General features: G+C 71.1%; 52 protein-coding genes and 1 riboswitch (1 of these 53 cut by a window edge). Of the genes, 27 read left to right on the forward strand and 25 right to left on the reverse strand.

Annotated features, from left to right (window positions below):
- Positions 1–2176, forward strand: a 2176-nt coding sequence (locus KCQ71_RS24940; protein ID WP_223411401.1) for an HNH endonuclease signature motif containing protein, incomplete at its 5' end; no start/stop codon positions are given.
- A gap of 22 nt (positions 2177–2198) precedes the next feature.
- Here the strand turns inward: KCQ71_RS24940 and KCQ71_RS24945 are convergent.
- The 3 genes from KCQ71_RS24945 to KCQ71_RS24955 all read right to left on the reverse strand — a co-directional run bounded on the left by KCQ71_RS24945 (position 2199) and on the right by KCQ71_RS24955 (position 4612).
- Positions 2199–3020, reverse strand: a complete 822-nt coding sequence (locus tag KCQ71_RS24945; RefSeq protein ID WP_223411402.1) for a hypothetical protein — start codon at positions 3018–3020, stop codon at positions 2199–2201.
- A gap of 66 nt (positions 3021–3086) precedes the next feature.
- Positions 3087–3485, reverse strand: coding sequence for a GntR family transcriptional regulator (locus tag KCQ71_RS24950; RefSeq protein WP_223411403.1), 399 nt, complete (start codon positions 3483–3485; stop codon positions 3087–3089).
- Positions 3482–4612, reverse strand: a complete 1131-nt coding sequence (locus KCQ71_RS24955; RefSeq protein WP_223411404.1) for a hypothetical protein — start codon at positions 4610–4612, stop codon at positions 3482–3484. Before KCQ71_RS24955 ends, KCQ71_RS24950 begins: the two co-directional genes overlap by 4 nt.
- 300 nt (positions 4613–4912) lie before the next feature.
- Here KCQ71_RS24955 and KCQ71_RS24960 point away from each other — a divergent pair, with 300 nt between their 5' ends.
- Positions 4913–5965 (forward strand): App1 family protein phosphatidate phosphatase, encoded by a 1053-nt coding sequence (locus KCQ71_RS24960; RefSeq protein ID WP_223411405.1) that lies wholly within the window; start codon positions 4913–4915, stop codon positions 5963–5965.
- 197 nt (positions 5966–6162) lie between these two features.
- On the opposite strand, the gene KCQ71_RS24965 is transcribed toward KCQ71_RS24960, so the two are convergent.
- Entirely contained in the window at positions 6163–6378 is a 216-nt protein-coding gene (locus tag KCQ71_RS24965; protein ID WP_223411406.1) for a DUF1918 domain-containing protein, read from the reverse strand.
- A gap of 191 nt (positions 6379–6569) precedes the next feature.
- On the opposite strand from KCQ71_RS24965, the gene KCQ71_RS24970 reads away from it, so the two are divergent.
- Complete coding sequence (locus KCQ71_RS24970; RefSeq protein WP_223411407.1) at positions 6570–6854, forward strand: DivIVA domain-containing protein; 285 nt, start codon at positions 6570–6572, stop codon at positions 6852–6854.
- 60 nt (positions 6855–6914) lie between these two features.
- Here KCQ71_RS24970 and KCQ71_RS24975 read toward each other — a convergent pair whose 3' ends face one another.
- Positions 6915–8006 carry a VIT1/CCC1 transporter family protein gene (locus tag KCQ71_RS24975; RefSeq protein ID WP_223411408.1) on the reverse strand — a complete coding sequence of 364 codons (1092 nt, stop codon included), beginning with the start codon at positions 8004–8006 and terminating at the stop codon, positions 6915–6917.
- A 281-nt stretch (positions 8007–8287) separates the two neighbouring features.
- Here KCQ71_RS24975 and ectA point away from each other — a divergent pair, with 281 nt between their 5' ends.
- From ectA to KCQ71_RS25025, 10 genes are all read left to right on the forward strand, one after another.
- Positions 8288–8956 (forward strand): diaminobutyrate acetyltransferase, encoded by a 669-nt coding sequence (ectA, locus tag KCQ71_RS24980; protein ID WP_223411409.1) that lies wholly within the window; start codon positions 8288–8290, stop codon positions 8954–8956.
- Positions 8957–9055: 99 nt separating this feature from the next.
- Positions 9056–10324, forward strand: a complete 1269-nt coding sequence (ectB, locus tag KCQ71_RS24985; RefSeq protein WP_223411410.1) for a diaminobutyrate--2-oxoglutarate transaminase — start codon at positions 9056–9058, stop codon at positions 10322–10324.
- A gap of 42 nt (positions 10325–10366) precedes the next feature.
- Positions 10367–10765, forward strand: coding sequence for an ectoine synthase (locus KCQ71_RS24990; RefSeq protein WP_163544242.1), 399 nt, complete (start codon positions 10367–10369; stop codon positions 10763–10765).
- Positions 10766–10850: 85 nt separating this feature from the next.
- Positions 10851–11921, forward strand: coding sequence for a hypothetical protein (locus KCQ71_RS24995; RefSeq protein ID WP_223411411.1), 1071 nt, complete (start codon positions 10851–10853; stop codon positions 11919–11921).
- Between the two features lie 332 nt (positions 11922–12253).
- The gene (locus KCQ71_RS25000) at positions 12254–13234 is read left to right on the forward strand and encodes an HNH endonuclease family protein (RefSeq protein ID WP_223411412.1); all 981 of its coding nucleotides are present in this window, start codon (positions 12254–12256) and stop codon (positions 13232–13234) included.
- Positions 13218–17159 carry a TM0106 family RecB-like putative nuclease gene (locus KCQ71_RS25005; RefSeq protein ID WP_223411413.1) on the forward strand — a complete coding sequence of 1314 codons (3942 nt, stop codon included), beginning with the start codon at positions 13218–13220 and terminating at the stop codon, positions 17157–17159. The genes KCQ71_RS25000 and KCQ71_RS25005 overlap by 17 nt, the downstream gene beginning before the upstream one ends.
- A gap of 173 nt (positions 17160–17332) precedes the next feature.
- The gene (locus KCQ71_RS25010) at positions 17333–18088 is read left to right on the forward strand and encodes an IclR family transcriptional regulator (protein WP_223411414.1); all 756 of its coding nucleotides are present in this window, start codon (positions 17333–17335) and stop codon (positions 18086–18088) included.
- On the forward strand, positions 18085–19626 hold the full coding sequence (locus KCQ71_RS25015; protein ID WP_223411415.1) for an N-acyl-D-amino-acid deacylase family protein: 1542 nt from the start codon (positions 18085–18087) through the stop codon (positions 19624–19626). Before KCQ71_RS25010 ends, KCQ71_RS25015 begins: the two co-directional genes overlap by 4 nt.
- 43 nt (positions 19627–19669) lie before the next feature.
- A complete protein-coding gene (locus KCQ71_RS25020; protein ID WP_223411469.1) occupies positions 19670–20038 on the forward strand; it encodes a RidA family protein in 369 nt (122 codons plus the stop codon).
- On the forward strand, positions 20035–20868 hold the full coding sequence (locus KCQ71_RS25025; RefSeq protein WP_223411416.1) for an SDR family NAD(P)-dependent oxidoreductase: 834 nt from the start codon (positions 20035–20037) through the stop codon (positions 20866–20868). The genes KCQ71_RS25020 and KCQ71_RS25025 overlap by 4 nt, the downstream gene beginning before the upstream one ends.
- A 25-nt stretch (positions 20869–20893) precedes the next feature.
- Here KCQ71_RS25025 and KCQ71_RS25030 read toward each other — a convergent pair whose 3' ends face one another.
- The 3 genes from KCQ71_RS25030 to KCQ71_RS25040 all read right to left on the reverse strand — a co-directional run bounded on the left by KCQ71_RS25030 (position 20894) and on the right by KCQ71_RS25040 (position 24697).
- Positions 20894–21160, reverse strand: coding sequence for a hypothetical protein (locus KCQ71_RS25030; protein WP_223411417.1), 267 nt, complete (start codon positions 21158–21160; stop codon positions 20894–20896).
- Positions 21161–21254: 94 nt separating this feature from the next.
- Positions 21255–23618: a 5-methyltetrahydropteroyltriglutamate--homocysteine S-methyltransferase gene (gene metE / locus KCQ71_RS25035; RefSeq protein WP_223411418.1), complete on the reverse strand. Its 2364-nt coding sequence runs from the start codon at positions 23616–23618 to the stop codon at positions 21255–21257.
- 140 nt (positions 23619–23758) lie between these two features.
- Positions 23759–24697 carry a methylenetetrahydrofolate reductase gene (locus tag KCQ71_RS25040; protein WP_223411419.1) on the reverse strand — a complete coding sequence of 313 codons (939 nt, stop codon included), beginning with the start codon at positions 24695–24697 and terminating at the stop codon, positions 23759–23761.
- Positions 24698–24733: 36 nt separating this feature from the next.
- Positions 24734–24836: riboswitch (SAM riboswitch) on the reverse strand.
- Between the two features lie 145 nt (positions 24837–24981).
- Here KCQ71_RS25040 and KCQ71_RS25045 point away from each other — a divergent pair.
- The 6 genes from KCQ71_RS25045 to KCQ71_RS25070 all read left to right on the forward strand — a co-directional run bounded on the left by KCQ71_RS25045 (position 24982) and on the right by KCQ71_RS25070 (position 29170).
- Positions 24982–25539, forward strand: coding sequence for a cytochrome b (locus KCQ71_RS25045; RefSeq protein WP_223411420.1), 558 nt, complete (start codon positions 24982–24984; stop codon positions 25537–25539).
- A gap of 126 nt (positions 25540–25665) precedes the next feature.
- A complete protein-coding gene (locus KCQ71_RS25050) occupies positions 25666–25866 on the forward strand; it encodes a hypothetical protein (protein WP_154792203.1) in 201 nt (66 codons plus the stop codon).
- A gap of 37 nt (positions 25867–25903) precedes the next feature.
- Positions 25904–26638 carry an ABC transporter ATP-binding protein gene (locus KCQ71_RS25055; protein ID WP_223411421.1) on the forward strand — a complete coding sequence of 245 codons (735 nt, stop codon included), beginning with the start codon at positions 25904–25906 and terminating at the stop codon, positions 26636–26638.
- A complete protein-coding gene (locus KCQ71_RS25060) occupies positions 26635–27348 on the forward strand; it encodes an ABC transporter permease (RefSeq protein ID WP_223411422.1) in 714 nt (237 codons plus the stop codon). The genes KCQ71_RS25055 and KCQ71_RS25060 overlap by 4 nt, the downstream gene beginning before the upstream one ends.
- Before the next feature lie 71 nt (positions 27349–27419).
- Positions 27420–28520, forward strand: a complete 1101-nt coding sequence (locus tag KCQ71_RS25065; protein WP_223411423.1) for an S-(hydroxymethyl)mycothiol dehydrogenase — start codon at positions 27420–27422, stop codon at positions 28518–28520.
- Entirely contained in the window at positions 28517–29170 is a 654-nt protein-coding gene (locus tag KCQ71_RS25070) for an MBL fold metallo-hydrolase (protein WP_223411424.1), read from the forward strand. Before KCQ71_RS25065 ends, KCQ71_RS25070 begins: the two co-directional genes overlap by 4 nt.
- 5 nt (positions 29171–29175) lie before the next feature.
- Here KCQ71_RS25070 and KCQ71_RS25075 read toward each other — a convergent pair whose 3' ends face one another.
- Positions 29176–30345, reverse strand: a complete 1170-nt coding sequence (locus KCQ71_RS25075; RefSeq protein WP_223411425.1) for a citrate synthase — start codon at positions 30343–30345, stop codon at positions 29176–29178.
- A 97-nt stretch (positions 30346–30442) separates the two neighbouring features.
- Here KCQ71_RS25075 and KCQ71_RS25080 point away from each other — a divergent pair, with 97 nt between their 5' ends.
- From KCQ71_RS25080 to KCQ71_RS25100, 5 genes are all read left to right on the forward strand, one after another.
- Positions 30443–31684, forward strand: coding sequence for a citrate synthase (locus KCQ71_RS25080; RefSeq protein ID WP_223411426.1), 1242 nt, complete (start codon positions 30443–30445; stop codon positions 31682–31684).
- 97 nt (positions 31685–31781) lie between these two features.
- A complete protein-coding gene (locus KCQ71_RS25085; protein WP_223411427.1) occupies positions 31782–32795 on the forward strand; it encodes an enoyl-CoA hydratase/isomerase family protein in 1014 nt (337 codons plus the stop codon).
- A 74-nt stretch (positions 32796–32869) separates the two neighbouring features.
- Entirely contained in the window at positions 32870–33583 is a 714-nt protein-coding gene (locus KCQ71_RS25090; RefSeq protein WP_223411428.1) for an MSMEG_4193 family putative phosphomutase, read from the forward strand.
- 9 nt (positions 33584–33592) lie between these two features.
- Positions 33593–34156, forward strand: a complete 564-nt coding sequence (locus KCQ71_RS25095) for a DUF3090 domain-containing protein (protein WP_223411429.1) — start codon at positions 33593–33595, stop codon at positions 34154–34156.
- The gene (locus tag KCQ71_RS25100; RefSeq protein ID WP_223411430.1) at positions 34153–34941 is read left to right on the forward strand and encodes an SCO1664 family protein; all 789 of its coding nucleotides are present in this window, start codon (positions 34153–34155) and stop codon (positions 34939–34941) included. The genes KCQ71_RS25095 and KCQ71_RS25100 overlap by 4 nt, the downstream gene beginning before the upstream one ends.
- Before the next feature lie 13 nt (positions 34942–34954).
- Here KCQ71_RS25100 and KCQ71_RS25105 read toward each other — a convergent pair whose 3' ends face one another.
- Complete coding sequence (locus KCQ71_RS25105; RefSeq protein WP_223411431.1) at positions 34955–35350, reverse strand: GntR family transcriptional regulator; 396 nt, start codon at positions 35348–35350, stop codon at positions 34955–34957.
- The gene (locus KCQ71_RS25110; RefSeq protein WP_223411432.1) at positions 35347–36207 is read right to left on the reverse strand and encodes a hypothetical protein; all 861 of its coding nucleotides are present in this window, start codon (positions 36205–36207) and stop codon (positions 35347–35349) included. The genes KCQ71_RS25105 and KCQ71_RS25110 overlap by 4 nt, the downstream gene beginning before the upstream one ends.
- 43 nt (positions 36208–36250) lie before the next feature.
- On the opposite strand from KCQ71_RS25110, the gene KCQ71_RS25115 reads away from it, so the two are divergent.
- Positions 36251–36871, forward strand: coding sequence for a hypothetical protein (locus KCQ71_RS25115; RefSeq protein ID WP_223411433.1), 621 nt, complete (start codon positions 36251–36253; stop codon positions 36869–36871).
- Between the two features lie 33 nt (positions 36872–36904).
- On the opposite strand, the gene KCQ71_RS25120 is transcribed toward KCQ71_RS25115, so the two are convergent.
- The 10 genes from KCQ71_RS25120 to KCQ71_RS25165 form a co-directional block, all read right to left on the reverse strand.
- Entirely contained in the window at positions 36905–37579 is a 675-nt protein-coding gene (locus tag KCQ71_RS25120; protein WP_223411434.1) for a response regulator, read from the reverse strand.
- On the reverse strand, positions 37572–38849 hold the full coding sequence (locus tag KCQ71_RS25125) for a sensor histidine kinase (RefSeq protein ID WP_223411435.1): 1278 nt from the start codon (positions 38847–38849) through the stop codon (positions 37572–37574). Before KCQ71_RS25125 ends, KCQ71_RS25120 begins: the two co-directional genes overlap by 8 nt.
- A 58-nt stretch (positions 38850–38907) precedes the next feature.
- On the reverse strand, positions 38908–39936 hold the full coding sequence (locus KCQ71_RS25130) for an endonuclease/exonuclease/phosphatase family protein (protein WP_223411436.1): 1029 nt from the start codon (positions 39934–39936) through the stop codon (positions 38908–38910).
- A 136-nt stretch (positions 39937–40072) separates the two neighbouring features.
- Entirely contained in the window at positions 40073–41353 is a 1281-nt protein-coding gene (locus KCQ71_RS25135) for a multidrug effflux MFS transporter (protein WP_223411437.1), read from the reverse strand.
- Positions 41354–41425: 72 nt separating this feature from the next.
- On the reverse strand, positions 41426–42415 hold the full coding sequence (locus KCQ71_RS25140) for a LacI family DNA-binding transcriptional regulator (protein WP_223411438.1): 990 nt from the start codon (positions 42413–42415) through the stop codon (positions 41426–41428).
- A gap of 21 nt (positions 42416–42436) precedes the next feature.
- Positions 42437–44068, reverse strand: a complete 1632-nt coding sequence (locus KCQ71_RS25145) for an extracellular solute-binding protein (protein ID WP_223411439.1) — start codon at positions 44066–44068, stop codon at positions 42437–42439.
- 74 nt (positions 44069–44142) lie between these two features.
- Positions 44143–45048 (reverse strand): carbohydrate ABC transporter permease, encoded by a 906-nt coding sequence (locus KCQ71_RS25150; protein WP_223411440.1) that lies wholly within the window; start codon positions 45046–45048, stop codon positions 44143–44145.
- Entirely contained in the window at positions 45045–46067 is a 1023-nt protein-coding gene (locus KCQ71_RS25155; protein ID WP_223411441.1) for an ABC transporter permease, read from the reverse strand. Before KCQ71_RS25155 ends, KCQ71_RS25150 begins: the two co-directional genes overlap by 4 nt.
- A complete protein-coding gene (locus KCQ71_RS25160; protein WP_223411442.1) occupies positions 46068–47402 on the reverse strand; it encodes a polysaccharide pyruvyl transferase family protein in 1335 nt (444 codons plus the stop codon).
- 116 nt (positions 47403–47518) lie between these two features.
- The gene (locus KCQ71_RS25165; RefSeq protein ID WP_223411443.1) at positions 47519–49771 is read right to left on the reverse strand and encodes a glycoside hydrolase family 127 protein; all 2253 of its coding nucleotides are present in this window, start codon (positions 49769–49771) and stop codon (positions 47519–47521) included.
- A 256-nt stretch (positions 49772–50027) separates the two neighbouring features.
- Here KCQ71_RS25165 and KCQ71_RS25170 point away from each other — a divergent pair, with 256 nt between their 5' ends.
- Both KCQ71_RS25170 and KCQ71_RS25175 read left to right on the forward strand, forming a co-directional pair.
- The gene (locus tag KCQ71_RS25170) at positions 50028–51476 is read left to right on the forward strand and encodes a lipase maturation factor family protein (RefSeq protein ID WP_223411470.1); all 1449 of its coding nucleotides are present in this window, start codon (positions 50028–50030) and stop codon (positions 51474–51476) included.
- A 23-nt stretch (positions 51477–51499) separates the two neighbouring features.
- Positions 51500–51841, forward strand: coding sequence for an L-rhamnose mutarotase (locus KCQ71_RS25175; protein ID WP_223411444.1), 342 nt, complete (start codon positions 51500–51502; stop codon positions 51839–51841).
- Positions 51842–51875: 34 nt separating this feature from the next.
- On the opposite strand, the gene KCQ71_RS25180 is transcribed toward KCQ71_RS25175, so the two are convergent.
- The 4 genes from KCQ71_RS25180 to KCQ71_RS25195 form a co-directional block, all read right to left on the reverse strand.
- The gene (locus KCQ71_RS25180) at positions 51876–53201 is read right to left on the reverse strand and encodes a hypothetical protein (protein WP_223411445.1); all 1326 of its coding nucleotides are present in this window, start codon (positions 53199–53201) and stop codon (positions 51876–51878) included.
- Positions 53202–53278: 77 nt separating this feature from the next.
- Positions 53279–54565: an outer membrane protein assembly factor BamB family protein gene (locus KCQ71_RS25185; RefSeq protein WP_223411446.1), complete on the reverse strand. Its 1287-nt coding sequence runs from the start codon at positions 54563–54565 to the stop codon at positions 53279–53281.
- A 12-nt stretch (positions 54566–54577) separates the two neighbouring features.
- Complete coding sequence (locus KCQ71_RS25190) at positions 54578–55318, reverse strand: alpha/beta fold hydrolase (protein ID WP_223411447.1); 741 nt, start codon at positions 55316–55318, stop codon at positions 54578–54580.
- Between the two features lie 48 nt (positions 55319–55366).
- Positions 55367–56380: the 3' portion of a DUF3502 domain-containing protein gene (locus tag KCQ71_RS25195; protein ID WP_223411448.1), read on the reverse strand. Its footprint extends 555 nt past the window's final position; only the last 1014 of its 1569 coding nucleotides appear in the window; its start codon lies off the right edge, out of view; its stop codon occupies positions 55367–55369.

Genomic DNA, 56380 nt, shown 5'->3' on the forward strand with positions numbered 1-56380 from the left:
CGGGCAGATCGGCCTCGACCAGGCCCAGATCCTGCTCAAGGCCACCACCACCCAAGCCGCGGTCGACGGCCTCCAGTACCCCGCCACCCCCACCGCCCCCGGCACGGGCGACACCGGCTCGGGCGACACGGACCCGACCACGGTCACCGACACCACCGACGGCGTCGAAGGCACCGACACCACCGAAGGCGCTGACGCCACCGACGGTCCTGACACCGCCGAGGGGACCGACCCGGCAGGCGAGGGCGCGACCGACCAAGTCGAGGCCGATCCCACGGCCGTCTCCGCCGATGCCGACTCAACTGGCACCGGTGCTGCCGGCGTGGGTGGTGGGCGGGTGCAGACGGTCGAGGAGTTCCTCCTGAGTAATGCCGCCACGCGGTCTCCGGAGGACCTGCGCAGGCTGGTCGATCACTTCGTCGCGATCGCCGACCCCGACGCCACCGACAAGACTCATCGGGCTGCGGCCGACCGTGAGTTCTTGAACATCGACCGGACCATGGACGGCTACCACGTGGCCGGGTTCCTGACCCTCGAACACGGCCAGTACGTCCGCACCGCTCTGGAGGCGATCATGGGCAAGCCCGCCGCCGGTGAGACCCGCACCTCCGGTCAGCGCCGCGCCCAAGCCCTCAGCGACCTCGCCCACATGATGTTGGACCAAGGCAAAGTCGGCACCTCCGCCTCCGTGCGCCCCCACCTCGGCGTCCTGATCAGCTACCCCGAATTCCTCGACGCCATCAACACCACCGACACCACCGACACCGCCAACGTAGCCGAAGCCGCCAACGCAGCCGAAGCCGCCAACGCAGCCGAAGCCGCCAACGCAGCCGAAGCCGCCAACGCAGCCGAAGCCGCCAACGCAGCCGAGGCCGCCAACGCAGCCGAGGCCGAGGAAGCAGCCGAGTCCGCGGAAGCAGCTGAGTCCGCGGAAGCAGCCACCGAAGCGGCCACTGACGACGCGCCGGGCGGAGCGGATGTGGCCAGTCCGACGGCGCCCCCGCGGTCGATCACCGACCCTCTGCCCGGCCTGGACACCACCACCGCGGCCGACCCCAGTCCCCACGGCGACGGCGGCACACCGACCGGCCCGACCGAGCGCAGCCCCCGCAGCGACGGCGGCACATCGACCGGCCCGACCGAGCGCGGCCCCCACAGCGACGGCGGGACACCGACCGGCCGGACAACCGCGGGCACGCCGGCCGCCGACCCGGAGCACCACGCCAGCGCCTCTGGACCAGAATCTCCCCAGCCGACCCCTGGAACGCCCGAGTCCCGGGCGGGTGAGCCCGGCGATCCCACGGTCGGACCCACACCGCCGCGCGCACCAGCCTCAACCGACGGGGCGGGCGAGGCCAGCACGTGCGCGCCAGCACCTACCCAGCCGCGCGCACCGACCGAGGCGGACACCGCGACCGCCACCGACCCGGCGAGCAAGCCCGGCGCTTCGGCGCACGCACCCACACCGCCGCGCACGTCCCAGGGGACAGGCCTGCCCGACTGCCAATCGCCGGCCGTCGGGCCACTGGGTCAACCCACCACCGGCACCGCCCTGCCCGATGCCCGCGGCACCACCGTGCCCGATGTCAACGGCACCGCTGTGCCCGGTGCCAACGGCACCGCTGTGCCCGGTGCCAACGCGACCGCTGCGCCCGGTGCCAACGCGACCGCTGCGCCCGGTGCCAACGGGACCGCCGGGCCCGGTCTCAACGGCACCGCCCTGCCCAGCACCGAGCGGGACTGGGCCGCCCTGCTCGCCGCCGGACCCGCGACCTTCATCGACAACACCGGACCCGTCCCCCGCGACCTGCTCGACCGCATCATCGGCTGCGCCGGCGAGATCTACCGCATCATCTTCGGACCCGACAACGAAATCCTCAACCACGGCCGCGCCCACCGCCTCTTCACCGCCGCCCAACGCCGAGCCCACGTCGCCCGCGACCGCCACTGCGTCCACCCCGACTGCACCGTCCCACCCGAACGCTGCGAATCACACCACAGCACCCACTGGGCCAACGGCGGCAACACCAACCTCCACGACGCAGCCCTGCTCTGCTACCACCACCACCGCTGGATCCACACCCACAACATCACCATGACCAGACACCACGGGAAATGGCACCTCTACAAGCCAGACGGCACCGAGATCCTCCCCACCCGAAACCCCTGGAACTGAGCACGGTTCAGGCGGGGCGGCGCTAGCCGATCATGTGTGGCTCCGCGAGCGTCGGGCCTACCGAGGCACGTCGGCGGTAGTCGGACACGGTGCCGGACCATGCGAGGGTGCAGCCTGAGCCACCGCACTCGCACGCGAAGTCGAAGACTGGGTCGGGTGTGACATCTTCCGCCGCAACCCAGAGCGTGATCTGCTCCGCGGCAGCGTCATTCTCGAATCGGCGCTGACGCATCAGACCCTCGCCGTGGGGCAACCGGGCAGTGCTCGCCAATGCCGGAGCGAGCGCGGCTGCCACGGCGTTCCGGATCTCCGGCCAATCGGGTTCGGCCGCGACCTCGACCACCGGGCGGTTCATGTCCCTCGCTTGCGCCCGTATCCGCTCGGCGAGCACTTCATCTCGTTGCAGCAGACTCTCGAGAAGCCGACGAGCGCCGAGGTCATCGACCCGGTCCAGTCGCGCCAGCCGTGCCGACCGGGTCTGCTCCGAGTCGGGTATGAGCCAGACTGCGTGCCCAACGGCAAGGGCGTCCGCCATCTCCGGGAGCAATTGCGGACCCTCCATGAGGGCCGGCACCCCGCCGAGGCGCCGGCCCGCCACGTCACGCAGCGCCAGTCGCAGCCGTTCGCGCGCCGTGGTCACGAATGCCGCCGCCGCGCTCGCCGGCCCCTTGGCCAGTTCCTCTGCCAGCGGCCGAGTCGGCCGCAGCGCAGCATGAACGTAGGTCCATCGATCGATCGGATGCAGCGGGAGGTCGTTCGCGTGCGCGATCGACCGAGCGATGGTCGATTTTCCCGAGCCGGGGGCTCCTCCGATCCAGATCATCGGCGAATCGGTCGCGTTCATGCGCTTCCTTCCGATGGTTCATGCGCTCCCTTCCGATGGGTGGCCCTTCCTGGACGACCTCAGGTCTCAGTCACGGACCTGGGGTGCTGGCAGTCCGGGCGCCATCAGGGTGCCTCGGACGAGGTCGAGCACGGCGTCGTCGCTGAGTCCTTCGATGCGGGCGGCGCGGACCAGCGCGGCGGCCGAGCGTTGCAGCTCCTGACCGGCGCCCTCGCTACCTGCTCCGTCGGCCACCACGGTGCCCAGGCGTCGGCGGGTCTGCACCAGCCCGGACTGCTCGAGCTCGCGGTAGGCGCGCGCCACGGTGCCCGCGGCCACACCGAGGTCGGCTGCGAGGTCACGCACCGTCGGCAGGCGGTCGCCCGGGTGGAGGTTGCCCGCTCCGACATGGCCGGCGATCTGGCTGCGGATCTGCTCGTACGGAGGTACCCCAAGGGCGAGATCCACGCGAACCTGCAGTGTCATGGCCGAACGTCCCGCGCTCGCGCCGTGGGCGGCGTTCCCGCTCTGTCGGCGGGCTCGATGTCGGAGCCCGGCCCGGGGCCGAGCCCGATGCCGGATCCAGTCCCACCGCCGAACCCACCGCCGGATCCCGGCCCGGCGCCGAACCCACCGTCGGATCCAGCCCCGCCGCCGGGTCCCATCCCTGACACCCCTGACCCCGGCCCGGGACCGGGTGCCGCCACGCCCTCGAGATCGGAGCGACGGGTCGACGTCGGAAATGCGGCCGTGACCACCGCCCCGACGAAGACAAGGCCCCCCGCGATCATGGTCGGCAGCCCCCAGGCCGACTCGGTCACGCTCCCGATCGGGGGACCCGCGACCACCAGTACACCGGCGAGCGTCGCTCCGACTGCAAGTTGTGCTCCGCGGAGGAGTCGCGCAGCGCTGGTGCGCCGAAGATCGAGGTCGGCGGCGGGAGCAACCCCCGCCACCGCCGGACGCCTCGCGACCTGCCGAAGCACCAGATGCGTCACCCCCGCGAGAAGCAGCGCGACGGCGAGGATCGGCACGCCGTAGGGCCACCCAGGGAACGGACTGGCGGACGATGAGACGAGGCCGTCGGCGCGAGGCGGGTCGTACACGACGGTGAGGGCAGTGCCATCCGCGATGATGCCGAACACCACGATGCTCAATGCCAGGAGCGCGCTCCACGTCAGCAGCATCACCCAGGGCAGTCGCGGTGAAACGTCGGCCACCGTTCGCCGAACGAGGGCGGCCGTGCGCACCGAACCTTCGGGCCGCGGCCAGGTGACCTCTCCCACCCAGAGGGTCAGGACGTAGGCGAGCCCGGCGACCAGGAACGTGAGACCGAACGCGAGCCCCGGCGGCGCAGCCGGGATCTCGAACAGTGCCGCGCCCGCGGCATCCACTGCGAAGGTACCGACGAGCGCCACGACGGCGAGCGTGACCGCGATCGTCGTCGCCCACATCGCGTGGCGACGCGCCGCGACCAGCGTCGCGACGGGGGTGTCTTCGGGTCGGGCGGAGCGACCCATGGCGCCGAGCAGCGCCCCGCCGATCACGACAGCGACGCCGACCACGAGCAGGGTGAAGACCACCAGGACCGAGATCGTCACAAGACCAGACATGCCGCACCACCACGCTCTCAATTATGTATCAATGAGTCGATACATTGACACGAAGAGCTGCACGTCGTCAAGCACCGGCGCCCCACCATCCGGGACAGGGATCCACAGCCTGTTCGTAGCGGCGCATCGTGACCGAATCGTTGTCATCTGAATGGGTTCAAGGTCCCCGAGGGAGTGTGACGTGGGCCACGATAGGGACCACTCGGACCCACAAAGTCGGAGCCTGCGCAATGGGGCGCAGCAGGTCGAGGTCGGCGGCGTCAGGCCGCCGACCTCGATCCTTTCCCCTAGCCTGTGCCTATGCCCGACACACACCTGGCCGCGGCCATCGAGAACGGCATCAACCGCAGACTGGTGCCGATTCTGCGGGCCCGAGGGTGGCACCCGCGGACGCTTCCCTACATCGGCTACGGGAACCAGGACTTCGTTCGAGTCCTTGGCCGGGTGATCCTGACGCGTGGCCGCGAGGCCTTGACCGCGGCCGATCAGCCGGTCGAGGAGGATCTGATCTCACGCCGCGGCTGGCGCTCGTTCGTGACGGCGTCCGTCGGCTATATGCCCGTGACTGTCCGGGTCGGCGACCGTGACTACCCGGCCACCGCCGATCGTGGCGGGTATCTCGATCTGGTCGTCTCGAATCACGGGCTCTCGCCGGGCTGGCACGACGTGACCATCAGTGCCAAGGCGGCCGAACCGGTGACCGAGCGGGTCCAGATCATCGATGCCGACACCCGCTTCGGCATCATCAGTGACATCGACGACACCGCGTTGGTGACGCTCGTTCCGCGACCTTTCATCGCCGTCTGGAACACGTTCATCCGCCATGGCAGTGCCCGCAAGGTGGTGCCGGGGATGGCGCAGATGTACCGCGACCTGCTCGCCGAGCACCCCGGCGCCCCGATCTTCTACCTCTCGACCGGCGCCTGGAACATCATGCCGACGCTCGTTCAGTTCCTGCGCGGGCACCGATTCCCGGCCGGGACGATGCTGATGACGGACTGGGGCCCGACCAACTCGGGGTGGTTCCGCTCCGGCCAGGAGCACAAGCGCCACGCGCTCCGGCGCCTCACTGCCGAGTTCCCGCACATCCGCTGGGTCCTGGTGGGCGACGACGGCCAGCACGATCCGTATCTCTATCGCGAGTTCGCGCAGGAGTTCCCGTCGCGGGTCGCGGTCATCGCGATCCGAGAGCTGACGCCGGGCGAGCAGGTCCTCGCGCACGGTTCACCGATCGCGGTCCAGGAGGTGGGTACGGCACGTCGGGCCGGCGCTGCTGCCGAGGTCGCCGGTGGGGACGGCGCGTCGCTCGCGCCGAAACTCAGGACCGCATTGCACCAAGGTGACCAGGTGTAGTTCCCCCTGACCCTGTCTCGGCGACCAAGGCTCTCGTCCCCATGCGGCCTGCCGTGGTGGCGCTCGACTCAGCCGCGGAGCCGTCAAGGCCAGGCAGCCCTCGGGGCGCGAGCACAGCGGTGCAACCAGACCGTCGACCAAACCCGACACGGCCAGACCGAGCCGAGCACCGCCGTCGGGCATTCCCGACCGCGCTACTACTCTCCGAACAGCACCTGGAATCGCTCCACGCGCCGTTCGACGTACACATCCGGCCCGGGGCAGAACAACGACTCGTGCTCGTCGTCGACCCAACGCACGCGCCACGGCGGGCTACCGTCCGTTGTGGCGACCTCGATCACCTCGCCCTCGCGTGCAGCCACGTCGGTGTGCGACGACGCGACGACCACCCTGTCACCCACTGCCGCCTTCATGACGACCTCCCACACCACTGCGGTGGCGGCTCTCACCACCACTCCCAGTCTCCCTCACACCGTCCGGAAAGGCACGGGCCCGGCGCCGGCAACCTGCGATAAGCACAACGTCAGAAGCACCAGTACCCTCAGGACGGTCATGACTCGGTCGCCGACGGGCCCGAGGAGCCACTGCCCCATCGGAGGTCGCTTTGATCAGCGCCGAGCAGGTTCTCAATTCACAGTTCAAGCCGACGCGGTTCTCCGCCGGCTACGAGCAGGACGAGGTGGACGACTTCCTCGACCGCGTCGTCGCCACGCTCCGGCAGGCCGAGACGGGTCAGCAGACCGGGAACCCGCTGCGGTCGGACGAGGTCACCTCGGTGCGGTTCGCCACCACGAAGTTGCGGGAGGGCTACGACCAGTCTCAGGTGGACGCGCTACTGGACGAGGTCGTCGCCACGATCGAGCACCATCGAGGGCGCGGGGCCCTCTGACCCGACCCGGTCCTCACGGATGACGCTGGATCCGGCCGCTCGGCATGGACCCCCCGTGGCTCAGCCGACCGTCGTCCCGAAGAGCAGACCGAGGACGTAGGTCGCCGCCGCGGCACCCCAACCGATCGCCAACTGTCGCAGTGCGCGGCTCAGCGGCGCTGCCCCGGACAGGATCCCCACCGTCGCGCCGGTCAACATGAGCGCGATCCCGACGAGGCCCGCCGCGACCACCACTGCCGCAAGCCCGGTGAGTCCGAACAGGTAGGGCAGCACCGGGATGATGGCGCCGGAGGCGAAGAAGCAGAAGCTGGAGAGCGCAGCACCCCAGGCCGAGCCGATCTCCTCGTGGTCGCGCGCGTCCGACCGGTCCGAGGACCGGTCGCCGGAGTAGGTGGCGATCCGCTCCTCGGCCTTCGCCCGCGCTTCGCTCTCCGGCATTCCGCGCGCCCGATACACGAGCGCCAGCTCGTTGGCGTTCACGTCCAGGTCCGGGAGCGCCGTGTGCGCCGTGGGACTCGGATTGGACGCCTCCAGCAGCTCCCGCTGGGACCGCACCGACACGAACTCGCCGGCCCCCATCGAGAGTGCCCCGGCGAGCAGACCCGCGATGCCGGTGAGCATGATCGTGGCATTGTCCACGCCGGAGGCACCGATGCCGAGCACCAGGGCCAGGTTCGACACGAGGCCGTCGTTCATCCCGAACACCGCCGCCCGGAACGTCCCGGACATCCGCGCCCGGCCGCGCTCCGCGAGCGACCGCACCACCTCCTCGTGGATCCGCTCGTCCGCCGCCATCGCCGCCGTTGCATGTTCGTCGTCCGCATACGCCGACCGCGCCTCCGCGCGCTGGGCGAGGGCGAGCACGAACACGGAACCGAACCGGCCGGCGAGCCGGATCAGCAGGCGGGAGCGCACGGACGGTCGCAGCGGCCGGCCGACGTCGTCACCGAGAAGACCGACCCAGTGCGCGGCGTGCCGACCCTCCGCCTCGGCCAGCGCGAACAGGATTTCGCGCTCCTCGCCCTGTCGCTTGGCCGCAAGTCGGGTGTAGAGCGCCGCCTCGGCGCGTTCCTCAGCGAGGTAACGGCGCCAGCGGCGCACGTCCGCGGGCGACGGCGGGGGTGCTCCGGTCCCGGATGGTGCGGTTGGCATGAGCGAGAGTCTTCCAGTTGCCGCTGGGCGTCGCCCAGCCTGCGCACCCAGTGGTGAACGCCGCGGCTTGGCGACCGATCGCCGTCGGAAGTTACTGAGGGACCCTCAGAAGCGTCTCGCCATATGGACTCAATGTGGCACCAGTTTTTCGGGTGTCCCCGATCGGGAGTTTGCCGCATGGTCTGAGGCCTGAGAGCAGATCGACCCCGGCCAGAATCGCCGCGAATCGCGTCCGCAAGCCTTCACCGCGCCCCTCCGGACACCCTACGGTGGATACCGGTATGCCGACGTCCACAGAGTTATCCAACGCCCGCCACCACCATTCTGACGCGTCCACCCACGCGTCGCACAATCCACCGAACGCGCTCGCTCAGAATGCCGAACCGGGGCCGAGCCCCGATCAGTCCGGTAATCCCGACGACGACGATTCCGCCGGGACCGACGGCAACACGGCGACGCACGCACGAACCGTCGCCGCCCCGACCGTCCGCCGTCCGACCATTGCGGACGGCGCGCACATGTGGCGGATCGCCTCCGACAGCGGCGAGCTCGACGTGAACACCCCGTATGCCTATGCCCTCCTCGCGCGGGACTTCCACGACACCTGTCGCGTCGCGACGGTCGCGGACGAAGCGGTCGGCTTCGTCACCGGCTACCGCCGACCCGAGGCTCCGACCACGCTGTTCGTGTGGCAGATCGCCGTTGAGCCGGCCTTCCGCGGCCGCAACATCGGTGGCCTCCTGCTCGATGCACTGGTCCGAGACCTGGTCGACATCGTCGCGGTGGAGACCACTGTGACGCAGACCAATGACTCCTCGCGCCGGCTGTTCGGGAAGTTCGCGGACCGTCACGACGCCCGGATGTCCGAATCGCCGCTGTTCGCGGCCGGGCACTTCCCCGACGCACACGAGGCCGAACCGTTGCTCACGATCAGCGGACTGGCTCACTGACGCAAGGCCCGTCGGGCTCGGCGCCGTTGATCTCCAGCATCGTTGATCGGCGTCCGGCCCAGCACATCCCCATTCGAACCAATCGATGAAGGAATACACATGACTGCGCCCACGATCGACACCGTCGCCCTCGAATCCGGGGTCCGGAGCTATTCCCGGAACTGGCCGGCCGTGTTCTCACGAGCCGTCGGCAGCACGGTCTGGGACGAGAACGGCACGGCGTATCTGGACTTCTTCGCGGGTGCCGGCGCCCTCAACTACGGACATAATCACCCGCGCCTGAAGGACGTGGTCCTGGAGTATTTCCAGAGTGACCAGCTGGTGCATTCCCTGGACATGTTCACCACCGCCCGGGGTGACTTCCTGCAGACATTTTCCGAGATGATCCTGAAGCCCCGCGGCCTCGACCACCGCGTGGCCTTCCCCGGGCCCGGCGGTGCGAACGCGGTCGAGGCAGCCCTCAAGCTTGCGCGGAAGGTCACCGGCCGTGAGTCGATCGTGAACTTCACGAACGCCTTCCACGGGATGACGCTCGGGGCCCTCTCCGTGACCGGGAACTCCCTGAAGCGCGGCGGCGCCGGTATCCCCCTGGTGCACGCGACCCCGATGCCCTACGACGACTACTTCGACGGCGACGTGCCGGACTTCATGTACTTCGAGCGCATGCTCGGGGACTCCGGCAGCGGCCTGAACCACCCGGCCGCGGTGATCGTGGAGTCGGTACAGGGCGAGGGCGGCATCAACGCCGCCCGCGCCGAATGGCTGCGTGCTCTCGCCGACCTCTGCAAGAAGTACGACATCCTGCTGATCCTCGATGACATCCAGATGGGGTGTGGCCGAACCGGGGGCTTCTTCAGTTTCGAGGAGGCCGGGATCGTCCCGGACATCATCTGCCTGTCCAAGTCCATCAGCGGCTACGGGATGCCGATGGCGCTCACGCTGGTGCGCCCTGAGCTCGACATCTGGGAGCCGGGCGAGCACAACGGCACGTTCCGGGGCTTCAGCCCCGCGTTCGCGACCGCGGCCGAGGCGATCCGCACCTTCTGGGCGGACGACGCCCTCGAACGGTCCACCCAGACCAAGGGCGCCCACGTGGAGAGCCGGTTCAACCAGCTCGTCGCCAAGTACCCCGAGCACGAGCTGATCAGCAAGGGGCGCGGACTCGCCCGCGGCCTGCAGTTCGGCACCGCCGAGCTCGCCGGACAGGTCTGCGCGGAGGCGTACCAGCGTGGCCTGCTCATGGAGACCTCGGGGCCCGAGGACGAGGTCATGAAGATCCTCCCGCCGCTGACCCTCACCGACGACGAGCTGAACCGTGGCCTGCGGATCATCGACGAGTCCGTCGACGCGGTGCTCGGACGTTCCTGATCGCCCCGGTCCCCCTTCCCTCAACCCTTGGAGTTGCCCCACATGCTCGTCCGCACCATCGCCGAGATCACCGACACCGACGCCGACATCAAGACTGAGAACTGGCGCAGCAAGCGCATCATCCTGGCCAAGGAGGGTGTCGGCTTCTCGGTCCACGAGACCACCCTCTACGCCGGCACCGTGAACGACTTCTGGTACGCCAACCACATCGAGGCCGTGTTCATCGTCGAGGGCGAGGGAGAGATCACGGACCTGGCCACCGGCGAGACGCACCAGCTCGGACCGGGCTCGCTGTACCTGCTGAACGACCACGACAAGCACCAGGTCCGGCCCCGGACCCAGATGCGTACGGTGTGCGTGTTCAACCCGCCGGTGACAGGGCGAGAGGTGCACGACGAGAACGGCGTCTACCCGCTCGTCACGGAGCCCGCGCCGGCCTGATCCGGCCACTCGCCTGGGAGCGCCAGGGGACGCCGTCGCTATGCTCGACGCGTCAGGCCGACGCCGCAGACCTGCAGGGGGATCCATGCACACCGTCGCTCGACGCAAGCGCGGGCGTCCGGTCGCCGCTCTGGCGGCGGCCGTTGCCGTCACACTTGCGGCCTGCGACGCCGCCGGCGGCGGCGACTACTCGGTCGCCGACGCGCTCGCCCGGGTGCCGGCCATGGACGTCGAGGGCCTGTGGATCACGACGGCTGACCTCGACACCGCGACGACGGTCGCCGGCCTGGAGCGGCCGACCGAGCCGGGCGAGGTGCCCCAATGGATCCTCGCGTTGACTGCCGAGGCCGACTCGCCGGCATTCGTGCCACTGCCGGAGATCCTGGCGCAGACGTCTCCCGTCGAGGAGTCGGCCGACTCGTTCGGGTGGTCCATCCTGGACGTCGACGCGTTCGCCGGGGGCGACGCTGCGCCGACGGACCATTTCGCCACCCTCGTCGGGGACTTCGACGACGAGACGCTGGCGGACCTGCCGGTGGTCGAGGACGGGATCGTCACGGTCGGCGAGGGCGAGGACTTCGCGACAGACCTCGACGCCGCCACTGAGGCGAACCCACTCGGTGTGCCCCAGCGGTTGGCGGAGTCCGACGGCGAAATTGCCGTCTCACCGTCCACTCCCCTGGTCCGGGAGTGGCTTGCTGGACCGGAGTCGTCACTGGCGGACGACGAGGTGCTGGCCGTCCTCGCCGACGTGCTCGACTCCGCGGACGTGTACTCCGCCGCGTTCTACCGGGGCGACTACTCCCTGAGCGCGGACGCACTACCCCCAGGGGCGGAGCCCGAGGTTCTGATCCGCGAACCGTTCGAGACCGTCGGCATGGGCTGGGCGAGCGACGACGACGGCCCGCTCATGGTGGTCGCGTACGCGTTCGAGGACTCCGACAGTGCCGGCGCCGCGGCCGAGGAGGTCCGCGGCGTCTGGTCGGACGGCGTCTCGCTGGTGAACGCGGCGCCGTGGAGCGAGCGGGTCAGCGTCGAGGACGTCGTCACCCACGGCTCGATCGTCGAGGCCCGGCTTCGTCCGGTGGAACAGGCCCCGCTGAGCCTCCCGATGCGGGCACTTCAGGCCCGGGACCTGCCATTCCAACACGGCTGAACGCACCGGCGCGAGAGCGCGGCACGCATCCGCCACCAGGCTTCATCGGTGGTTCACCTATCGTTCACCTGCCGCGCCCCATCGGTTCAGACGCAACGGTGAATGTGGTGACCGTCGAGGGCGTGGTCTCCACGCCCGTTGACCCTCGCGCCCCATCGAGGCGCCGCGGACGCCGGGCCTGGGCAACTCCGGGGGGATGAGCCCGCCCGGTGTCCGCCAGGGGTGCGGTTGAGCATGCGCGGTGTCCACCGCCGACGCCGCGCCGTTCGGTTATCCACAACTGGACAGGGCCCGACGGCGCAGGGCCGGGTCATGCAGGCAGGCTCGCCCACATGCTGCCCGAACCGGAGGAGACGTCGCGAGCGCGGCCGGTGGCGTCGCTCGCGGTGCTGGTGCTTCTTGCGCTCGCCCTGGTGCTGGTGGTGCCGCAGTGGTGGGCGCAGGTGCGGGCACCGCCGCCGTACCCGGTGCCGGCCGAGCTGGTCGCAGCCGCCCGCACCGACCTCGCCTCATTGGCGGTCGTGGAGCCGCTGGGCCTCGCCGACTACGAGCGGGAGTTCTTCGGAGAGCCGTGGTCCGATGTCGACCGGAACGGGTGCGACACCCGCAACGACGTCCTCGCGGTCTGGCTCGACGATGTCGTCTTAGACGCTTTGAAGCCGTGCTTGGTGGTCTCGGGTTCCCTGTCCGACCCCTACACCGGTCATCTCGTGCCGTTCGTGCGGGGACCGAGCACCAGCGCCGAGGTGCAGATCGATCACGTGGTCGCCCTCGCCGACGCCTGGCGCAAGGGCGCGTCCCACTGGCCACCGGAACGCGCCCTCGCGTTCGCGAACGACCCCGGCAACCTGATCGCCGTGGACGGTCCGGCGAATCAGGACAAGGGCGCCGACGATGCCGCCGACTGGCTCCCGCCGAACACCGGGTTCCACTGCGCCTACGCCGTGCAGCAGATCCGGGTGAAGGCGACGTACGCGCTCGGCGTCAGCGGCGCCGAGTTCGGTGCGCTGGCGCAGGTGCTGGCGCAGGAGTGCCCGGGGGCGCCGGCGGCTCGGGCCGAGATGGTGGCCGGACGGCTGATGCCGGGCACCGCCGCGGTGGCGACTGGGGTGGGATGCCGGGCACGGCCGGGATGTCGGCCGGAGTTGGGATGTCGGCGGACCGCGATAGCCTCACGGAACCTGGATCGGACGGGCCGCTCCGCTCATGTCGAGTGGCAGAGCACGGTCGAACAGGGCCGGGTCGGACCACGTTTCGTCAGAGCGACCTCGGTCGAACAAGTGGAGGGAGGCGGGCGTGTTCCTGCTCGATGACGTGCTCGTCTACTCCGCCAGCGACCTGTCGACCGCCGTCGGCTGTGAGTTCGCCGCGCTGCGCAAGCTCGACGAACGCCTCGGCCGGGTCCCGAAGCTCGAGGTGGAGAACGCGTTCCTGGACCGGGCCGCCCGGTTGGGCAACGAGCACGAGGAACGGGTACTCGAGCAGTACCGGCAGCGGTTCGGCGCCGGCGTCGTGGAGATCGGCCCACCCACCGAGTACACCCGGGCGGCACTCGAGGACCAGCATGCACGAACCATCGCGGCGCTCCACGCGGGCGCGGATGTGGTGGCCCAGGCCGGCTTCTTCGACGGGCGGTTCCATGGGCGCGCGGACTTCCTGGTCCGCGAGGGCGACGTCGGCGGTCGGCCGAGCTACGCCGTCGTCGACGCGAAGCTGAGCCGCTCGGCGAAGTCGCCGGCCGTGATGCAGGTCGCCGCGTACGCGGACCAGCTGCTCCGAGCCGGGATCGACGTGGCCGAGTACACCCACCTGCACCTCGGCGACGACGTCGTCACGTCGCACCCGACGGCCGACGGCGTTGCCGTCCTGCGCGAGCAGCGCGAGCAGGTCCAGCACCTGCTGGACGAACACCGCCTCGATGACGGGCCGGTCGACTGGGGCGACGAGCGGTACCGGGCCTGCCTGTGGTGTGACTACTGTGCGGCCGAGCTCGAGCCGGCCCGTGACGTCAAGCTCGTCTGGGGGGTGCGCAGCGGGAACCGGAACGCCCTCCGGGCCGCGGGCATCACCACGATCGACGACCTCGCGGCCAGCACGGGACCGATACCGAAGATCCGGCCGGCCACTCTGGACCGGCTGCGCGGACAGGCTCGACTGCAGCTGCGGCAGGAGGAGGCGGAGGCGCGCGCTGTCCAGGGCCCGGGGGCCACGCCGACGGTCTTCAGCGAGGTGCACACGGTGACGGCCCTCGAGGCACTGCCCGCACCCGATGCCGGCGACATCTTCTTCGACTTCGAGGGCGATCCGATGTGGGTCGACTCCGACCGGACCGAGTGGGGCCTTGAGTACCTCTTCGGTCTCGTCGAGGCCGGCCCCGAGGAGCGCTATGTGACGTTCTGGGCGCACGATCGCGCCGAGGAGGCGCAGGCGCTCCGGAGTTTTCTGGCGTACGTGGCGCAGCGCCGCGCCGCGCATCCGCAACTGCACATCTACCACTACGCAGCCTACGAGCAGTCCGCGCTGCGCAACCTCGCGCAACGCCACGGGTTCGGCGCGGACGAGGTCGAGGACCTCATCGCCGACGGGGTCCTCGTCGACCTGTACAAGACCGTCAAGGACGGCGTCCGGATCTCCCAGCGCTCCTACTCCCTCAAGAAACTCGAGCCGCTGTACATGGGCGCGGAGCTCCGGGACGCGTCGGGCGTCACCAGCGGTGGGGACTCGGTGGTCGCGTACGAGGAAGCCATGGCCATGCGCGCCGCCGGGGACGACGCCGGCCATGCCGCGCGCCTCGCCGAGCTCGCCGATTACAACCGGTACGACTGCGTCTCCACGCTTCGGCTGCGGGATTGGCTGCTCGAGCAGCGGGACCGGACGCTCGCCGTGCTGCGTGAGGCCGCGCTGGCCCTCGGTGCCGGTGCCAGCCCGATGGAGTCTCCGGAGACGAGCACCGCCGGGATCGCGACCGAGCCTGCCATGGCCGTCGAGGAGGAGACCGAGGAGACGACCGCACAGATCCTCGCCCGGGCGTTGCTGGCCCGGACGTCGGACCCGGCCGCTCCGCTCCTCGCCGCCGCCCTCGAGTACCACCGCCGCGAGGACGAGCCGTTCTGGCGGGCTCACTTCGAACGGCTCGACGCGCCGCGGCGGGACTGGGTGGACGCCCGGGACGTGCTCGAGGTGCACGGGGGCAGGGTCGTCGAGGACTGGTCCGGACCGGAGGGTCGGCGGCCCACGCGGGTCCTCGAGCTCACCGGGGCGCTGGGCACCGGCAGCATCGTCGGCGCCGGCTCCGAGGTGTACTGCGTCTATCCCCCGCCGGTTCCCGACGGCATGCGGGTCCCCGAGGGACACGAGCGCGCCACCTCGGGCGCCCGGGTGATCAGTCGGGGCGAGAACAGCGACGGCGAGGACGTTCTGGTCATCGCGGAGTGGCTCGCCCGGGACGTGGTCGAGCACGACGTCCTGCCGGTCCTGATCACCCCAGGCGCACCGCCGTCCGCCGCCTCGCTCCGGTCCGCCATCGAGTTGGTCGCCCAGGCGGTCGTGGACGACGGCACGGCAGCCTCGACCGCGCCGCCTGCGCCGACCATGCTGACTGCGCGGGCCACCGACGCGAACACGGCAAGCTCGCCGACTGTGGTCGAGGGTGGCGGTGGCGAGGCAGCAACGATTGCCGTCGAGACCGGCGTTCGTCTGGAACCGGAACGGGACGAGGAGCGGGCGGTGGGTGCCCCGCCGCGGCCCTCGACTGGTCCCGATACCTGGCTGCTGCCGGCTCAGGCGGCTCTCGACGTGTTGCGTCGAGTACCGCCCCGGCAGCGGCACGGCGGAACGCTCCCCCACGCCGCCGTCAGCGTGCCCGGCCCGGGCTCCGCCGTCGACGGGGTAGGTGGCGACCACATCGGCGCGGACCACATCAGCGCGGTCACCGACGCGGTGCTCGGTGCCGACGACTCCTACGTCGCGGTCCAGGGCCCACCTGGCACCGGCAAGACCTACCTGGGCACCCGAGTCATCGCCGCACTGGTGCAGCGGTTCGGGTGGCGGGTCGGCGTGGTCGCGCAGTCGCACGCGGTCGTCGAACACTTCCTGGGCGGGGTGATCGAGGCCGGTGTCCCTGGCGCGCAGGTCGGCAAGCGCGGCGGCAGCATCGACGCGAGCATCCCGACCGACTTCCGTCCCGCCGTCGAACATGACCGGAATGCGCCACCGTGGGTGCGCGTGGACACCTACCAGCACCAGGAGTTCCTCGAACGCCACGGCAGCGCCGGCGCGGTGATCGGCGGCACCGCCTGGGACTTCACGAACCGGCGCCGGTTCGCCGTCGGGGACCTCGACCTACTGGTCGTCGACGAGGCTGGCCAGTTCTCGCTCGCGAACACGATCGCCGTCGCCACGGCCGCCCGCCGACTACTGCTGCTCGGCGATCCGCAGCAGCTGCCGCAGGTCAGCCAAGGCACCCATGACGCGCCCGTCGACGTCTCGGCGCTCGGCTGGCTCACCGAGGGTCACGCCACCCTGCCGCCGAGTCGCGGCTACTTCCTGGACCGGACGTGGCGGCTCCACCCGGCGTTGTGCGAGGCGGTCTCGACGCTCGCCTACGACCACCAGTTGCACAGTCACCCGCGGACCGCGCGGCGGCACCTCGAGGGCCTCGACGCGGGAGTGCACGTGGTGCGGGTGCCGCACCGCGGCAACGTCGTGGACTCCCCCGAGGAGTCCGCGGAGGTCGTCGCGCAGATCCAGGCACTGCTCGGCAAGCGCTGGACGGACAGTTCCGACCGCGCCAACAGTGCCGAAAGTGCCGACAGGGCCGACGTTGCCGACAGGGCCGACAGGGCCGATAGCGCCGAGGCGCGCCCGTTGGCCCCGGCGGACATCCTCGTCGTCGCCGCCTACAACGCCCAGGTGCAGCGCATCCGGCACGACCTCGCCGATGCGGGCCTGGAGGCGGTCCGGGTCGGCACGGTGGACAAGTTCCAGGGCCAGGAAGCCGCCGTCGTGCTGCTCAGCCTGGCCGCATCCAGCGCGGACGATGCGCCGCGCGGGCTCGGCTTCGTGCTCTCCCGCAACCGGCTGAACGTGGCGATCTCCCGGGGCAAGTGGGCGGCGATCGTGATCCGCTCACCCGGCCTGACCCGGCACCTGCCGTGGGACCCGAACGAATTGACCGCGCTCGGCGCGTTCATCACGCTCTGCAGCGACGCCCGCGAGCGCCGGAGCCGCCGTCACTGACGGCCTCCAGACCTGGATTCCTCACCGCAGGCACTCGACCTGCGCTACTGCGTCGGCCCACCACGATCGTGCGGTGCCGGGTTCGAGTGCCCTGCGAGCACCCTCGCTCGATCCACTTGTCTCAACTATTTGAATCGTGCGCCAGGGACCTGAAAGGCCCTATCCTGTCGGGCATGGGCGAGAAGGCACAGGTCGTCGGCGCGGAACGGGTCCTCGTCCTGCTCCGTGCCCTCGCCGAGCATGGCCAGGGCGCGACGCTGGATGAGCTCGCGGCCGTCGTCGGCGGCTCCAAGCCCACGATCCACCGGGGGCTCGCACTCCTGTGCCGGATCGGCTTCGCGCGCCGCGACGAACGTGGCCACTACTGTCTCGGCGACCAGTACCTGCGGCTCGCCTTCACCTACCACGAGCAGCAGACCGACCACCTGCGGGCGCAGCCGATCCTGGCGGCGCTGGCCGAGCGGTTCGGCGAGACCGCGCACTACGCCGTGCTCGACGGCCGCGACGTGGTCTACCGCGGCAAGGTCGACCCGCCCGATCGCGCGGTCCGGCTGACCTCGGTGATCGGTGGCCGCAACCCAGCCCACTCCACCGCCGTCGGGAAGGTCCTGCTCGCGCATCGCCTGACCGACGAGCCCCAGGTCCGGGCCTGGCTCACCGGCGGCGAGCTCGAAGCCCGTACCGAAGCGACGATCGTCGCGCCGGACGCTTTCGCGACCGAGCTCGCCCGCGCCCGCGACCAGGGTTACGCGAACGAGGACGAGGAGAACGAGCTGGGCATCGCCTGCCTCGCTGTGCCGGTCTGGTGGGGACCCGGCACCGAGCCGACCGGGGGCATCAGCATCAGCGCCGTCCGCTACCGTACTCCGTTGGCCGCGCTGCTCGACCGGCTCCCGGAGATCCGCGCGATCATCGACGGTGCGCCATGATCGCGGACCTGCTGGTACGCGGCGCGACCGTCATAGACGGCTCGGGCGGCGTGCCGGTGCCCGCGGACGTCGCCGTGGCCGACGGCGTGATCGTGGCGGTCGGGAAGCTCGCCGCGGTCACCGCGGCCGAGATCGTGTCGGCGCCCGGGGCGGTGCTCCTGCCCGGCTTCATCGACGCACACTCGCACACCGATGCCGTCATCGGGCAGGCGCACGTGCAGCACGCGCTGTTGCGCCAGGGCGTGACGACCGTCGTCACCGGCCAGGACGGCGTCTCACATGCGGGCGCGGGCGCTGACGGCGGTGCGTGGGGCTCGCGGTACTTCGCAGGCATCAACGGCACGTCGGAGCCGGCCGGGACGCTGGCGGAGTATCGCGCCACGCTCGCGGGCGAGCTGCGCCTCAACACCGCCCACCTGCTCCCGCACGGGTCGATGAGGTACCAGCGGGCCGGGCTGCGCGAGCGCCTGGATGCCGGCGAGGTCGCCGCGCTGCGGGACGACGTCGAGGCGGGGCTCGCCGACGGTGCCGTCGGGCTCTCGACCGGGCTGCACTACATCCCGGGCGTGCACGCCGACGTCGACGAGTTCGTCGTGCTGGCCGGCCCGCTCGCCGCGGCCGGCCGGCCCTACGTCACCCACATGCGCGGGTACGAGGCCGAGTCCGCCGTCGGCCTCGGCGAGGTGCTGGCGATCGCCCGCCGCAGCGGTGTCGGCGCACACATCTCCCACCTGCACGGACCGGCGCAGGAGCTCCTGGCCACGATCGATCGTGCCGCCGGGGACGGGCTGGACCTGACCTTCGACTCCTACCCGTACCTGTCCGGGTTCAGCCTGCTGAGCGTGCCGCTGCTGCCCTGGGACCTGCTCAGGCTGGCTCCGGAGGACCTGGTGGAACGCCTGTCACAACCCGATGCGCTCGCGTGCATGCCACCCGGCTGGGGCGACACCGTCGCGCAGGAGCTGGACCGGATCACGCTCGCCGGCGTTCCGGGACGCCCCGACCTGGAAGGGCTGACGCTCCGGGCAGCCGCCGAGGTGCTCGACCGGGACGCCCCGACGATGGTGCTCGACCTGATCGCCGACACCGCCGGCGCCGTGACCGCGGTGTTCCAGCAACCCTCGACGAGCACCGAGGGCGACGTCCGTGCCCTGCTGCGACATCGTGGTCACATGGGCGGGTCGGACGGCATCTTCGTCGGCGGCCATCCGCATCCCCGGGCCTGGGGAACGTTCGCCAGGTACCTGGCCCGGCACGTCCGCGACCTCGGCGACTGGAGCTGGGCGGAGGCCGCCGTGCACCTCGCCGCCAGGCCCGGGGCCCGGTTCGGGCTCGGTGGTCGCGGCCACATCCGACCCGGCGCCCCGGCCGACCTCGTACTGATCGACCCACGCACGGTCACGGATACCGCGACCTACGCCGAGCCGCAACGCCTCGCCACCGGCATCAGCGACGTCTGGGTCGGCGGCGTGCGGGTGCTCCGCGACGGCGAGCTCACAAGGGCCCGGCCTGGCGCCCCCCTGACCTGGCAAGACTGAACCGTTCCCACCCGATACCCGAAGGAAGATCCCCGTGCCCGAGATGCAGATCAGTGACGCCCTGCCCACCCCCGCCGGCCCCTACTCCCACGTCGGCACCGCCGCCGGGCTGGTCTGGACCGCGGGCTTCGGACCTCAGGAACCGGCCACCGGCACCGTCCCGGACGGCGTCGAGGCACAGACCGAGGCAACGCTCGACAACGTCGAGCGAGCCCTCGCCGTCGTCGGCCTCGATCTGAGCGACGTGATCAAGGCGACCGTGCACCTGGAGCACCTCAAGCGCGACTTCGCCGCCTTCAATGCGGTCTACGCCGAGCGGTTCGGTGACCACCGCCCGGTCCGCACCACCGTCGGCTCAGACCTCATGGACATCCTCGTCGAGATCGACGTCGTCGCGGTGCAACGCGGATGAGCGCGTCCGCCGACCCGGCCGCGCCGGCGAACGGCGCGGCCCGGGTGGTCCTGATCACCGGCGCCGCGGGCGGGATCGGCCGCGCGCTGACCCACCGGTTCGCGGACGCGCGCACCTGCCTCGTCCTCGTGGACCGCAACGCCGACGGCCTCGCCGCGCTCGCGCAGGACCTCGGCGCCCCGGCGACGATCCTCACCGAAGCGCTCGACATCACCGACGACGACGCGGTCGACGCCCTGGTGACCCGCGTGCAGGACCGGTGGGGCGCCGTCGACTTCCTCATCAACAACGCCGCGTACGCCTACGACGACGATGTGCTCGGGACCACGCCCGCACGGTGGGACGAACAGGTAGCGATCGCACTGCGGTCGGTCTTCCTGTGCAGCCGGGCGGTCCTGCCGGGGATGCGCCGGCGCGGCCGCGGCGTCATCGTGAACATGGCCTCGGTCAACGCCCACCAGTACTTCGGCAACGAGGCCTACAGCGCGGCCAAGGCGGGCGTCGAGTCGCTCACCCGCAGCATCGCGGTGCGCTACGGACCCGACGGCGTTCGCGCGCTCGCACTCGGGATCGGGACCGTGCTGACCCCGGGCGCCTGGGACGCGCGCCTCGATCGCGATCCTGACATCGTGGACCGGCTCAGGTCCTGGTATCCCTTGCGCCGTCTCGGAACACCGGAGGACATCGCCGCCCTGACCGCGTTCGTCGCCTCCGACGAGGCGTCCTGGATCACCGGCACCACGATCATGGTCGACGGCGGTCTGACGGCAGGCAACCAGCGGCTCGCCGACGACGTGCTGGGAATCGAGCAGCGCCCGCTCGGCGAATAGCCCGTGGCGCGGCGGAGGCCGAAGGTCAGCGGAACTTCTTCATCGGGTCGAAGCCGTCTCCGGGCGACCGGTCGTCCCGTGCCGCCGCCCGACCCTGCATGGCCTGCTTCTGTTTGGCCAGGATCCGCATCGTGACACCCATCTGGGCGACCGAGATCAGCACGACCGCGCCGAGGAACAGCGGCAACCCGATCACCTCGGACACCCAGAGCAGCACGGCCACGACGATGAGCGCTCCGGAGAGCATGGCGGTCACGACCAGGCCGCGAGCCATCGGATTCATCGGATTCATCGCCCAAGTCTCGCAGGTCGACGTACCCGGTGAGCAAGGCCCGACGGCGGGCCGCGCGCCCATGTGCGCGGCCGCCGTCGGGCAGGTGGTCGCCTCAGCCCTGGACCGGCGCCCCGAGCCGCTCCCGGACCGAGCGGGTCGCCGCGACGAGATTCTCCAGCGAGGCGATCGTCTCGGGGTAGCCGCGGGTCTTCAGGCCGCAGTCCGGGTTCACCCAGAGCTTGCGCTCACCGACCGAGGCCAGCGCCGCCGTCAACAGGTCGGTGATCTCGGCCGTGCTCGGCACGCGGGGTGAGTGGATGTCGTACACGCCGGGGCCGATGCCGCGCGCGAACCCGGACGAGTTGATATCCGGCAGGATCTCCATCTTCGACCGCGCCGCCTCGATCGAGGTCACGTCCGCGTCGAGGCCGTCGATCGCGCCGATGACCTCGCCGAACTCCGAGTAGCACAGGTGGGTGTGGATCTGGGTGGCGTCCGCCGCACCCGCGGTCGCGAGCCGGAACGAGGCCACCGACCAGTCCAGGTACGCGCTCTGGTCGGCGCGGCGCAGCGGCAGCAGTTCCCGCAGGGCGGGCTCGTCGACCTGGACGATCCCGATGCCCGCCGCCTCGAGGTCGGCGATCTCGTCCCGCAGGGCCAGTGCGACCTGGTTCGCCGTGTCCGCGAGCGGCTGGTCGTCGCGCACGAAGGACCAGGCGAGGATCGTCACCGGGCCGGTGAGCATGCCCTTGACCGGGTGGCTCGTGAGCGAGGCCGCGTGCCGGGACCAGTCCACCGTGATCGGTGCGGGCCGGGAGACGTCGCCCCAGAGGATGGACGGGCGGGTGCAGCGCGACCCGTAGGACTGGACCCAGCCGTTCTGCGTGACGGCGAACCCGTCGAGGTTCTCCGCGAAGTACTGGACCATGTCGTTGCGCTCGGGTTCGCCGTGCACGAGCACGTCCAGGCCGAGCTTCTCCTGCAGCTCGATCACATGGGCGATCTCGGCACGCATCGCCTCCGCGTACTGCTCGGCGGTGATCTCCCCCTTGCGCAGGCTCGCCCGGGCGCCACGGAGCTCGGAGGTCTGCGGGAAGGACCCGATCGTGGTCGTGGGCAGGGCCGGCAGGTCCAGTACCGCGTCCTGGGCGGTGACCCGCACGTCGTAGCCGCTGCGGTGGAAGTCGGCGTCGGTGAGGCCGGCGGCGCGCTCCCGGACGGCCGGGACCACGACTCCGGGCGCACCGGCCCGGTCCGCGGCGACCTCGCGGGAGTGGGCGAACGCCTCCCCCGCTGCGTCCGGCCCGGCGGCCAGCGCGAGCACCTCGCCGACCTTCTCGTCGGCGAACGCGAGCCACGACAGCAGCCGCTGCGGCAGGTCGGGCTCGTCGGAGGTGGTGTGCGGCACGTGGAACAGCGACGTGGAGGTGGACACGGCGACGTCGACGTCCGGCCCGAGGTCCGCGCGCAACGCGGCCACGGCCGCGGCGGCGGCGTCCAGGTCGGTGCGCCAGATGTTGTGACCGTCGACGACGCCCGCCACGACGGTCCGGCCCGCAAGGGAGGTGCGGACCGCGTCGTCGATCGCGGGTGCCTCGCCGCGGACCAGGTCCAGCCCGATGGCCTCGACGCCGGTACCCGCCAGGTCCGCGAACCGTTCCCCGAGCGGGCCGTAGGGCGTGGCCACGAACACGGCCGGCCGCTCCGGGCGCGCCAGGTCCACGGAGAGTGCCTGGTAGGCACGCCCGACGGCGGCGTTCACCTGCGCGGACGGCTCCGCCCAGGTGTCGCTCACCAGGGCCGGTTCGTCGATCTGCACCCAGGTGGCGCCCGCGTCGGCGAACGCGCGCAGCCAGTCCGCATAGGCGGCCAGCAGGTCGTCGAGCCGGGACAGCGGGGAGAAGCCCTCCGGCGCCGACTCGCTCGGCTTGGCCAGTAGCAGGAACGTGACCGGGCCGACCAGCACGGGCCGGGTCACCACGCCGTCGGCAAGGCCGGCTGCGAATGCCGACACGCTTGGGGTCTCGACCAGGCGGAACTCCGTCTCCGGGCCGATCTCCGGGACGAGGTAGTGGTAGTTGGAGTCGAACCACTTGGTCATCTCCAGGGGGGCCAGATCACCCTCGCCCCGCGCCAGGGTGAACATGCCCGCGAGGTCGAGCGCGCCGTCGGGGCCGCGCAGGTGCGCGAACCGTTCCGGGATCGCGCCCAGGTGAGCCGCCACGGACAGCACCTGGTCGTAGAAGGTGAAGTCCGACGGGATCGAGGCGTCCTCGGTGCCCAGGCCGAGGCCGGTCAGGTGGGTCCGGGTCCGCGCGCGGAGGTCCCGGGCCACCGCGATGAGCTCCGGCGCCGTGCTGCGGCCGGCCCAGAACGACTCAACGGCGCGCTTGAGCTCGCGGCGCGGCCCGATCCGGGGGTAGCCGAGGATGGTGGCGGCCGGGAACGCGGGGACGGGGCCTTCGTGCAACGACATGGTGGTGCTCCTTCTTGTCCGGTGTGGTTCGAGCAGGGTGCGGCGACCCCCGTCGGCCGCGGGGCCGATCGGTTGTCTCGATTGCCGGGCCGGACCGGTGCGCCCGCCATCACGGGCACACTCGGGTCAGGCCGGCACGGTCACTGAGGGGAAGCGCCCCCCAGGGCGACTGATGGGGTGAGTCCGGCCCGGTCGAGGAGATCGAGCGCGGCCTTCGATGAGTTGAACGTGTACAGGTGCAGGCCGGGCGCACCGGCCGCGAGGACGCCGTCAATCAGGTCCACGCTCGCGGCCAGACCCCGTCGGTACGTCTCGGCGGGGTCCGCGGCGGCGTCGAGGGAGTCCAGCAGTTGCCGCGGTACCCGGACCCCCGTCAGTTCCTCGAGCCGGCGCAGCCGCTTCGGGTCGGTGAGCGGGATGAGCCCGGGGATGATCGGGATCCGGACGCCCCCGGCTCGCGCGGCGGACACCAGTTCGGCGTAGTGGGCCGGGTCGAAGAAGACCTGGGTGATCGCGAAGTCCGCGCCCGCCTCCTGCTTCTCGAGCAGGGCGGCCACATCGCTCGGGTCCACCACGGCCCGCCCGTCCGGCCCGTAGGCGCCGCCGGGATAGGCAGCCACCGAGATGCTCACCGGGTCCGCCGGCCCGAGCCGCGTCGCGACGATGCCCCGCAGCAGGGCGACGAGCTGGCTCGCCCGGGTCAGACCCTCCGGGTGCGGCTGCCAGTCCTCCTGGCCGGCCGGTGGATCCCCGCGCAGGGCGAGGAAGTCGCGGACGCCCTCGTCGAGCAGCCCGCCGATGTACTCGGTCAGGTCCGCCTCGGACGCCCCGACGCAGGTCAGGTGCGCGATCGGGGTGACCGGCGTGTCCCGCAGGATCGTGCAGAGCAGGTCGCGCGACGTCTGCCGGGTCGCCCCGGAGGCGCCGTACGTCACGGAGAAGTAGTCCGGCCCGATCTGGGCCAGGTCCGCGACCGTCCGCTGGAGTGAGACCTCGCCCTTGGGGGTGCGGGGCGGGTACAGCTCGAACGAGATCGTGGGACGCTCGCCCGGTGCCCCGTACAGGCTCGCCGTGCTCATCGCAGCGCCCCGGGCGCTTGTGGTGCCTTCATGTGAACTCCATCGACCCTGGCTTTAGCACCCTTCCCCTCGGGAGGCTTCCGTTGGGGGGTTGCTGCGGCGTCGACGAGCCAGGACTCTCGACCGCTCTGGATGGTGATTGATTTCGATGGTACTCGTCCCACCCGCGACGCCGCGAGTGTTTCACCGACTGAGATTCGGCCGGCTGGGGCGCCACTCCACCACGGGCGTACCGCAACGACACGCCTCGACGTGCCGGCCCACCTGGAGGAGGATGCACCGGCATGAGCCCGTACGGTGCCTCGACCGGCTACGGCACGGTCACGAAGGTGTTGCACTGGGCCATGGCCGTGGCCATGGGGATCCAGTTCGTCCTGGGCTATTCGATCGACCGGTTCGACGACCTGCTCGAGTGGGCCGCCGACCTGTTCTTCGGTGGTGAGGAGGACTGGTGGATCGTGCCGCACGCGGTGCTCGGCGCCACGATCCTCGTGCTCGCGTGCGTGCGCGTGTGGTGGCGCCGCGTCGGCGGCCTGCCGGACTGGGCGCCCGGGCTCTCCGCAGCCGAGCGCCGCGTCGCGACGGTGGTCGAGCGCACCCTGTACGTGCTGATGTTCGCGATCCCGGTCACCGGGCTCGCCCTGCTGTTCGCCACGGACACCGAGTGGGATGTCGGCCCCTACGAGTGGCCGGCCCCGTTGCCCCTCGTCGACGACGATGCCGGGCTGATCGTGCACATCGCAACGCACGTCGTGTTCCTGGTGGCCCTGGTCGCCCACGTCGGTCTGGTACTCAAGCACCAGTTCCTCGACCGGGACCGGCTGCTGAACCGGATGCTGTGATCGCGGCGCGCCCGCGCACCTCGCCCGTGATGTCGGCCCGCGGGTGCATAGTCAGGACAACGCCGAGCCAGGACTGCCGGGTCGCCGTCGGCCCGGCCCCGAGTCGGCGGGAAGGGAGCGCGAGGGATGAACGGACGAATCGCCCAGTTGCGTGAGGAACTGAGCCTGGCCGCTGCCCGGGCCGAACGAGACGCCGTCCTCGGCCGCATCGCCGGGACCTGCGACGAGGACGACCTGCGGATGCGCGCGGGCGCGGGCGGCCTGGACGCGCGCGAGATGGCACTGCTGGACGACCTCGACGCGCTGGAGGATCTGATCGGCGCCTGAGCACCGCCGCCGCGGTCCGAGGAGGATCATTCACCGCATGGTGACCACCGCCGGGAGCGTCGTCCAGGTGCGCGGACTGCGGGTGATCCGCGGCCCCACCACAGCCCTGGACGGTGTGGACGTGACCGTCGCCGAGGGGCTCATCACCGGTCTGCTCGGCCCTTCCGGCTCGGGCAAGACCACCCTGATCCGGTCGATCCTCGGCGTGCAGGTGACCGCGGCCGGTTCCGTGACCGTGCTCGGCCATCCGGCAGGCAGTGCGCCGCTGCGGCGCGAGGTCGGATACGTCACACAGGCGCCGAGCGTCTATCCCGACCTCACCGTCGCGGAGAACCTGCAGTACTTCGCCCGGGTCCTCGGCGTCGCCGACGTGCGCGCGGACACCGACCGGGTGCTGGAGGTGGTGGACCTGGGACCGCAGCGCCGCCAGCTGACCGCTACCCTCTCCGGCGGCGAGGCCTCGCGGGTGAATCTGGCCGCGGCGCTGCTCGGCCGGCCGCGCCTGGTGGTGCTCGACGAGCCGACCGTCGGCCTGGACCCGGTGCTCCGGGACTCCCTGTGGCACACGTTCGCCCAGATCGCCGCGAGCGGAACCGCCGTGCTCGTCTCCTCGCACGTCATGGACGAGGCGGTCCGTTGCGATCGCCTGGTGTTGCTGCGCGCGGGACGGGTCCTCGCGCAGGGCACCCCGGCGGACCTGCTGACCCGGACCGGTACGGACTCCGCCGAGCAGGCCTTCCTCGCCCTCGTACGGGAGGGCCGGACGCCGTGATCGCCACCGCGGCCCGGGTGCTGCGCCAGTTGCGACATGACCCGCGCACGATCGCGATGATCCTCGTCGTCCCGTGCGTGCTGCTCACCCTGCTCTGGTGGATCTACGACGGCGGCCCGACGTTCACGAGCATCGGCCCCGCCCTGCTCGCCCTGTTCCCGATGATCATCATGTTCCTCATCACCTCGATCGCGACGCTGCGCGAGCGCCGATCGGGCACCCTGGAGCGACTGCTCACCCTGCCGCTGTCGAAGATCTCCTTCCTCGGCGGCTACGCGCTGGCCTTCGGCGTGATGGCCACCGTGCAAGCGCTGCTCGCCTCGGCGCTCATGCTGGGCCCGCTCGGCCTCGAGGTGCAGGGTCCGTGGGCGCTGCTGGTGCTGATCGCGGTGCTCGATTCACTCCTCGGTGTGGCCCTCGGCCTGTTCGTCAGTGCGTTCGCGAACACCGAGTTCCAGGCGGTCCAGTTCATGCCGGCCATCGTGCTCCCACAGGTGCTGTTGTGCGGACTGCTGGTGCCGCGCGCCGACCTGCCCCGGTTCCTGGAGATCGTCTCCAACGTCCTGCCGTTGTCCTACGCCGTCGACGCCATGAACGAGGTGGCCCGGGAGTCCGTACCCGACCTGACGCTTCCGTTGGTCGTCCTGGTGGCCTTCATCGTCGGGATGCTCGCGCTCGGGTCCGCCACGCTGCGGCGCCGGACACCCTGAGATCCGCCCAACCCGGCGGGTCCTGGTTAGGCTGGCCGCGAACCCCCGAACCCGAACCCTGAGGATCCGCCGTGCCCCAGAAGGTCCAGGGCGTCATCGCCCGCGCCAAGGATGCCCCCGTCGAACTGACGACGATCGTGATCCCCGATCCCGGTGCCGGTGAGGCGGTCGTGCGGATCCAGGCGTGCGGCGTCTGCCACACCGACCTGCACTACCGGGACGGCGGCATCAACGACGAGTTCCCGTTCCTGCTCGGCCACGAGGCGGCCGGGATCGTCGAGGAGGTCGGCCCCGGGGTCACCGAGGTGGCGCCGGGCGACTACGTCATCCTGAACTGGCGGGCCGTGTGCGGCCAGTGCCGGGCGTGCCTGCGGGGCCGGCCGTGGTACTGCTTCGCCACCCACAACGCCACCCAGAAGATGACGCTCGAGGACGGGACCGAGCTCTCGCCCGCCCTCGGCATCGGCGCGTTCGCGGAGAAGACCCTGGTCGCCGCCGGGCAGTGCACCAAGGTGGACCCCGCCGCGGCCCCCGAGGCGGCCGGGCTGCTCGGCTGTGGGGTGATGGCGGGCATCGGGGCCGCGATCAACACCGGCGGCGTGACCCGCGGCGACACCGTCGCGGTGCTCGGCTGCGGCGGCGTCGGCGACGCCGCGATCATGGGCGCCGCGCTCGCCGGCGCGGGCACGATCATCGCCGTCGACGTCGAGGACACCAAGCTCGAGTGGGCCAAGGGCGCCGGCGCCACCCACACGGTGAACTCCTCCCGCACGGACCCGGTCGAGGCGATCCGCGAGCTGACCGGCGGCTTCGGCGCGGACGTGGTGATCGACGCCGTCGGCCGCCCGGAGACGTACAAGCAGGCGTTCTACGCCCGGGACCTGGCGGGCGTCGTGGTGTTGGTCGGCGTGCCGAACCCGACCATGACGCTCGAACTGCCGCTCGCCGACGTGTTCGGCCGCGGTGGCGCCCTGAAGTCCTCCTGGTACGGCGACTGCCTACCCAGCCGGGACTTCCCGATGCTGATCGACCTGTATCTGCAGGGCCGGCTCGACCTCGACGCGTTCGTGTCCGAACGGATCGGGTTGGGCGACATCGAGGCCGCATTCACGAAGATGCACGACGGCGCCGTGCTGCGCAGCGTCGTGGTGCTGGAAGGAGCGACCGTATGAGCACGACGAACGACAACCCCACCGGCACGCGCGTCGACAAGGTGGTCACCTCGGGCACGTTCTCGCTCGACGGCGGCACCTGGGAGGTCGACAACAACGTCTGGGTGGTCGGTGACGACTCGGAATGCGTCCTCATCGACGCCGCCCACGACGTCGACGCCATCACCGCCGCCGTGGCCGGGCGCCAGGTGCGGGGCATCCTGCTCACCCACGCCCACGACGACCACATCGGCGTCGCCTGCCAGCTCGCCGGCGACTTCGGTACGCACACCTACCTGCACCCGGCGGATCGGGAGCTCTGGGACCGGACCCACCCGGGTGTCGGTCCCGACTCGGACCTGACCGACGGCGACACGTTCACCATCGGCGACGTCACCCTCGAGGTGTTGCACACGCCGGGTCATTCCCCCGGCTCGTGCAGCTTCCACAGCCCGGACCTCGGCGCGGTGTTCACCGGGGACACCCTGTTCCAGGGTGGTCCCGGCGCGACCGGGCGGTCCTTCTCGCACTTCCCGACGATCATCGACTCGATCACCGAGCAGTTGCTGACCCTGCCGCCCACCACGGTGGTGCACACCGGCCACGGCGATGACACGACGATCGGCGCGGAGGCCCCGCACCGGCAGGAGTGGATCGACCGGGGGCACTGACCCGGTCAGGTCCGGGCCGGCACCGGTTGCGGCGCCGGCGGGCCGACATAGCGCGCGGATGGGCGGATGATCTTGGTGTCCGTGCTCTGCTCCAGGACGTTCGCGGTCCAGCCGAGGACGCGCGCGGCTGCGAAGGTCGGGGTGAAGAGGGTGCGCTCGAACCCGATGTGTTCCATCACGACGGCCGCGTACCACTCGAGGTTGGTGTGCAGGGCACGCCCCGGCTTGTGCCGTTCGAGAAGCACGGGGATCCGCTCCTCGACGGCGACCGCGAAGTCGACGCGCGGTCCCCCGAAGCCCTGGGCGACCCGCTTCAGCAAGGCTGAGCGCGGGTCCTCGGTCCGATAGACGGGGTGCCCGAATCCCATGATCCTCACGCCGGCTCGCAGTTGCTCGCTCACCCAGGCGTCGATGTGCCCCGGGGTGCCGATCTCGTCGAGGCTGTCGAGGGCTCGGCTGGGCGCGCCGCCGTGCAACGGCCCGGACAGTGCGCCGAGGGCGCCGACGAGGCAGGACGCGGCATCGGCGCCGGTCGACGCGATCACCCGGGTGGCGAAGGTCGAGGCATTGAAGCCGTGGTCGATGGCCGCCACCAGGTACGCGGACAGCGCCGCCACGTGTGCATCCTCGGCCTCCTCCCCGCGCAGCATGTACAGGTAGTTCGCGACCAGTCCGAGGTCCGGGCGGGGCTCGACCGGTCGGTCCCCCGCCCGCAGCCGGGCGAGCGCCGCGACGATCGTGGGCACGCGAGCGGCGAGGCCGATCAGGTCGTCGCGACGTTGCTCGCGGGTGAGGTCGTAGAGCGGCAGCAGGCCACGCTGGGATCCCTCGAGGGCGAGGGCGGCGCGCAGGCCGGCGAGCGGATCTGCCGGGCCGGCATCCCGCGCGATGATGGGCAGGATCCCGGCCAGATCCTGTGACAACGGTGCCTGGGCGGCCACCTCGGCGGCGAACTCGTCACCGGCCGCGGCGTCGGGCAGTTCGCCGTCGAGCAGCAGTTTCCAGACATCCTCCACCGTTCGGGAAGCGGCGAGCTCCGTGGCCGAGTACTGGCGGTAGTGATAGAAGCCCTCGTGGCCACGCACGTCACTGAGCTCGGTCTCGGTGACGACGACGTTCGTGAGCCCACGCGGGACGTCGATCGGGGCATTGTCCATGCGCGACGGTGACTGCATCGGATCCTCCTATGGCGGTGTCGGGTAGCCTCACGAGACCACAGGCATTGATCACTGACCAATCAATGTTGATCACGTCAATATCGCGGGAGGCACCGTGTCCGAGCCGTTGCCGCGCCTGACCACGGCGCAGGCCGCCGCGCGTCTGGGCGTGAAGCCGACGACCCTCTACGCCTACGTCTCACGCGGGCTCATCGGGAGCACTCGCGCGGAGACCGGCGGTGGCTCGACGTTCGACGCCCTGGAGGTGGAGCAGCTGGCCGCGACGAGGCGGCGCGGACGTGAGGGTGCGGGTGCGGCTCCCGACCAGAACCGCGGCCGCCCGCTCATGGTCCTCGACTCCCCACTCACCCTCATCGAGAACGACGAGCTGTACTACCGCGGCCGCAGGGCGACGGACCTCGCACGGACCCTCGGTCTCGAGGCCGCGATCGAGTTCCTCTGGTCGCAGACCCCGACCACCACCGCCGGTGTGGGCTGCCACGCCTCCGCCGAGGTGGTCCGCCCTGCCCGCGCCGCTGGCGACCTCCTCGGGCCGGCGGCCAGGCTGATCGACCGGATGCAGCTGAGCGTGGTGGTCGCGGGCACGCACGACCCACTCCGCACCGACCTCGAGCCGGACGCCGTCCACTCCGCCGGGCGGCGCCTCATCGCCACGATGGTCGACGCCCTTCCCGATCTCGGCCCTGCCGCCTCGGGTTCGGCGTCTTTGGCGCAGCGACTCTGGCCCAAGCTGACGGCGGCGCCCAGCACCACGGCCGACCTGGCCCTGTTGGATTCGACGCTGGTCCTGTGCCTGGACCACGATCTGGCCACGGCGACCCTCGCCGCGCGCGTAGCCGCCTCCGCCCGTGCGCATCCCTACGCGGCGATCGCCTGCGCCCTCTCTGCGTTCGACAGCGCCATGCACGGCTCGGCTCCGTCGGCGGCGACCCAGATGCTCCGGGAAGCGCTCGACGGCGCACCCGAGCGAGCGATCGCCGGAGCGGCCGTCCGCGGTCGCGGCATCCCGGGGTTCGGACACGTGCTGTATCGCCGCACCGATCCGCGGGCGGCCTTCCTGTTGGGCCGGATGTCGACCATGACCCGTTACGCGGCCGCGATCCGCGCGGCTCGGGAGCTGGTCGCGATGGTGGGACCGCGCACCGGCCGGCCCGTCAACGTCGACCTGGCGCTGGCGGTCCTGGCCGTGGGAGCGGCGATGGGCGACGATGCCGGGCAGGCGATCTTCGCCGTCGCTCGGTCGGCCGGGTGGCTCGCGCACGTGGTCGACGAGTACAGCCAGCGGCCGCTGCGACTGCGACCGGAGTCGGCCTACGTCGGGCCGCGGCCCGAGTGAGCCGGTGCCCGGCGACCACGCCGGCAGTGCCGCCCGCCGGCCCAGTAGCATCGGAGCGCGGCCGGACGGAGGGTGGAACATCGTGGAATTTCGTGCAGTGAGTGACGATTCCGACGAGGTGCTCGTCGCCGTCGAGGGATCCCTCGGCCGGCTCCGCCTGAACCGGCCCCGCGCGATCAACGCCCTGACGCCGGGCATGATCGGCACGCTCACGACCCTGCTCGAGGGCTGGGCCGTCGACGAGCGGATCACGGCCGTCGCCCTCGATGGCGCCGGGGAGCGCGGACTGTGCTCCGGCGCGGATGTGCGCGCGATCCGAGCCGGCCTGCTCGACGGCACCGGCGACGCGACCGGGTTCTTCCGTGCGGAGTACGCCCTCAACGCACTGATCTCCGGCTACCCCAAGCCGTACGTGGCGCTCATGGACGGGATCGTGATGGGAGGCGGCATCGGGCTGTCCGCGCACGGCTCGCTGCGGCTGGTCACCGAACGCACCCGGATCGCGATGCCCGAGACCGGGATCGGCCTGTTCCCCGACGTCGGTGCGATGTTCTTCCTGTCCCGGGCGCCTGGCGAGCTCGGCACGCACCTTGCGCTCACCGGCAGCCAGGCGAGCGGGGCGGACGCGATCGCGGTCAGGTTCGCGGACACCCTCGTCGACTCCGGGTCGTGGCCCGCGATCGTCGCCCGGCTGGCCTCCGGCGAGGCGCTCGACCCATCCGTCGGCCGGACCGCGCCGGCCGCTGCCCTGCCGGCCGAGCGCGGATGGATCGACCGGTGCTACGCGGGGGACGATCCGGTCGCGATCCTCGACGCACTCCGCCGGGCCCCCGAACCTGCCGCCCGGGAGGCCGGCACGGTCCTGGCCGCGCGGTCCCCGCTCTCTGTCGCGGTGACCCTGGCAGCGATCCGGCGGGCAGCCGGCCTCGGCTCGGTCCCCGAGGTGCTCGCCCAGGACCTGCGGATTGCGACGGCGTTGATGGCCACCCCGGACTTCGCCGAGGGCGTGCGGGCCGTGCTGGTGGACAAGGACCACCAGCCGCGCTGGCAGCACGCATCGCTGACAGAGGTGGGTCGCGCCGAGGTGCTCGCGATGTTCGCCGGAGCCTGACACCGCTGCCACGGCGCGGCCGAGGCCCCCCGGGGCGGGCTCGCCGTCGGATCCGCACCGTAGGCTCTAGGACCATGGCCACCCTCCTCCTCGTTCGCCACGGGCGCACCACCGCGAACGCGAGCGGCGTGCTCGCCGGCCGGACGCCCGGCATCGAACTCGACGAGACCGGCCGCGCCCAAGCCCGCAGCACCGGGGAGCGGCTGGCTCCGGTGCCACTCGTCGGCGTCGTCACAAGCCCGATGCTGCGCTGCGAGCAGACCACCCAGGCGATCCTCGACGCCCGGTCGTCGCGCCCCGGGGTGTGGACCGACGCGGCCCTGACCGAGTGCGACTACGGGCAGTGGCAGGGCCTGACGCTGAAGGACCTCGTCAAGCACGACCTCTGGCCGGTCGTGCAGCAGCAGCCGTCCGCCGTGACCTTTCCCGGCGGGGAGTCCATGGCAGCCATGCAGGCACGCGCCGTCGCCGCGGTCCGGCAGCGCGACGCCGCGTTCGAGGCAGAGCACGGCCCGGGCGCGGTCTGGGTCGCCGTGAGCCATGGCGACCTCATCAAATCCGTCCTCGCCGATGCCCTCGGCATGCACCTCGACCTGTTCCAGCGGATCAACGTCGGGCCCGCGTCCGTGTCGATCGTGCAGTACACCCCGACCCGTCCGAACGTCGTCGCCGTCAACACCGATGCCGGCGACCTGGCCTGGCTCGCGGACACCAGCACCAAGGCCTCGGCCGAGGCTGCGGTCGGAGGTGGCGCCGGCACTGGACGTTCTCCCTCGACACGCTCGTAGCATGGAGTCATGACTCCCCTCGTCCACGGATTCGACTGGCCCGACCGCTTCGTCGTGGGCACCGTCGGCCAACCCGGTGCGCGCACGTTCTACCTCCAGGCTCGCGCGGGGTCGCAACTGGTCAGCGTGGCGCTCGAGAAGGAACAGTCCGCCGCGCTCGCCATCAAGATCGATGAGGTGCTCGACCGGCTGATGGCCGAGGACGGCAACCCGTTCAGCGTGCCCGAGAAGGCTCCGGAGGGCCTCCTCGACCACGAGCCCCTGGACGAGCCGGTCGAGGAGCGGTTCCGCGTCGGCACGATGAGCCTCGGCTGGGACCCGACCACCGCCCAGATCGTGATCGAGGCGCTCCCGCTGGCCGGCTCCGAGGACGACGAGGCGCTCGAGGAGTTCGACCCGGAGGATTTCGAACCCGAGGAGGTCCTCCAGGTCCGGATCCCGGTCGGCTCGGCCCGGGTGTTCGCGCGCCGGGCCCGCGAGATGGTCGGCGCCGGCCGGCCGATCTGTCCCCTCTGCGGCGCCCCGATCGACGGCGACGACCACGTCTGCACCCTGCCCGACTCCTTCACATGAGCGAGGTGTCCACCGGCGAGGCCGACGCCGGCCGGCTGGCCGACGGCGAGCTCGAGCTCGTCGGCCGGATCCGGCAGGCCTCGAACGCCACGTTCGTCGGCCGGATCGAGGGCGTGAGCGTCGTCTACAAGCCGGTCGCCGGAGAGCGCCCGCTCTGGGACTTCCCCGACGGCACGCTGGCCCGGCGCGAGGTGGCCGCCCACGCGCTGTCGGAGTCGTTCGGGTGGGACGTGGTGCCCAGGACCTGGCTGCGTGACGGCCCACTCGGGCACGGAATGGTGCAGGTGTGGTGCGAACCCGACCCGGCCCAGGACCCGGTGGACCTGGTCCCGGCCGACGCGGTCCCCGCGGGGTGGCTCCACGTCTTCGACGGCCTCGACGAGGCTGACCGCATCGTGTCCCTGATCCACGAGGACTCGGCAGCACTGCGCCGGATGGCGGTCTTCGACATCGTCGCGAACAACGCCGACCGCAAGGGCGGTCACATCCTCCCGACGGCGGCCGGGCACCGGTACGGCGTGGACCACGGACTCACGTTCCACACCGATCACAAGCTCCGCACCGTCCTGTGGGGCTGGCTCGGCATGGACCTCGATGCCGACGAGGTGGACGGCCTCGAGCGCGTCCGGGCGGACCTGGCCGGCGACCTCGGCGCCATCCTCGGCGAGCTGCTCACCCCCGAAGAGGTGGCGGCGACAGCGCAGCGATGCGACCTGCTGCTGGCGCAGGCCCACTTCCCCGGACCGAGTGGGGAGATGCCCGCGGTCCCGTGGCCGCCGTTCTGACCTCGGCCAGCGCTCAGCCCGGCGGCACGGCCGGCCGGGACAGGACGCCGAGCGCCGCGTCGAGCGCGGCATGCGCCGCGGCGGGGTCCACGCCGAGCTGACGAGCCGTGAGCGCGAGCCGCTCGGCGGCGTCAGCCAGATCAGCCTGCGCCGTGCCGGTGCCCGCTTCCGTCGGAGGGAGCACCACGGTGCCGTTCCGGCCGGCCGTGGCGACCAGCCCGTCCCGGGCGAGCGCGTCATAGACCTTGTTGACCGTGCCCCGGGCGAGGCCGAGGTCGACGGCAAGATGCCGGATCGGCGGGAGCCGCACGCCCGGAGCGAGCTGCCCGGACACGATGAGTCGCTCGATCTGAGCACGGAGCTGCTCGAACACCGGCACCGGCGAGGCGGTATCGACCTCGACGATCATGAGACGCCGACCGGCGCTACGAGGGGTGCACGTTGCCGCCGCCGTGGCCGCTGCCGCTGCCGCGGCGCGGCGCGCAACAGAAGGACTACGGACACGATCAGCCCTCCCACGCTCAGCACCCGAAGTAGCACATTCCAGGGCGACTCGTCCGGCACTTGCGGCGGGGCGAGAAGCCAGGCGACCACGAGCGTCGCCGCGGTGAGCTGCAGCCAGGACACCGTCTCGCCCGCGAAGGCACGGATGCGAGAGTCGACCTCGACCGCGCGCGCGGACCGGACCGGCCGCCGTCGGGCAGTCACCGCGTACCTGGTTGCCTCCGCGACGATCGCCAGGGCGGTGCCGAACGCGGCGAGGTGGAGGCCTCCCGGATACCCGGTCACGCAGAAGGAACCGATCGTCCAGAGCAGGACGGCGCAGGTGAGGATCCGAGCCGCGCGGACCACGCCCGGCGGCGCCACGGGGGCGCGCGGGGCGAGGGATGCGGCGGCGACCGTGCTCCGGGGCTGCCGGAGCCGGTAGGTCTCCGCGGACAGGGCTCCGATGACGGCACCCGTGACCACACTGAAGAACAGGTCCGCGAGAGGGCCGACGTCGCCGGCTCCGATCAGAACGAGCCGCTGCTCGTAGGGCAGGCCGATGCTCACGTGGAGGATCGCGCCGATGGACGCTCCGACGATGCGATGCCGTCGGTGCCGCTGCAGATAGCGCCGGTACACCTCGGCCTCCGCCGCAGGCACGGCCTGCTTGCCCGCGAGCCACTCGACGTCCCGTACCGAGACCCGCGCGCGCAGACCCAGCACGAGTGCGACCACGCCCACGGCGAGAACTGCGATCACGAGGTACAACGAGTTCGCCACGGCGACCCTTTCGTTTGGCCTATTGGCATAGTACGATGGGCCAATGACGATCGCAAGCACCGCGACCCCGGACGCCGACGACGAACTCGCCTCACTCGTGCCTGCGCGCTCCCGGGCCCGCGCGATCGTGATCACGCTCGTCGTCATCCTCGGCCTGGCCGCGGTGTGGCTCGTTCCGCTGGCCCTCCGCCCGACCCTCATCGATGTCTTCAGCCCGCGCGGCACGATGTCCGAGTACGTCGCGACCGACGAGGTGCTGACCGTCATCGACCTGGACCCTCGCGCGTGGCCGGCCGCGACCCTGACCGCAGTCGATGATGTCGCCGGTGCCCGAGTGGTCGACGTCTGGCTCCTGCCGTCGAGCACGCACGTGATCCTGGATGACGAGCCCATCGACGACCCGGTCGTGGTCCTGCAACGGCTGTACCCCGACGACGGGGTGCAGCCGGGTGGGAACCTGCCCCAGTCCTTCACGAGCGGCGACTCCCTGGAACTCGCCATCCTGTGGGAGGTCACCGACTGCGCCGCTCTGGAGACTGACGAAGGCCCCGTTGCCACGCTGCGGACCGCCATGGGCACGTTGGTGTCGGATCCGCTCCAGGGCTCGGCGGCCGGCCCCGCGTGGCCGGCACCTGGCGGCCTCACCGAAGTCTGTCCGTCCTAGCCACCTACCGTGCCCGGCGCACCGGCGGCTGGCCTACTCCCCCGCCGGCACGAACCCCGACGTGAACGCCACGACCACGGCCTGGGTGCGGTCCCGGACCCCGAGCTTGGCGAGCACGTTGCCCACGTGGGTCTTGACCGTCTCGACGCCGAGATAGAGCTCGCCGGCGATCTCCGCGTTGGACCGCCCGGCGGCCATCAGCCGCAGCACCTCACCCTCACGCTCGGTGAGGCCCGCTCCGGACAGGCCGTCCGCCGTCGGGCTCTGCCGGCCGCGCGCCAGCCGGCGCAGCGCCCGCGGGAACAGCACCGACTCCCCGCGCGCGACCACCCGGATCGCGTCCAGGACCTCCTCCGGCCGGGCCCGCTTCAGCAGGAAGCCGCTCGCCCCGGCGAGGAGCGCGTCGAAGACGTAGTCGTCGTTCTCGAACGTGGTCACCACGATCACCCGCGGCCCGCCGCCGGCGCGCTCGCTGCGCTCCACCACTGCCCGGGTCGCGTCGATGCCGTTCACGCGCGGCATCCGCACGTCCATCAGGACCACGTCCGGGGCATGACGGGCGACGGCGTCCGGTACGTCGGCGCCGTCGCTCACCTCGGCGACGACGCTCAGGTCGTCCTCGCCGTCGACGATGATGCGCAGGCCGGTGCGCACGAGGGCCTCGTCGTCGACGATCAGGACGCGGGTCGGTCCAGGTGGTTCAGTCACGGGCGTTCTCCATAGATGGGTCGGTCAGCGGCAGTTCTGCGATGAGGTACCAGGTTCCGTGCGTCGCCACCCCGTCCCCCGTGCGGGCGGGCCCGGCGCGCAGCGTGCCGCCGACGAGGGTCAGGCCCTCGCGCAGGCCCGCGAGCCCGCGGCCGCCGGCGCGCTCGCCCGGGCCCGGTCCGGTGCCGGTCACGCGGTTCGTGATCTCGACCCGGACCGCCTCGCCCGGGCGGGTGACGGCGATCGTCACCGGGTCCGCGCCGTGCCGCAGGGCGTTCGTGAGTCCTTCGCGGATGACGGCGTACGCCTCCCGGCCGACCACGAGCGGTATGTCGTCGAGCACCCGGGGCAGCTCCAGGCGAACGTCCCGCCCGGTGAGGCGGGCCCGCTCGACGAGTTCCACGGCCCCGGCCACGGTGGGCACCGGTGCCCGGTCGCGAACGTCGTCGGCATCCGTGCGGAGCAGGCCGAGCACCCGGTCCAGGTCGGCGACGGCGGCCCGGCCGGTCTCCTCGATCGCGGTGAGCGCCGTGCGGGCGATGTCAGTACCGCCGATCGGGTCCCGGTCGAGCGCCCGGGCTGCGGCGGCCGCCTGCAAGGTGGTGATGGTCAGGGCGTGCCCGACCGAGTCGTGCAGGTCGCGGGCGAGCCGGTTGCGTTCGGCCGCGGTCCGCGCCTGGAGCTCGAGGGCCGCGATCCGCTCCGCGGCGGACGGACCCAGCAGCCGGGGAGCCAGGGCACGCAGCACTGCTCCGCCCAGGTAGTACGCGGCGCCGGCGGCCGCCAGCATGAGCACCCCGATGACGGCGGCGAACGGCCAGGGCACCCCGGCGAAGATGCCGAGCAGCCGGCTCATCACGAGCCCGTCGGCGGAGGTTCTCAGGATCAGGACGATGCCCACGGGTACGGCGGAGAGCAGCACCATGGTGGCGCCGGCCCCCACGAGCAGGTGGGCCGTGTACCAGAGCGCGCCCCGCCAGCGGGCCTCGTTGGAGACCGGGCCGACCGGGAGCGGCACGTCCACGTCCAGGAACGCGCGCACGGCCTGGATCTCCAGGGTCCGGACGCCGAGCAGCACGGGTGGGCTCAGCGCGATCACGGCCGCCACGGCCACCAGGATCCAGATGATCACCGGCGGTAGCGTCGGGTCGCTGAGCATCTGCGTGAAACCCGTGACGAGCACCGCGTAGGCGCCGAACATCAGGCCGCCGATCACGCAGAACACAGCGCGCCGGGCGGTGGTCTCCGCCAGCAGTCGCACGTGTCCCATGGGCCCGAGTCTGGCAGGGCCACCCCGTGCGGCGCCTCCCCCGCGGGAGTGGTCCGAGTCAGCCGGCCGGGGCCAGCCGGATCAGAACGCCCCGGTGGTCGGTGCCCGAGACCTCCACCACGGCGCCCGCGGTCACCTCGAAGTCGGCCGGATCGATCAGGACGTGGTCGATCGTCGTGCCGAGCAGGGCGGGCATCCGCACCGGGTACGTGGCCATGCCACCGATCCCGGCGAGAACCGACGCGTCGACGCAGGGCGCGAGGGGTCGCATCGAGGCGTGGTCGAGGGTGGCGTTGAAGTCACCCGCGACGATGCCGCCGGGCGTCTGCGCGCACAGTGGCGCGACGGCCGACACCTCGTCCCGCCAGTTCTGCAGAGCCTGTGGACGCGCGATCGCCGTGCGGATCCCCGGCGGCGACCGGGGGTGCACGGCCGTGATGGGCGGGCCGTCCCCGTTCACCGGAACGATCCGCAGCACGCTCCGCTCCGTGGACGCGATCTCCTCGTACTCACCCATCCGCTCACTCACGAGGATGCCTGTGCCGTCCGGCTGGGACAGGCCGCGGGTGCCCGCGAACACCTCGAACCGTTGCCCCTCGGCGGCGAGCTCCGCCGCGATCTCCTCGAGCACGTCCGCACCGGACTCCGGCAGCACCAGCACGTCCACGCCCGCCTCGCGGACGAGGGCCACGAGCTCCGCGGTGTCCGAGGCCCCACCACGCACGTTCAGGTTCAGGATCGTGATCTCGTCCGCGGCCTCCGTCGCGGCCACCGGCACCTCCCCGGCGCTCAGCCCGCGCGAGGCCAGCACGGCGCCGTGCCCCACCGCGGCCAGCGCGAAAATGACGACGGCGCTGATCAGCCTCGGCGCGCCCCCGCGCCAGCGGTGGACACCGGCCGCGAGCAGCCCGGTGAGGATCGCGGCGACCACGAACCCCAGGACCAGCCACGGCCGCAGGGCGATGAACTGTGTCGCCCCGTTCACCGTGGACAGGTTCACCCCCGCCCCGCCGATCCGCGCCGGGTCCAGGGTGGCCGCGACAGCGAGCGTGAGGAGGGCGACGGCGATCCACCCGAGAATGCGCATGGCTCGATGATCGGGCACGGCGAGGCACCCCCGGGCGCGAATGCACGGATCGCCCGCAGACCTTCACGCGACCCGACCAATCACTGCGCGCCCGCCGAGCCCTCAGCCCCGGAGCGTCAGGGCCGAACCGCCACGCCTACGGTCGGGCTGGCTCCACCTGCTCGTCGAGCTCGGCGAGCACCGGCGCCGGCACGGCGCCCACACCCGCGCTCGCCCAGCCGCGCCGGACCGCGAGCAGCAGTACCCCGGAGATGGTGATGACGCCGAACATCACCCCGGCCATCGCCGTCGGGCCGCCGCCGAGGAGGCTGCTCACGGGGGAGATCAACGCACCCATCACAAAGCCCATCGCGCCGTTGAGGGCGGCCGCGGAGCCGGCCCGGTGGCCGTTGTGCTCCAGCACGATCGCGGGCACGGACGGCATCACGAAACCAACGGTGCCCAGCGTCGGGATGAGCAGCGCCAGGAGCGGGAGCAGACCGGAACCGTGCGCCGAGACGGTCGAGGCCACCAAGAACATCGCGAGCGAGAGCACCCAACCGGAAGCGATCGCCGTCGTCACGATCCGTTCCGGTCGGAACCGGGTGACCAGGGCGCCGTTGACCTGCGACCCGATCGTCACGGCGAGCGCGCCGGCGCCGAAGATGTACCCGAACTCGCTGGCGCTCAGCGCGAAGCCCTCCTGGAACACGAACGTCGAGGACGCCACGTAGGCGAACATCGCACCCATGTAGAACGCGCCCATCAGCACCACACCGATGAAGGACCAGTCGGTGACGAGGGACCGGTAGGAGGCAAGGGCGGCGCGGGTCCCGCCCGTGCGGCGGGATTCGCGGGGCAGGCTCTCCTTCAGGAAGAAGGCGGCCAGCATGAACAGCAGGACCCCGAACACCGCGAGCACGCCGAACATCGTGCGCCACGACCCGAACCGCAGGATCTGTGCGCCGATCGTGGGCGCGAGGATCGGCGCGACACCCACCACGAGCATCAGTCGGGAGATCACTCGGCTCATCCCGATCCCGGAGTAGGAGTCACGGACCACGGCCATGGCGAGCACCATGCCCGCCGCGCCGCTGAGCCCCTGCACCACGCGCGCCACGGTGAGCAGTTCGATCGAGTCCACGCCGATGATGGCGACCGACGTCACGACGTACACCGCCAGTGCGATCAGCAGCGGCCGCCGTCGCCCATAGGCGTCCGAGAGCGAGCCGAGCAGCAACTGACCGACCGCGAGCCCGGCCAGAGTGGCGGTCATGGTCAGCTGCACCCGCGCGTCGGTGGTGCCCAGGTCGGTCACGATCTGGGGGAAGGCGGCGAGGTAGAGGTCGATCGTGAGCGGGCCGACGGCCGTCAACGCAGCCAGCAGCAGCACGAAGGAAGCACTGATCCGCTCGCGGGTCGGCGCGGGGAGGGTCATGCGTTGCGCAACGGGCCCGTGCGTGGTGTTTGTTCCCGCTCCGGGCAACGTCCCACGATCCGGACGCGCCGATCAGGCGGTGGACTGCCGCTCGATCACGCGTGGCAGCGGCGCTGTGATGGTGCGCGATTCCACGGTCTCGCCGGTCAGCGCGGCATGCATCAGCTCGACCCCCACCCGGCCGAGCTCGTAGAGCGGCATCTCCAGCGTGGTCAGGCTCGGTCGCAGGTCCGCGGCGATCGAGATCTCGTGGTAGCCGATCACGGCCAGGTCGTCCGGTACCTTCAGCCCGGCGTCGCTCGCCGCGGCGAGGACCCCGACGGCGGTGGTCGCGTTGTTCACGAGCACGGCCGTCGGGCGCGGGTCGAGCGTGAGCAACGTCGGGAACGTCTCGTACCCGTCGTGCGTGCCCTGCTCGCCGTGGATGACGTAGGCGTCGGGTGACGGCAGACCCGCCTCACGCAGCGCCCTGCGGTATCCGTCGACCCGCTCGTACTGGTAGACCGTCTGGCCGAGATAGGCGATCCGCTCGTGGCCCTTGTCGATGAGGTGCTGGGTCGCCACATGCGCGCCGAGCTCATCCTGGACCGCGACCCAGTGGTCCCGTTCCGAGATCCCGTCCAGGATGACGATCGGTGCACCGCCCGCCCGGATCTCCGCGAGCAGCCCGGGGCTCATCGTGCTCGCCGGCCGGATCAGGGTGCCATCCACCTGCCCTCCGCCGACGAGCCGTTGCAGCATCAGCGAACCGGAGGTGACCCGGACCCCGTCGCCGAGCAGCACGCTGTACCCGTGCGCGTCCGCAGCGTCGTAGATGCCGTCGACAAGCCGGTGGTAGACGGGATTCTCCAGTTTCGGCAGGACCATCGCGAGCACGCCCGTGCGCTGCAGGCGCAGCGCACGGGCGGCGTGATTGGGCACGTACCCGGCCTCGTCGACCGCCCGCTGCACCCGCTCGCGGGTGGAATCGGAGACCCGCACGTGCTTGCTGCCGTGCAGGACTGCGGACACCACGGACGGGGACACGCCCACGGCCGCCGCGATCGACTTCACCGTTGCCATCTTCGGATCCTAGGCTGCCGCTCAGGCCTGCGCGGCGAACGCCGCCTCGTACTCGTCCTTGAGGCTGTTGCCCACCTCGAGCATGTAATCCTCCACGGCGGTGGACCAGGAGCTGACCGGCTGCCGGCCGGCCAGGATCTCGTTGCGGGCGTCGCCGAGGGCGGTGGCGGCGGTGGCTCCGGCGGTGACCGCGGTCTCCGAGTAGAGCCCCGTGGTCGGGTCCGGGACGATCAGCGGCGAGGCCTTCGCCATGAACTCGAACTGCTGGTCGACGGCGTCCGGGTTGCCCGGTTCGTAGAGCACCGACGGCGGCTCGGAGAGGTAGCGAAGCGGGAGCGTGGTCTCGGCGGCGCCGAGGCTGGTCAGGACCGGGTCCGATCCCTCGAGCGTGTAGTTGACACCCTCCACCCCGAACTTGCGGGCGAGGAACTCGGTGCTGCCGAACGGGGACGCGAGCCAGTTCAGGATCCGCAGGAGCTCTGCGATCCGCTCCGGGTCGTCGGTCGGCTTGAACGCCATGAAGCCGGCAGAGAAGCCACTGCCGCCACGGACGCTGTCGCCCCCGTCCCGGCCCGGGGCGACCTGGCCGGTCATCTGGAACCCCTCGATGCCGGCACCGGCCACGAAGAACTTCGACCAGCCGGCATACCCGCCGTACGCGAAGCAGGTGGTGCCGTTGTTGACCCACTCGTTGCGTTCGGTGTTCTGCACGGCGGCCGAGTCGGGGTGGAACAGGCCGGCCTCGATCATGGCGACCGTGTCCGCGAGGGCCTGCTCGTAGGCCGGCGAGGCCTGGGCGTAGGAGAACTCGCCGTTCTCCTCGACCCACTGGTTCCCGACGCCGTTCATCTGGGCCACGTGGCTGAGGAGGCCGCCGGGGTCGCCGAAGGCCCACTGGCTCTTGCTCGCGTCCGTGAGCGTGGTTGCCATCTCCACGAATTCCTCGTAGTTGGCGGGCTCGGTGTTCGCGCCACGCTCGATGAGCAGGTCGTTGCGGGTGTAGAGCACGCCTCCGATCGGTGAGCGCGGGATCGGCACGCCCCAGATGGCGTTGTCGAAGATCGCGGTCCGCCAGGTGCCCTCCGGGATGGCCGCGAGCGCCGGGTAGTCCAGCACCGCGTCACCGGAGAGGTGCTCGGTGAGGTCCGCGAACGTGGCCGCGAGCATCGCCGGCATCTGCTGCTGCACCGTGCGGATGTTGATCATGTCCGGCAGGTCACCGCCGGCGATGGTGGTGGCGAACTTCGCGTCGTAGTCGGCGGAAGGGCTGTAGGTGATGCCGAGGTCCACACCGAGCAGGGAGTTGATGTTCTGCCAGTGCTGGTTGTTGGACAGTTCCGGCGCGATCGGGTCGTAGGTGTAGGTCATCGCCGTGATCGACGAGCCGGCGCCGGGTGTCTCGGTGGTGGCCGCGGTCGGGCTGGCCGGGTACGTGTAGTAACCGGGCAGTGAGAACTCCGCGTCCGAGGGCAGATCGGGTGCGGCCACCTCGAACGCCTGGTAGGTGGGGAGCACGGTCGAGGCGTCGGGGGTGGCCCCGCCGCTCGTGCCGCCGCCCTGGGGTGGTGCCGAGCCGTCGGGGCCGCAGGCGCTCAGTGCGCCGACGCCGGCGAGGGCGGTAAGGCCGAGGAAACTCCGTCGATCGATCTTCATTGTCGTTTCACCTCTCTGTGACAACGGTGATGCATGGGTTGGGGGTTGGTTGAGCTGGGGGTGGGTGGAACTGGTCAGCCCTTCACGCCGCCGATGAGCAGGCCCTTGGTGAAGTGCTTCTGGATGAACGGGTAGACGATCAGCATCGGCAGCACCGAGATGAGCAGGATCGCCATCTGGATCGCGACCTGTGGGGGCAGGGACGATCCCTCCATGGCGAGGTCGTCCACCCCCATCGGGGTCTCGTTGACGACGTAGGTGCGCAGCACGAGCTGGAGCGGCCACTTCTCCGGCGAGTTGATGTAGAGCAGCGCGTTGAAGAAGCTGTTCCAGTAGGCGACCGCGTAGAACAGCGCGATGACGGCGATCACCGCCTTGGACAGCGGCAGCACGATCCGGGTCAGCACCAGGAACTCGCCGGCGCCGTCGATCTTCGCGCTCTCCATGAGCTCCGCGGGCAGGTCGAGGAAGAACTCCCGCATCACGATCACGTTGAACGCATTGATCAGCACCGGAAGGATCAGCGCCCAGTAGCTGTCGATCAGCCCGAGCTGCTTGACCACCAAGTACATCGGGATCATCCCGGGGCTGAACAGCAGCGTGAACAGCACGGCGAGCAGCATCGGCTTCTGGGCGTACATCGAGGTGCGGCTGAGCGCGTACGCCAGCCCGATCGTGCACAGCACGGACAGCGCGGTGCCCACCCCGGCGATCCCGAGACTGACGATCACCGAGCGGGTCACGACACCCCCGGAGAGCACGGCCCGGTAGGCGTCGAAGGTCGGGTCGGTCACCCAGAACACGAAGCCGCCGGCCCGGGAGATCTCCTCCTGGCTGGCCAGGGACGTCGAGATGACCGCGATGAACGGCAGGATCACCGCCAGGCAGGCCGCGCCGAGGACCACCGCCCGCCCGCCGCGTGCGATCAGGCTGGGCCGGCCGAAGACCAGGTTCGAGCGGGTCACGGTGATGTCGCTCATCTCGAGTACACCCCCCGCTCCCCGAACACATGGGCGAGCTTGTTGGCGCCGAGCACAAGGACCACGCCCACCACCCCCTTCACGAGGCCGACGGCGGCCGAGGTGCCCCAGTTCCCGCCGACGATGCCGTTGTTGTAGACGTAGGTGTCGAGCACCTCGCTGGCCGCCTTGCCGACGGCGCCCTGCTGCAGGACGATCTGCTCGAATCCGACGGTGAGGGCGTCGCCGAGGCGGAGGATCAGCAGCAGGATGAACACGCTGCGGACGGCCGGCAGCGTGATGTGCCACGTCCGACGCCACGCGCCGGCACCGTCCATCGCGGCCGCCTCGTAGAGGTTCATGTCCACCCGGGACAGCGCCGCGAGGAAGATGATTGTGCCCCAGCCGGTGTCCTTCCAGATGACCTGGGAGGTGATCAGGAGCTTGAACAGTTCCGGCACCCCGATGATCGAGAACGTGGCCATGTCATGTTCCCGGAAGAACGTGTTCAGCATCCCGGCATTGCCGAGGACCTGCTGGAACAGCGCCACCACGATCACCCAGGACAGGAAGTGCGGCAGGTAGAGCACGGACTGGACGCCCCGTTTGACCCGCTCGCTGAGCACGGAGTTCAGCAGCAGGGCCAGGGCGAGGGGCAGCGGGAACACGAACAGGACCTGGATCAGCGTGATGATCAGCGTGTTCGCGAGCGCGTTCAGGAACCTCGGATCGCCGTTGAAGATGACGTCGAAGTTGTCCAGGCCGACCCACTCGCTCTGGGAGATCCCGAGGAAGGGTTGGAAGTTCTGGAACGCGATGACGTTCCCGAGCAACGGGAAGTAGTGGAAGATCGCCACCACCGCCATGCCCGGAAGCGCGAGCAGGAGCAGCATCCGGTCCCGCTTGATCCGGGCCAGGGCGGTCCGGTTCGCGTTGGGCGACGGCCGTTTGGGCTTGCCCGTCGCGGATCCTGGCGAACGCGGTCCCCGCGTCCGGTTCGGTCCGGACGCCTTCGCCCGGTCCTTGATGGTCTCGGTCATCTACACACCTCCGACGGATACTTCGGACATCGCCTCGCCGATGCCGGCGGCCGGGCCGCCGTCGGTCTCAACACGCCCGACGGCGGTCCGCGCCATCTGCGCGAGGCGTTCGGTGGCCGCGGCGTGGGTGGCCACGACCCGCTCGGCCGGGCGGGTACCGCGGGTTGCGGCGATCTCGTCGAGCAGCCCGGCGAGCCGCGCCGTGGCGTCCTTGGCCTCGATCTCGACGACCGTCTCGCCCACCCCGAGGTCGGCGTACATCCGGCCCTTGATCGTCTCGGTGGGCTGGCGCAGGTAGATCGCGGGGGTCCCGACGGTGGTGGCCAGGATCGGGGAGTGGCAGTCCATGGTCAGCACGCCCGCGGCCCGGGCGTAGACGGCCGTGGCCGTGGGCAGGTCCCAGTAGTCGGCCAGCACCCGCACGTGCGGAGCCACGTCGCCCGGGAGGATCCGGGGGAAGTACTCCGCGGCCAGGTCGACGGCGTAGCTCATCTCGGGTCCGACGAGCACCGGAGTGCCGGTGCTGCGTACCCAGTGCGTGATCGCCCCGGCCAGGACCGCCAGGTCCGCGGGGTCGTGTGCGGCGTTGACCGCTTCCCGGTAGTGGTGCGTCCGGGCAGCCGGGATGTCGTAGATGCGGTGGTAGGGCGCGAACCGGGACCGCGGCACGGCCACCAGGAACTCCCCATGGGTCAGCCGGTACTCGGCGAGCAGGGCGTCGGCCGCGGCGTCGTCGAGAAGGTCGTGCGCGAATGTGGCGTCCGGTCCCCACTCGAGGAGCGGGCCGGTGACCTGCTGCCGGGTGAGGTAGTCGAGGGTGAGGCTGTCCCGGCAGTAGAGGAACTCGGCGCCGGCGAACAGGTCCCGGTCCCGCTCGGAGAGGTAGTCGCCGGGGAGCGCCGCAACCTGGGTCGCGGCCTGGTCCAGCGTGCTCGGGGTCTCCGGGCCGAACGGGTCATGGGTGATCCCGAAGAACCCGTACGGGCGACCGGTGGCCTGCCAGGCACGCATGTCGTCGCCGGCCACGAGACCGGCGGCCGAGCCGTGCACCAGGATGTCCGCCTCGGCCCAGGCCTCGGCGAGCTCCGGCGTGGTGGGCCGCCCGGCGGCGTCCAGGTCGCCGTCGACGATCCGCACCCGCGGCTGCCGCTCGGCGAACATCCGGCGTTCTCGCTCGCCCAGCCGGCACGGCCAGAGCGTCACCTCCACGTCGTCACCCTGAGCATGCAGCACACCGATCGCGCCGGGCGAGTGGGCGACGTCGCCGATGTTGGCGGTGGCCCAGGAGGAGCGGAGCAGGATCCGGCGGGGTCGTCCGGGTGAGGGGTGTGGCACGGGTTCTCCAGGTGTCGGGGAATTGTTCGGCTCGGCGGAGGGTATCCGGCGGGCCGGGTCAGGAGCGGGCGTCAGGTGTCTCGGTCAGGGGCTGTCTGGTCGGTGCGGAGCCGGCGTCATTCGGTGTCGATCCGGTGGACGTGGACCCGCGGCGGGACGCCGTCGCGGGTGGTGGCGACAATGCTCACGGCGCGCACGCGCCGGCCCGCCGAGAAGATCTCGTAGGCACTCGCTCCCGGCGCGACGTCGCGCACCAGGCGGGTGCCGGCCGAGGTGACGATGCGTAGGTCGACGGGTGCGGTGTCGAGGTTGACTGCGTGGACCGCGGCGTGGTGCCGGCCATCGGCCGTCCAGGTCTGGGCGGTGCCGGAGAACGCGACCGGGCCAGTGGTCTGCGCCACCTCGATCGTCGTGATCGCCATGGCGAGGTCGCCGGTGTGCGCCACCCGAAGCAGCGTGTGCGTGTGGGTGCGGCCGGGGAAGTAGGCCCGCTGCGTGGTCTCGATGGTCGCGGCACGATCACCGCCCCAGGAGAACAGGAACCGCAGGCCGCCGCGCGTGAGCGAGAACCAGGACGCCGTGACGCTCGCCGATCCCCCGGCCTCGACGACCGTGCCGTCGGAGAACTCCAGCACGTCAGCGGCCTGGACCAGCAGCGGCACCACCTCGGTGGCGGCTTCGCCGGCGGACACGGTGCGCTCGATGCCGTCGTGGCGGTGCAGCACATCCGTGGTCACCGCGCCGGCGGCGCTGACGTACCGGGCCGTGAACGGCCCGAGCGTCTCGGCCAGGTCGACGGGGTCGACCTCGGGGGCGCTCGCGTCCACGCCGTCATGGAACGTGGCCACCAGATCGGTGAGCGCGGAGTCGGCGCCGGACGCGGTCATCGTGGTCCAGTGGTCATCGGCCACGTTGTTCAGCGACAGCACCACCGTGCCGGCGGTCGGGTGCCAGAGGAGTCCGGTCCCGGACCGGATCCGGTCGTTGAAGCGCCGGCCGAGCAGGCTGGCGAGGTAGTAGCCTGCGCGGCGAACGAACAGCAACTGCTGGTCGACTGTGCCCTCCCGGTACTCGGTGAAGGTTCCCTCGGCGACCGGCCGCAGGTCCGCGGTGAGGGCGTCGAGCTCGGCCCGGCCCAGGTTCTCCGGCGCGATCGGCACGTGCATGTACAGCCGCGGCGAGGCGTTCGGCTTGACCAGTGGCGGGATCGGCTCGGTGCTCGCTGCCCACTCCGCACGCGAGGCCGCCTTGTCCTCCTGTGAGGAGGCGTACAGGCCGAGGTTCGGCACCTCCGGCAGGAAGGCGCGGGCCAGGGCGTAGCGGTCGCGGGAGTCGTCGGGGTAGAGCGTGCGGGTGCTCGTGGAGTTGCGGGCCGAGGCAGCCGCGAAGTTCACCCAGCCGGGCGCCCCGGGCTCCGGCAGCATCACGTACTGGGCGAAGTCGGCCCACCGGCGCGCCATGTCGACCAGCTGGGGGTTGCCCGTGAGCAGGTGGAGGTCGGCCAGGTCCGGCATCATCACGTCGAGGTTGTAGCCGTTGTCGTAGATGAGTGGGTCGTGGAAGTAGCCCGCCGGTGCCTGCCCCTGCGCGGCGAGCAGCGCGATCCGGTCGTCGAGGTCGGCCGCAAGCTGAGGGTCACCGATCACGACCGAGGCGTGTCCGACCCCGGCGAGCCCGCCGACCAGTTGGTTGGTGACCCGCAGCGGCGTGTCCCAGTGGCTCAGCGACGTGTCCATCAGCCACTGCGCGGCATGCCGCATGGAGGCCTCGAGCTCGACCTGACGGTCGGGCAGCAGGTTCTCCTGCTTGAGGTCGCGCTGCAGGCTGCCGAGGGAGACCAGCCCGAACCCGGTGGTGGCCAGACTCTCCTCCTCGTACGTGACCGGCCACGCGCCGCGCGGTCCCTGCAGGCCGAGGTAGTAGCCGATCGCCGCGTCGAGGCGAGCCTCGAGATCGGGGTCGAGGTAGTAGGGGTTCCAGGGACGTTCGTTCACGAGGAACCAGGACAGAGTCGAGACGTGCTCCATGATCCGGGAGTTGCGCGGGTGGTTCGGAGTGCGCCACCAACCGTCCTCCATCCAGCCGAACAGCTCGGGGTCGTCATCGACCACGCTGTTCGCGAGCGGCGCGAGGATGAGCAAGTACTGACCGAACACCTGCTCGTGGGGGGCGAAGGCACTCCGGTCCGGGGCGCCGTCCGGCAGCGCGTCGACGAGCGGCAGCACGGTCCCGTCCGAGGTGGCCAGCGCGCCGGGGGCGGCCAGGGAGTCCGCGCCGAGGGCCGCGATGGTGGCGGCCCCGATGCCGAGGAAGCCGCGCCTGGACAGCGGCGGGAGCGCTGTGACGCGGATCGACTGACGCTTGGACATGGAGACCTCTCCTCTGCGGCGTTGCTCGAAAGGGACTACGGGATGATGCAACGTTGCCATCAACTCATCGGATGCAAGGTTGCATCACGCAGGCAGTCCTGTCAAGGGGGAAACCACACACTCCCCAGCTGCGCAACCGCCGACCGCGCGGAAGCCCGCGGCCCACCGGATTCGGACCGTGGCCTTCCGCGCGTTCGAGGCAGGCGGACGCGAGGGGCGGGTGGCATGGGTGGGTCGGGGCGAGCAGGCTGGGGACATGGACGCCTGGCTCTCCGCTGGCGGCTGGTTCGGCACCGAGAACTACGATGCCGCCCGGTTCGTGCTGCAACGCGGGATCGCGGCGATCTACCTGATCGCGTTCGTCGCCGCGCTGCGGCAGTTCCCAGCACTGCTCGGCGAGCGCGGGCTGCTACCGGTGCCGCGCCTGCTCGGGCGAGTGCCGTTGAAGGGGGTCCCCACCCTGTTCCGGTTCGGCTACACCGACCGCCGGCTGCGCCTCATGTGCTGGGTGGGCATCGCGCTCGCGGCGACCGTGATCGCCGGCCTGCCGCAGGCGGGGCCACCGTGGCTGCCGATGATCGCGTTCTTGGCCTTGTACGGGCTCTACCTGTCCCTGGCGACCGTGGGCCAGGTGTTCTACGGCTTCGGCTGGGAGTCGCTCCTGCTGGAGGCCGGGTTCCTGGCGGCGTTCCTCGGCTCGGACCAGGTACCGACCCCGATCATCGTGATCTTCGCGTTCCGGTGGCTCGCGTTCCGGGTCGAGTTCGGCGCGGGCCTGATCAAGATCCGCGGCGACTCGGTCTGGCGGGACCTCACCGCGCTCTACTACCACCACGAGACCCAGCCGATGCCGGGGCCCCTGAGCTGGTACTTCCACCACCTGCCGAAGCCGCTGCACAAGGTGGAGGTCGCCGCGAACCACGTCGTCCAGCTCATCGTCCCGTTCCTGTTGTTCGCACCGCAGCCGGTGGCGACGTGGGCCGCGGCGGCCGTGATGGCCACACAGGCATGGCTGGTGATCTCCGGGAACTTCGCCTGGCTGAACTGGCTCACCATGCTCATCGCGTTCTCCGCGGTGGACGACGGCGTGCTCTCGGCATTGATCCCTGCCCTCGCCCCGACCGGGGCGACCCGGGCCACCCCGGCCGCGTTCGCCGTCGTCGTCACGGGAGTCGGCCTGCTGACGCTGGTGCTCAGCTACTGGCCGGTACGGAACCTGATCTCGAGGCACCAGCGCATGAACGCCTCGTTCAACCGCTGGCACCTGGTCGGTGCGTACGGAGCGTTCGGGTCGATCACCCGACGGCGTCACGAGATCGTGGTGGAGGGGACAGCGGCGGCCGACCCCGACGCGGCCGACTGGCGCGAGTACATCTTCGCCGGCAAACCGGGCCCGGTCGATCGCCGGCCGCGACAGTTCGCGCCGTACCACCTGCGGCTGGACTGGGGCATGTGGTTCCTCGGGCTCGGGTCCTCCTCGCAGTACGCGTGGTTCGACCCATTCCTGGACCGGCTGCTGGCCGCCGACCCGGCCACACTGCGGCTGCTCAAGGACGACCCGTTCGACGGCGAACGGCCGGCCTGGGTGCGCGCGCGGATGTTCGCGTACCGGTACTCGACGCCGGCGGAGCGCCGGCGCAGCGGCGCGTGGTGGGTGCGGCGGGAGATCACCGAGCTGGGTCGGCCGCGGCGCCTCGCCCCGTGACGCTCGCCGCTACGATGCCGGGCGTGGAGACCCACCCCGCGCCGGTGAAGCGCGTCGCGTCCGTGATCGGTGTCGCACCCGAACACATCGAGGCCTACGAACGGCACCACGCCGCCGTCTGGCCCGGCGTGCTGGCGGCGCTGGCGCGCTCACACGTGCACAACTACTCGATCTACCGGTTCGGCACGACGCTGTTCTCCTACTTCGAGTACCGCGGCGAGGACTACGAGGCGGACCTGGCCGCGATCGCCGCCGATCCGACCACGCAGGAGTGGTGGTCCGTGGTGAACCCGCTCCAGGAGCCGATGGATGGGCTCCCGGCCGGGCAGTGGTTGGAGATTCAGGAGGTGTTCCACACGGACTGAGGTGCCTGCTGCACCGACGTGCCGGCGTCCGGAGTCAGGTCCGCGAGTACAGCGTGAGCTGCCCGTCGACGAGCACGGCGAGGGCCTCGTCGGTGTCTGCCACCCGGGCGCCGTCAGCGAGGTAGAGCTCCCAGAGCATCTCGCCGTCGGTCACGCGCAGCCCGAGCAATCGGGTATCGACGATGCCCTCGCGTCCGTATTCGACGGCGTGCACCAGGAGCCCGGACGCATCACCACGGCAGGGGCACAGCACCAGATCCGGGATCGACCAGAGCCGGGTCCCGGTGCTGACGCGGCGCCCGCCGCTGTCCGATCCCGTCAGCAGGATGACGTCGCCGAAGCGGGCCACCGGCTGTTCCGTCGGACCCTGCCAGAGAAGGTCTCCGTCCCAGGTGACGGCATCGGTGGAACTCCCGTCGCTCTCCGACGGCAACATCGCCACCGCCGGCGACGACCCGTCGTTGATGAGACTCGGCCAGCCGAGTCTGGGCAGGTCAAGTACCTCATCCGCGCCGGGCAGCAGCAGTTGGGTTCGCTCACCATCCCAGGAGATCAACGCGCGGTCGTCGGGATACTGCGACCACGAGCCAGGTATCTGCTCTCCCGTTGCGGCGCGGTACAGATCTCCTGTGCTGAGCAGGACGAGATCGCCCTCCTGCACCCGCACACGCGGCGTCTCGTCGCCGACAGTCTCGACCCCGGCGGCGAGATTGGGGGCCGCGACCGAATTGGACCAGCGCAGTTCCGCGGGATCAAGGCCGGCATGCAGCGTGAGTTCGTAGCCGGCGTCACCGGCTTCGGTCAGGACCACCAGGTCGTCGCCGCGGAGGGTGGCCGACACCGCACCTGGGAGGGCCACCTCACGGACGTCGCCGCTGGAGTCGACGATCGCCACCAGTGCGTTGGCGCCCGCTCCGGAGATGCAGACCGCCATGACGTCCGGCGCCGCGTCAGCCACCGCGCACCGCTGCACGTCGGAGACGGCCGAGCGGAGGGTTCCGTCGGCGCGATCGTAGGCGTCGAGGCGATCCGGGCCCGCGACGAGCACGGACTCCTCCTCGATCGACAGTGATGTCAGTTCTGTTGCCGGGACTGTCAGCGGGACCGTCCATTGCTCCACCGGCGGGCTCGACCAGCCGGGACCCACGCCCCAGCTCGGGCCCGGCGGTGGTGGCGGAACGGTGAGGATCCCGGCGATCACGAGGATGACTGAGACGCCCGCCCACAGCACCAGCGGCCGCGGCACGCCCTGGCTCTTCCTGCGACGGTCAGCCGGGACGGGCCCGGTCTCGTCGCCGTCCTGGGCGGCCGTGGGCTCGTCGAAGTCGAGATCGAACTCCTCAGCCCTCCCCCGTGCCATTCGGTCATCCTGTCGTGAGTTCGCCGATCGATCTGGACACGGACGGGCGCTCCGCAACGCCAGCGCAGTCCCGGGCGCTAGTTCCGTGAGTACAACGTGAGCTGCTGGTCTGATAGCACCGCGAAGGCGTCGTCAACGTCGGCCACCAGGGCGCTGTCGGCGAGTGGCAGCTCCCAGAGCACCTCGCCGTCGGCGATGCGCAGACCGATCAGTCGGGAGCCGGTCCGCACGCCCTCGGGCCCGAAGGCGTGCAGCAGTAGCCCCGACGAGTCCCCTCGGCACGGGCAGTGGAAGTTCTCCGGTCTGGTCCAGAGCAGGTCCCCGGAGTCGGTCGCCCGCGCGGAGATATCTTCGGGCCCGCCGATCAGGATCACGCCATCAAGACGAGCGAACGGGTACCCCGACGGCGCCCGCCAGCGCACCTGCCCGTCCCCGGCCACCGCCGCCACGTCGCCGCGCTCGGACTGCACGATCGCCACCGCCGGAGGTGAGCCGTCGTCGATCAGGGCGGGCCAGCCACGCCCCGGCAGGTCCAGCAACCCATCGGTGCCCGGCAGGATCTGTTGCGCGCCCCCGCTGTCCCATGAGACCAGCGGGCTGTCGCGCCGCTGCGACGCCCACGAACCCGGGATCTGCTCTCCGCTCGAGGCGCGATACAGCCCCCCAGTGGTGACCAGCAGTAGGTCGTCACGTGCCAGGATGTCGGGTGGTGCACCGCCCAGCTGCTCGTCGGGAACCTCGACGGCCGTGGTCCACCGCAGTGCGGCTGGATCGAGGTGGGCGTGCAGGGTGAGTTCGTAGCCGCCCGCCGCATCTTCAGTGAGGGCCACCAGGTCGCCGCGGTGGAGCGTGGCGGCGACCACCCCGGGAAGAGCCACCTCCCGCACCGCGCCGTCCTCGCCGACGACGGACACCCGTGCGTCGGCGCCCGATCCCCACACGCACACCGGGGTGGTTGCCGCGAGTACGCACTGTCCCATGTCGGTGGCGGCCCAGCGGCGGGTCCCGTCGGCGCGGTCATAGGCGTCGACGCGGCCCTCACCGACGACGAGCACGTGATCCTCCTGGACGGACATCCACGTCCGGTCTCCGGCCGGGACCGCCAGCGGCACCGTCCACTGCTGTACCGGCGCGCTCGACCAGCCGGGGCTCACACCCCAGCTCGGGCCGGGCGGCGGTGGCGCGACGAGGATTCCGGCCACCACGAGCAGGACCGCGACGCCGGCCCAGAGCGCCAGCGGGCGGGGCCGGCCTCGGTGCTTCCGCCGCCGACCGGCCGGCCCGCGGGGTTCCTCGGTCCCGTCAGGGCCAGGGTCGGGCTCGTCGAAGTCGAGAACGAACTCCTCGGCCGCGCCCCGTCCCATCCGGTCATCCTGTCATCGACTCGGCGCGATCGAGCCCAGGGTGTCGAGCCAACTTCTCAGGTCGCCGGCGAACCGGGCCGGGTCCTCGAGGTGGAGGTAGTGCCCGTGGCCGGGCCACACCAGGATGTCCGTTGCACCCGTCCGCCGGTCGAACGCGGCCGCCGTCGCCGTGGAGTAGACGGCGAGGGTCGGCCGGGTGCGTCGAGCCAGCACGCCGACGCTCGCCGATTCGAGACCGATCGCATCGGGGTCCAGGTATTCCGAGCGGAGGTACGTGACGAACGCTGCGGGGTCGCATCCGTGCAGGTCGTCGAGGACCGCGGTGCGGACGTCCGTCGGTGTCGAGGGTCCGAACGCCCCCTCGACGAACGTCTCGACGGTGGCCGACGGTGCCTTCTCGATCGCACCCGCCCACTCCTCCAGTGCGGCCCGGTCGCCGTCGGGATGCCCGTATGCGGGGTCGATCACGACCTCGGCGACGACGAGGTCGGGCCGTGTGACGTGGGCGAGCGCCGTGACCTGACCACCGAGCGAATGCCCCACCAGGATCGCCGGGCCGTCCGACTCCAGTGCCGCCAGGACGGACGCAACCGCACCCGGGACGGTGGGCACCCCGGCCGCGCCGGCGTGGCCGGGGAGGTCGATGGCCGCGGACCCTCGTTGCCAGGACAGCGCCTGTCGGATCGGGTCCCAGGACCGCGCGGAGCCGCCCCAGCCGTGGACGAAGAGTATGCGCGGCAGATCAGCGGACACGGGCCCGCTCCGTCAGGACCGAACTTCCGTCGCTGACAGCGACCTCCATCAGCCCTGATCGGCCAGATACGCGTCAGCCTGCGTGCGCAGTTCGTCCAGGACCTTCTCGTAGCCGGCCGTCTCCATGGCTCGCTTCAGCTCGTCGAGGCCTGGGTCCACGTCCTTGGCACCCGCCCACAGGGGCAAGCCGAACTCGGCGATCGCTGCGGTGATCTGGCTGTGCTCGGTCTCCACGGGGCCGAGATCGGGGATGAACGAGGAGAACGGGTCGCGCTCGAAGTTGTTGTAGTCCTGGGACCACGTGAACAGTTCGTCCTCTGAGTCGGACATGTCCGCGGCCTTGCGCTCGCGATCCACCCGCCAGCTGAGCGCGTAGCCGGGGAAGTTGGCGTAGGTGCCGAGCTGGCGGTATCGGTCGCCGTCCACCAGTTCCCAGTCGGTCCCCTCGATCCCGTACTGCAGCAGGTCGTGGTTCTCCTGCTTCGAGACCCAGTCGAGGAGCTGTAGAGCCCGGGTGTTGTCGCTGCCCGAGGCGTTCAGGACCACCATGTTGTCCGCCTGGAACGTCTGATTCGGGCGCGCGGCCAGCCCATCAGCGAACGGCATCACGTTCATCAGGGATGCGCCCGGCACGGCTGCGCTCAGTTCGGGCAGCTGGGAGGACGTGGACGTGCCGTCCGTGATCGCCCACACCGACGCCGCGCCGCCACTGGTGAACTGTCCCTTCGCCGTCGCCGTGTCGATGTTGAGCATGTCGGCGTTGATGATGCCGTCCTCGTAGTACTGACGCACCCGGCGCAGCGCGTCGACGTACGGCTGGTGCTCCCAGAACGGCACCAGGTCGCTCGATCCGGTGCTCGCGGCGTCCGCGGCTGGCACGAAGAACAGCGAGTCGGAGGAGAAGAACACCGGGATGACGCTCGGGTCCTCCCAGCCCTCGGGGAAGAACACCCCGGTCGGGCCGCCGAGCACGAGCCAGGGACTGGCGCCACCGCGGATGAAGCCCGGGATGCCCTCGCGCTGGTGCACGTCGTACCAGAACTGTTCGAGCTGGTCGAAGGA

This window comes from Occultella gossypii (assembly GCF_019947135.1).
GTDB classification, from domain to species: Bacteria; Actinomycetota; Actinomycetes; order Actinomycetales; family Beutenbergiaceae; genus Occultella; species Occultella gossypii.

What these genes read in the sequence shown, in the direction of transcription:
- KCQ71_RS25040 (WP_223411419.1), bottom strand. Translation starts at nt 24,697, where the DNA reads ATGAGCACGGCGAGCCTGTACGGGGCACCGGGCGAGCGTCCCACGATC.
- KCQ71_RS25095 (WP_223411429.1), top strand. Translation starts at nt 33,593, where the DNA reads ATGACTCCCCTCGTCCACGGATTCGACTGGCCCGACCGCTTCGTCGTG.
- KCQ71_RS25125 (WP_223411435.1), bottom strand. Translation starts at nt 38,849, where the DNA reads ATGGGACACGTGCGACTGCTGGCGGAGACCACCGCCCGGCGCGCTGTG.
- KCQ71_RS25000 (WP_223411412.1), top strand. Translation starts at nt 12,254, where the DNA reads ATGCTGCCCGAACCGGAGGAGACGTCGCGAGCGCGGCCGGTGGCGTCG.
- KCQ71_RS25165 (WP_223411443.1), bottom strand. Translation starts at nt 49,771, where the DNA reads ATGTCCAAGCGTCAGTCGATCCGCGTCACAGCGCTCCCGCCGCTGTCC.
- KCQ71_RS25045 (WP_223411420.1), top strand. Translation starts at nt 24,982, where the DNA reads ATGAGCCCGTACGGTGCCTCGACCGGCTACGGCACGGTCACGAAGGTG.
- KCQ71_RS25050 (WP_154792203.1), top strand. Translation starts at nt 25,666, where the DNA reads ATGAACGGACGAATCGCCCAGTTGCGTGAGGAACTGAGCCTGGCCGCT.
- KCQ71_RS25115 (WP_223411433.1), top strand. Translation starts at nt 36,251, where the DNA reads ATGACGATCGCAAGCACCGCGACCCCGGACGCCGACGACGAACTCGCC.
- KCQ71_RS24965 (WP_223411406.1), bottom strand. Translation starts at nt 6,378, where the DNA reads ATGAAGGCGGCAGTGGGTGACAGGGTGGTCGTCGCGTCGTCGCACACC.
- KCQ71_RS25155 (WP_223411441.1), bottom strand. Translation starts at nt 46,067, where the DNA reads ATGACCGAGACCATCAAGGACCGGGCGAAGGCGTCCGGACCGAACCGG.
- KCQ71_RS24950 (WP_223411403.1), bottom strand. Translation starts at nt 3,485, where the DNA reads ATGACACTGCAGGTTCGCGTGGATCTCGCCCTTGGGGTACCTCCGTAC.
- KCQ71_RS24990 (WP_163544242.1), top strand. Translation starts at nt 10,367, where the DNA reads ATGCTCGTCCGCACCATCGCCGAGATCACCGACACCGACGCCGACATC.
- KCQ71_RS25105 (WP_223411431.1), bottom strand. Translation starts at nt 35,350, where the DNA reads ATGATCGTCGAGGTCGATACCGCCTCGCCGGTGCCGGTGTTCGAGCAG.
- KCQ71_RS25025 (WP_223411416.1), top strand. Translation starts at nt 20,035, where the DNA reads ATGAGCGCGTCCGCCGACCCGGCCGCGCCGGCGAACGGCGCGGCCCGG.
- KCQ71_RS25010 (WP_223411414.1), top strand. Translation starts at nt 17,333, where the DNA reads ATGGGCGAGAAGGCACAGGTCGTCGGCGCGGAACGGGTCCTCGTCCTG.
- KCQ71_RS25140 (WP_223411438.1), bottom strand. Translation starts at nt 42,415, where the DNA reads ATGGCAACGGTGAAGTCGATCGCGGCGGCCGTGGGCGTGTCCCCGTCC.
- ectA (WP_223411409.1), top strand. Translation starts at nt 8,288, where the DNA reads ATGCCGACGTCCACAGAGTTATCCAACGCCCGCCACCACCATTCTGAC.
- KCQ71_RS25090 (WP_223411428.1), top strand. Translation starts at nt 32,870, where the DNA reads ATGGCCACCCTCCTCCTCGTTCGCCACGGGCGCACCACCGCGAACGCG.
- KCQ71_RS25150 (WP_223411440.1), bottom strand. Translation starts at nt 45,048, where the DNA reads ATGAGCGACATCACCGTGACCCGCTCGAACCTGGTCTTCGGCCGGCCC.
- KCQ71_RS25070 (WP_223411424.1), top strand. Translation starts at nt 28,517, where the DNA reads ATGAGCACGACGAACGACAACCCCACCGGCACGCGCGTCGACAAGGTG.
- KCQ71_RS25180 (WP_223411445.1), bottom strand. Translation starts at nt 53,201, where the DNA reads ATGGCACGGGGGAGGGCTGAGGAGTTCGATCTCGACTTCGACGAGCCC.
- KCQ71_RS24955 (WP_223411404.1), bottom strand. Translation starts at nt 4,612, where the DNA reads ATGTCTGGTCTTGTGACGATCTCGGTCCTGGTGGTCTTCACCCTGCTC.
- KCQ71_RS25130 (WP_223411436.1), bottom strand. Translation starts at nt 39,936, where the DNA reads ATGCGCATTCTCGGGTGGATCGCCGTCGCCCTCCTCACGCTCGCTGTC.
- KCQ71_RS25055 (WP_223411421.1), top strand. Translation starts at nt 25,904, where the DNA reads ATGGTGACCACCGCCGGGAGCGTCGTCCAGGTGCGCGGACTGCGGGTG.
- KCQ71_RS25185 (WP_223411446.1), bottom strand. Translation starts at nt 54,565, where the DNA reads ATGGGACGGGGCGCGGCCGAGGAGTTCGTTCTCGACTTCGACGAGCCC.
- KCQ71_RS25015 (WP_223411415.1), top strand. Translation starts at nt 18,085, where the DNA reads ATGATCGCGGACCTGCTGGTACGCGGCGCGACCGTCATAGACGGCTCG.
- KCQ71_RS24975 (WP_223411408.1), bottom strand. Translation starts at nt 8,006, where the DNA reads ATGCCAACCGCACCATCCGGGACCGGAGCACCCCCGCCGTCGCCCGCG.
- metE (WP_223411418.1), bottom strand. Translation starts at nt 23,618, where the DNA reads ATGTCGTTGCACGAAGGCCCCGTCCCCGCGTTCCCGGCCGCCACCATC.
- KCQ71_RS25135 (WP_223411437.1), bottom strand. Translation starts at nt 41,353, where the DNA reads ATGACCCTCCCCGCGCCGACCCGCGAGCGGATCAGTGCTTCCTTCGTG.
- KCQ71_RS25170 (WP_223411470.1), top strand. Translation starts at nt 50,028, where the DNA reads ATGGACGCCTGGCTCTCCGCTGGCGGCTGGTTCGGCACCGAGAACTAC.
- KCQ71_RS25020 (WP_223411469.1), top strand. Translation starts at nt 19,670, where the DNA reads ATGCAGATCAGTGACGCCCTGCCCACCCCCGCCGGCCCCTACTCCCAC.
- KCQ71_RS24945 (WP_223411402.1), bottom strand. Translation starts at nt 3,020, where the DNA reads ATGAACGCGACCGATTCGCCGATGATCTGGATCGGAGGAGCCCCCGGC.
- ectB (WP_223411410.1), top strand. Translation starts at nt 9,056, where the DNA reads ATGACTGCGCCCACGATCGACACCGTCGCCCTCGAATCCGGGGTCCGG.
- KCQ71_RS24995 (WP_223411411.1), top strand. Translation starts at nt 10,851, where the DNA reads ATGCACACCGTCGCTCGACGCAAGCGCGGGCGTCCGGTCGCCGCTCTG.
- KCQ71_RS25030 (WP_223411417.1), bottom strand. Translation starts at nt 21,160, where the DNA reads ATGAATCCGATGAATCCGATGGCTCGCGGCCTGGTCGTGACCGCCATG.
- KCQ71_RS25145 (WP_223411439.1), bottom strand. Translation starts at nt 44,068, where the DNA reads ATGAAGATCGATCGACGGAGTTTCCTCGGCCTTACCGCCCTCGCCGGC.
- KCQ71_RS25075 (WP_223411425.1), bottom strand. Translation starts at nt 30,345, where the DNA reads ATGCAGTCACCGTCGCGCATGGACAATGCCCCGATCGACGTCCCGCGT.
- KCQ71_RS24960 (WP_223411405.1), top strand. Translation starts at nt 4,913, where the DNA reads ATGCCCGACACACACCTGGCCGCGGCCATCGAGAACGGCATCAACCGC.
- KCQ71_RS25100 (WP_223411430.1), top strand. Translation starts at nt 34,153, where the DNA reads ATGAGCGAGGTGTCCACCGGCGAGGCCGACGCCGGCCGGCTGGCCGAC.